At 41.4% G+C, this 57,671-nt stretch carries 57 protein-coding genes, 1 tRNA gene, 1 pseudogene and 1 riboswitch (1 of these 60 running past the window's edge); of the genes and pseudogenes, 38 read left to right on the plus strand and 21 right to left on the minus strand.

Translation table 11 applies throughout. The features are described 5' to 3' along the window. The first annotated feature begins 37 nt into the window (after positions 1-37). The 5 genes from QYG89_RS11055 (at position 38) to QYG89_RS11075 (ending at position 5,005) form a co-directional block, all read left to right on the plus strand. Positions 38-125 (plus strand) — tRNA-Ser (locus QYG89_RS11055). Between the two features lie 291 nt (positions 126-416). Then, the gene (locus tag QYG89_RS11060; RefSeq protein ID WP_404317219.1) at positions 417-902 is read left to right on the plus strand and encodes a MarR family winged helix-turn-helix transcriptional regulator; all 486 of its coding nucleotides are present in this window, start codon (positions 417-419) and stop codon (positions 900-902) included. Further along, the gene (locus QYG89_RS11065) at positions 895-2,619 is read left to right on the plus strand and encodes an ABC transporter ATP-binding protein (RefSeq protein WP_404317221.1); all 1,725 of its coding nucleotides are present in this window, start codon (positions 895-897) and stop codon (positions 2,617-2,619) included. Before QYG89_RS11060 ends, QYG89_RS11065 begins: the two co-directional genes overlap by 8 nt. 32 nt (positions 2,620-2,651) lie before the next feature. Then, positions 2,652-4,475: an ABC transporter ATP-binding protein gene (locus tag QYG89_RS11070; protein WP_404317223.1), complete on the plus strand. Its 1,824-nt coding sequence runs from the start codon at positions 2,652-2,654 to the stop codon at positions 4,473-4,475. Between the two features lie 311 nt (positions 4,476-4,786). After that, positions 4,787-5,005, plus strand: coding sequence for a hypothetical protein (locus tag QYG89_RS11075; RefSeq protein ID WP_404317225.1), 219 nt, complete (start codon positions 4,787-4,789; stop codon positions 5,003-5,005). A gap of 79 nt (positions 5,006-5,084) precedes the next feature. On the opposite strand, the gene QYG89_RS11080 is transcribed toward QYG89_RS11075, so the two are convergent. Continuing rightward, complete coding sequence (locus QYG89_RS11080) at positions 5,085-5,711, minus strand: LysE/ArgO family amino acid transporter (RefSeq protein WP_404317227.1); 627 nt, start codon at positions 5,709-5,711, stop codon at positions 5,085-5,087. 307 nt (positions 5,712-6,018) lie between these two features. Between QYG89_RS11080 and QYG89_RS11085 the strand changes: the two are divergent. The 6 genes and pseudogenes from QYG89_RS11085 to QYG89_RS11110 all read left to right on the plus strand — a co-directional run. Next, positions 6,019-6,777, plus strand: a pseudogene (locus tag QYG89_RS11085) (MCP four helix bundle domain-containing protein); the annotation flags it as partial. A gap of 105 nt (positions 6,778-6,882) precedes the next feature. Next, positions 6,883-7,722: a methyl-accepting chemotaxis protein gene (locus tag QYG89_RS11090; protein WP_404317480.1), complete on the plus strand. Its 840-nt coding sequence runs from the start codon at positions 6,883-6,885 to the stop codon at positions 7,720-7,722. A 102-nt stretch (positions 7,723-7,824) separates the two neighbouring features. Then, positions 7,825-8,799: a DMT family transporter gene (locus QYG89_RS11095; protein WP_404317229.1), complete on the plus strand. Its 975-nt coding sequence runs from the start codon at positions 7,825-7,827 to the stop codon at positions 8,797-8,799. A 222-nt stretch (positions 8,800-9,021) separates the two neighbouring features. After that, entirely contained in the window at positions 9,022-9,747 is a 726-nt protein-coding gene (locus QYG89_RS11100; protein WP_404317231.1) for an ABC transporter ATP-binding protein, read from the plus strand. A gap of 1 nt (position 9,748) precedes the next feature. Continuing rightward, positions 9,749-10,777, plus strand: a complete 1,029-nt coding sequence (locus QYG89_RS11105) for an ABC transporter permease (protein WP_404317233.1) — start codon at positions 9,749-9,751, stop codon at positions 10,775-10,777. A gap of 18 nt (positions 10,778-10,795) precedes the next feature. Beyond that, positions 10,796-11,467 (plus strand): TetR/AcrR family transcriptional regulator, encoded by a 672-nt coding sequence (locus QYG89_RS11110; RefSeq protein WP_404317235.1) that lies wholly within the window; start codon positions 10,796-10,798, stop codon positions 11,465-11,467. Between the two features lie 84 nt (positions 11,468-11,551). On the opposite strand, the gene QYG89_RS11115 is transcribed toward QYG89_RS11110, so the two are convergent. Then, entirely contained in the window at positions 11,552-13,372 is a 1,821-nt protein-coding gene (locus QYG89_RS11115; protein WP_404317237.1) for a helix-turn-helix domain-containing protein, read from the minus strand. 150 nt (positions 13,373-13,522) lie between these two features. Between QYG89_RS11115 and QYG89_RS11120 the strand changes: the two genes are divergently transcribed. Beyond that, a complete protein-coding gene (locus QYG89_RS11120) occupies positions 13,523-14,680 on the plus strand; it encodes a hypothetical protein (protein ID WP_404317238.1) in 1,158 nt (385 codons plus the stop codon). Positions 14,681-14,755: 75 nt separating this feature from the next. Continuing rightward, on the plus strand, positions 14,756-15,937 hold the full coding sequence (locus QYG89_RS11125; protein ID WP_404317240.1) for a M20 family metallopeptidase: 1,182 nt from the start codon (positions 14,756-14,758) through the stop codon (positions 15,935-15,937). Between the two features lie 63 nt (positions 15,938-16,000). Here QYG89_RS11125 and QYG89_RS11130 read toward each other — a convergent pair whose 3' ends face one another. Beyond that, on the minus strand, positions 16,001-16,441 hold the full coding sequence (locus QYG89_RS11130; protein ID WP_404317242.1) for a YtoQ family protein: 441 nt from the start codon (positions 16,439-16,441) through the stop codon (positions 16,001-16,003). A gap of 135 nt (positions 16,442-16,576) precedes the next feature. Between QYG89_RS11130 and QYG89_RS11135 the strand changes: the two genes are divergently transcribed. The 5 genes from QYG89_RS11135 (at position 16,577) to QYG89_RS11155 (ending at position 21,449) form a co-directional block, all read left to right on the plus strand. Next, on the plus strand, positions 16,577-16,927 hold the full coding sequence (locus tag QYG89_RS11135) for an ASCH domain-containing protein (RefSeq protein ID WP_404317244.1): 351 nt from the start codon (positions 16,577-16,579) through the stop codon (positions 16,925-16,927). Positions 16,928-16,939: 12 nt separating this feature from the next. Beyond that, a complete protein-coding gene (locus QYG89_RS11140) occupies positions 16,940-17,380 on the plus strand; it encodes a hypothetical protein (RefSeq protein WP_404317247.1) in 441 nt (146 codons plus the stop codon). Between the two features lie 242 nt (positions 17,381-17,622). Then, positions 17,623-18,060, plus strand: coding sequence for a hut operon transcriptional regulator HutP (gene hutP, locus QYG89_RS11145; RefSeq protein WP_404317250.1), 438 nt, complete (start codon positions 17,623-17,625; stop codon positions 18,058-18,060). A gap of 217 nt (positions 18,061-18,277) precedes the next feature. Further along, positions 18,278-19,798, plus strand: a complete 1,521-nt coding sequence (gene hutH / locus QYG89_RS11150) for a histidine ammonia-lyase (protein WP_404317252.1) — start codon at positions 18,278-18,280, stop codon at positions 19,796-19,798. A gap of 322 nt (positions 19,799-20,120) precedes the next feature. Then, on the plus strand, positions 20,121-21,449 hold the full coding sequence (locus QYG89_RS11155) for a Na+/H+ antiporter family protein (RefSeq protein WP_404317254.1): 1,329 nt from the start codon (positions 20,121-20,123) through the stop codon (positions 21,447-21,449). 95 nt (positions 21,450-21,544) lie between these two features. On the opposite strand, the gene QYG89_RS11160 is transcribed toward QYG89_RS11155, so the two are convergent. After that, on the minus strand, positions 21,545-21,847 hold the full coding sequence (locus QYG89_RS11160) for a hypothetical protein (protein ID WP_404317256.1): 303 nt from the start codon (positions 21,845-21,847) through the stop codon (positions 21,545-21,547). Between the two features lie 162 nt (positions 21,848-22,009). On the opposite strand from QYG89_RS11160, the gene QYG89_RS11165 reads away from it, so the two are divergent. From QYG89_RS11165 to QYG89_RS11205, 9 genes are all read left to right on the plus strand, one after another. Further along, complete coding sequence (locus QYG89_RS11165) at positions 22,010-22,483, plus strand: hypothetical protein (RefSeq protein ID WP_404317258.1); 474 nt, start codon at positions 22,010-22,012, stop codon at positions 22,481-22,483. Positions 22,484-22,722: 239 nt separating this feature from the next. Next, positions 22,723-23,400: a response regulator transcription factor gene (locus QYG89_RS11170; protein WP_404317260.1), complete on the plus strand. Its 678-nt coding sequence runs from the start codon at positions 22,723-22,725 to the stop codon at positions 23,398-23,400. Continuing rightward, the gene (locus QYG89_RS11175) at positions 23,397-24,770 is read left to right on the plus strand and encodes a sensor histidine kinase (protein ID WP_404317262.1); all 1,374 of its coding nucleotides are present in this window, start codon (positions 23,397-23,399) and stop codon (positions 24,768-24,770) included. Before QYG89_RS11170 ends, QYG89_RS11175 begins: the two co-directional genes overlap by 4 nt. A gap of 79 nt (positions 24,771-24,849) precedes the next feature. Beyond that, positions 24,850-25,248, plus strand: coding sequence for a hypothetical protein (locus tag QYG89_RS11180; protein ID WP_404317264.1), 399 nt, complete (start codon positions 24,850-24,852; stop codon positions 25,246-25,248). A gap of 5 nt (positions 25,249-25,253) precedes the next feature. After that, the gene (locus QYG89_RS11185; RefSeq protein ID WP_404317266.1) at positions 25,254-27,371 is read left to right on the plus strand and encodes an MMPL family transporter; all 2,118 of its coding nucleotides are present in this window, start codon (positions 25,254-25,256) and stop codon (positions 27,369-27,371) included. A gap of 49 nt (positions 27,372-27,420) precedes the next feature. After that, on the plus strand, positions 27,421-27,726 hold the full coding sequence (locus tag QYG89_RS11190; protein WP_404317483.1) for an MGMT family protein: 306 nt from the start codon (positions 27,421-27,423) through the stop codon (positions 27,724-27,726). Between the two features lie 338 nt (positions 27,727-28,064). Beyond that, entirely contained in the window at positions 28,065-28,976 is a 912-nt protein-coding gene (murB, locus tag QYG89_RS11195) for a UDP-N-acetylmuramate dehydrogenase (protein WP_404317268.1), read from the plus strand. A gap of 235 nt (positions 28,977-29,211) precedes the next feature. Further along, positions 29,212-29,493, plus strand: coding sequence for a hypothetical protein (locus tag QYG89_RS11200; RefSeq protein WP_404317270.1), 282 nt, complete (start codon positions 29,212-29,214; stop codon positions 29,491-29,493). Beyond that, positions 29,490-29,855: a DUF2085 domain-containing protein gene (locus QYG89_RS11205; protein WP_404317272.1), complete on the plus strand. Its 366-nt coding sequence runs from the start codon at positions 29,490-29,492 to the stop codon at positions 29,853-29,855. The genes QYG89_RS11200 and QYG89_RS11205 overlap by 4 nt, the downstream gene beginning before the upstream one ends. A 39-nt stretch (positions 29,856-29,894) precedes the next feature. Here QYG89_RS11205 and QYG89_RS11210 read toward each other — a convergent pair whose 3' ends face one another. Beyond that, entirely contained in the window at positions 29,895-31,046 is a 1,152-nt protein-coding gene (locus QYG89_RS11210; RefSeq protein ID WP_404317274.1) for an MFS transporter, read from the minus strand. 285 nt (positions 31,047-31,331) lie between these two features. On the opposite strand from QYG89_RS11210, the gene QYG89_RS11215 reads away from it, so the two are divergent. Beyond that, complete coding sequence (locus QYG89_RS11215; RefSeq protein ID WP_404317276.1) at positions 31,332-31,697, plus strand: hypothetical protein; 366 nt, start codon at positions 31,332-31,334, stop codon at positions 31,695-31,697. A 104-nt stretch (positions 31,698-31,801) separates the two neighbouring features. Here QYG89_RS11215 and trhO read toward each other — a convergent pair whose 3' ends face one another. Then, the gene (gene trhO / locus QYG89_RS11220) at positions 31,802-32,761 is read right to left on the minus strand and encodes an oxygen-dependent tRNA uridine(34) hydroxylase TrhO (protein ID WP_404317278.1); all 960 of its coding nucleotides are present in this window, start codon (positions 32,759-32,761) and stop codon (positions 31,802-31,804) included. Between the two features lie 422 nt (positions 32,762-33,183). Next, the gene (locus QYG89_RS11225) at positions 33,184-33,927 is read right to left on the minus strand and encodes a MerR family transcriptional regulator (protein WP_404317280.1); all 744 of its coding nucleotides are present in this window, start codon (positions 33,925-33,927) and stop codon (positions 33,184-33,186) included. A gap of 100 nt (positions 33,928-34,027) precedes the next feature. On the opposite strand from QYG89_RS11225, the gene QYG89_RS11230 reads away from it, so the two are divergent. Next, positions 34,028-34,636, plus strand: a complete 609-nt coding sequence (locus tag QYG89_RS11230; RefSeq protein WP_404317282.1) for a flavin reductase family protein — start codon at positions 34,028-34,030, stop codon at positions 34,634-34,636. 47 nt (positions 34,637-34,683) lie between these two features. Beyond that, positions 34,684-34,818 (plus strand): hypothetical protein, encoded by a 135-nt coding sequence (locus QYG89_RS11235; protein WP_404317284.1) that lies wholly within the window; start codon positions 34,684-34,686, stop codon positions 34,816-34,818. A gap of 560 nt (positions 34,819-35,378) precedes the next feature. Here the strand turns inward: QYG89_RS11235 and QYG89_RS11240 are convergent. Beyond that, positions 35,379-36,371, minus strand: a complete 993-nt coding sequence (locus QYG89_RS11240; RefSeq protein ID WP_404317286.1) for a LacI family DNA-binding transcriptional regulator — start codon at positions 36,369-36,371, stop codon at positions 35,379-35,381. A 249-nt stretch (positions 36,372-36,620) separates the two neighbouring features. On the opposite strand from QYG89_RS11240, the gene QYG89_RS11245 reads away from it, so the two are divergent. Both QYG89_RS11245 and wrbA read left to right on the plus strand, forming a co-directional pair. Further along, positions 36,621-37,802: a multidrug effflux MFS transporter gene (locus tag QYG89_RS11245; RefSeq protein ID WP_404317485.1), complete on the plus strand. Its 1,182-nt coding sequence runs from the start codon at positions 36,621-36,623 to the stop codon at positions 37,800-37,802. A gap of 322 nt (positions 37,803-38,124) precedes the next feature. Further along, positions 38,125-38,736 carry an NAD(P)H:quinone oxidoreductase gene (wrbA, locus tag QYG89_RS11250; RefSeq protein WP_404317288.1) on the plus strand — a complete coding sequence of 204 codons (612 nt, stop codon included), beginning with the start codon at positions 38,125-38,127 and terminating at the stop codon, positions 38,734-38,736. A gap of 62 nt (positions 38,737-38,798) precedes the next feature. Here the strand turns inward: wrbA and QYG89_RS11255 are convergent, their stop codons facing one another. Together QYG89_RS11255 and QYG89_RS11260 are read right to left on the minus strand one after the other, a co-directional pair. Beyond that, positions 38,799-39,587, minus strand: a complete 789-nt coding sequence (locus QYG89_RS11255) for a TIGR00266 family protein (RefSeq protein WP_404317290.1) — start codon at positions 39,585-39,587, stop codon at positions 38,799-38,801. Positions 39,588-39,649: 62 nt separating this feature from the next. After that, on the minus strand, positions 39,650-40,039 hold the full coding sequence (locus QYG89_RS11260; protein WP_404317292.1) for a hypothetical protein: 390 nt from the start codon (positions 40,037-40,039) through the stop codon (positions 39,650-39,652). Between the two features lie 7 nt (positions 40,040-40,046). After that, a riboswitch (guanidine-I (ykkC/yxkD leader) is annotated at positions 40,047-40,144 on the plus strand. Positions 40,145-40,208: 64 nt separating this feature from the next. On the opposite strand from QYG89_RS11260, the gene QYG89_RS11265 reads away from it, so the two are divergent. Further along, a complete protein-coding gene (locus QYG89_RS11265; RefSeq protein ID WP_404317294.1) occupies positions 40,209-40,547 on the plus strand; it encodes a DMT family transporter in 339 nt (112 codons plus the stop codon). Continuing rightward, entirely contained in the window at positions 40,544-40,858 is a 315-nt protein-coding gene (locus tag QYG89_RS11270; protein ID WP_404317297.1) for a DMT family transporter, read from the plus strand. Before QYG89_RS11265 ends, QYG89_RS11270 begins: the two co-directional genes overlap by 4 nt. Before the next feature lie 113 nt (positions 40,859-40,971). Here QYG89_RS11270 and QYG89_RS11275 read toward each other — a convergent pair whose 3' ends face one another. The 6 genes from QYG89_RS11275 to QYG89_RS11300 form a co-directional block, all read right to left on the minus strand. Continuing rightward, a complete protein-coding gene (locus QYG89_RS11275; RefSeq protein WP_404317299.1) occupies positions 40,972-41,646 on the minus strand; it encodes a hypothetical protein in 675 nt (224 codons plus the stop codon). A 20-nt stretch (positions 41,647-41,666) separates the two neighbouring features. Then, positions 41,667-43,016: an ArsB/NhaD family transporter gene (locus QYG89_RS11280; protein WP_404317301.1), complete on the minus strand. Its 1,350-nt coding sequence runs from the start codon at positions 43,014-43,016 to the stop codon at positions 41,667-41,669. Then, positions 43,009-43,182, minus strand: a complete 174-nt coding sequence (locus tag QYG89_RS11285) for a hypothetical protein (protein ID WP_404317303.1) — start codon at positions 43,180-43,182, stop codon at positions 43,009-43,011. Before QYG89_RS11285 ends, QYG89_RS11280 begins: the two co-directional genes overlap by 8 nt. Then, complete coding sequence (locus QYG89_RS11290) at positions 43,176-44,801, minus strand: DUF2642 domain-containing protein (RefSeq protein WP_404317305.1); 1,626 nt, start codon at positions 44,799-44,801, stop codon at positions 43,176-43,178. Before QYG89_RS11290 ends, QYG89_RS11285 begins: the two co-directional genes overlap by 7 nt. A 136-nt stretch (positions 44,802-44,937) precedes the next feature. Beyond that, the gene (locus QYG89_RS11295; RefSeq protein WP_404317306.1) at positions 44,938-45,666 is read right to left on the minus strand and encodes a hypothetical protein; all 729 of its coding nucleotides are present in this window, start codon (positions 45,664-45,666) and stop codon (positions 44,938-44,940) included. Further along, the gene (locus QYG89_RS11300) at positions 45,620-46,210 is read right to left on the minus strand and encodes a hypothetical protein (protein ID WP_404317308.1); all 591 of its coding nucleotides are present in this window, start codon (positions 46,208-46,210) and stop codon (positions 45,620-45,622) included. Before QYG89_RS11300 ends, QYG89_RS11295 begins: the two co-directional genes overlap by 47 nt. A 241-nt stretch (positions 46,211-46,451) precedes the next feature. Here QYG89_RS11300 and QYG89_RS11305 point away from each other — a divergent pair, with 241 nt between their 5' ends. Further along, positions 46,452-47,462 (plus strand): ABC transporter substrate-binding protein, encoded by a 1,011-nt coding sequence (locus QYG89_RS11305; RefSeq protein WP_404317310.1) that lies wholly within the window; start codon positions 46,452-46,454, stop codon positions 47,460-47,462. A 329-nt stretch (positions 47,463-47,791) separates the two neighbouring features. After that, positions 47,792-48,478 carry a serine/threonine protein kinase gene (locus QYG89_RS11310; RefSeq protein WP_404317311.1) on the plus strand — a complete coding sequence of 229 codons (687 nt, stop codon included), beginning with the start codon at positions 47,792-47,794 and terminating at the stop codon, positions 48,476-48,478. A gap of 55 nt (positions 48,479-48,533) precedes the next feature. On the opposite strand, the gene QYG89_RS11315 is transcribed toward QYG89_RS11310, so the two are convergent. Together QYG89_RS11315 and QYG89_RS11320 are read right to left on the minus strand one after the other, a co-directional pair. After that, a complete protein-coding gene (locus QYG89_RS11315) occupies positions 48,534-49,001 on the minus strand; it encodes a hypothetical protein (protein ID WP_404317313.1) in 468 nt (155 codons plus the stop codon). 144 nt (positions 49,002-49,145) lie between these two features. Continuing rightward, a complete protein-coding gene (locus tag QYG89_RS11320) occupies positions 49,146-50,021 on the minus strand; it encodes a TetR/AcrR family transcriptional regulator (RefSeq protein WP_404317488.1) in 876 nt (291 codons plus the stop codon). A 171-nt stretch (positions 50,022-50,192) separates the two neighbouring features. On the opposite strand from QYG89_RS11320, the gene QYG89_RS11325 reads away from it, so the two are divergent. Then, on the plus strand, positions 50,193-53,276 hold the full coding sequence (locus QYG89_RS11325) for an efflux RND transporter permease subunit (RefSeq protein ID WP_404317315.1): 3,084 nt from the start codon (positions 50,193-50,195) through the stop codon (positions 53,274-53,276). A 136-nt stretch (positions 53,277-53,412) separates the two neighbouring features. Here QYG89_RS11325 and QYG89_RS11330 read toward each other — a convergent pair whose 3' ends face one another. The 3 genes from QYG89_RS11330 to QYG89_RS11340 form a co-directional block, all read right to left on the minus strand. Then, complete coding sequence (locus tag QYG89_RS11330; RefSeq protein WP_404317317.1) at positions 53,413-54,612, minus strand: chromate transporter; 1,200 nt, start codon at positions 54,610-54,612, stop codon at positions 53,413-53,415. Positions 54,613-54,628: 16 nt separating this feature from the next. Then, positions 54,629-54,940 carry a PadR family transcriptional regulator gene (locus QYG89_RS11335; RefSeq protein WP_404317319.1) on the minus strand — a complete coding sequence of 104 codons (312 nt, stop codon included), beginning with the start codon at positions 54,938-54,940 and terminating at the stop codon, positions 54,629-54,631. A gap of 260 nt (positions 54,941-55,200) precedes the next feature. Continuing rightward, a complete protein-coding gene (locus tag QYG89_RS11340; RefSeq protein WP_404317321.1) occupies positions 55,201-56,556 on the minus strand; it encodes an arsenic transporter in 1,356 nt (451 codons plus the stop codon). 404 nt (positions 56,557-56,960) lie between these two features. Between QYG89_RS11340 and QYG89_RS11345 the strand changes: the two genes are divergently transcribed. After that, positions 56,961-57,671, plus strand: the 5' portion of a protein-coding gene (locus QYG89_RS11345) for a DUF5105 domain-containing protein (protein WP_404317323.1). It continues 354 nt past the right edge of the window; only the first 711 of its 1,065 coding nucleotides appear in the window; its start codon is at positions 56,961-56,963; its stop codon lies off the right edge, out of view.

The following is a 57,671-nucleotide window of genomic DNA, read 5'->3' on the forward strand; positions in this document are numbered from 1 at the left end:
AGTTCGAATCTTGCCTGCGGAGTTATTTTATTTTTATGGGGAAGTACTCAAGAGGCTGAAGAGGCGCCCCTGCTAAGGGTGTAGGTCGCGTAAGCGGCGCGAGGGTTCAAATCCCTCCTTCTCCGTTGTCCTATTATTGACGAGATGATAGCTGAAGAATGTGCAGTTGAAGTTGGTTCAGCTTACAAATAGTTATTAGGAAAAGTCTATATAATGTAGACTTATTTTTTTATGATTTCATTAAAATATCTAACTTTTAAAAAATGACAGACGGTCATCATTCCCGTCTGTCATTTTTTTGCTGTTTATGGTATACACAGCTTGACCATGCAGGGGAAAGAGTATAAAATTTATTAATCCAAAAATGAATTGTTCGTTTTGGAACAATATGAAGATGGAAGAATGAGGAGAGTTAAATGGATTACTATAGCCAAAAGTTTATGCGTTCAATTCAACTATTACGTTCGTTTTCCAATGTACAGAAAAACATGATGCGTTTCATTCAAAAAACGGCGGCTGATAATGATTTATCTGTTCCGCAATATACAATTTTGATGGCGATTGCATCTCATAAGAAAATGACGCAAAAAAGTGTGGGAGAAAAAACATTGCTGCCAAAGAGTACACTGAGTCAGGCAGTCGATGGACTTGTACAAGCTGGGTGGCTCAATCGTCAGCAAGTAGAAGGCAACCGACGGGAGATTGAGCTGACGATCAGTGAGCAGGGAGAAGCTTTTGTTAAAATGATGCATGCACAAGAAGGGGGTATTCACCAAGTATTTCAATCGGCAGTTGAATTGCTGACGGACAAGCAATATGAGGAACTGCTTGACGTACATGAGAAAATTTCTAATTGTTTGGAGAAGCAGGCATTGAACAAGGAGAGTGTAAAAAATGATTAAATTATTAAAAAACCTTTCTGTTTATAAATGGATCATTTTCAGTGTTTTTGGTCTTGTCTTTGTTCAATCGATGGCAGATCTCTTTTTACCGACATTAATGGCAAATATTATCGATAAAGGGGTAGTGGTGGGAGATACCTCGTATATTTGGAAAATTGGCGGATTCATGCTGTTAGTTGCGGCATTGGGGGCCGCTGCTTCTGTGGCAGCAAGTTACTATTCGTCCAAAGCAGCAATGGGTCTGGGACGCGATATTCGCCGGAAAGTCTTTCACCACGTAGAACAATTTACGCTGCAGGAATTTGATGAAGTAGGAACAGCGTCATTGATTACCCGGACGACGAATGACATTACGCAAGTTCAGCAAGTGGTGATTATGATGCTTCGTATGGTGATTAGTGCACCTATTATGCTGGTAGGCGGAGTCATTATGGCTGTATCGAAGGATGCTAAACTATCACTTATTATTGTCGCTATTATTCCTGTATTAATTGGTTTAATTCTTCTTATTCAATCTAAAGCGATGCCCCTTTTTCGCACAGTTCAAAAGCGGTTGGATCAGTTAAATCTTGTATTACGAGAAAATTTAACGGGCATTCGAGTGATTCGCGCCTTTAATCGTGAATCTGAAGAAAAAGTACGTCTGAAGCAGGCGAATAAAGAGTTGACGGATGTCTCGATTAAAGTAAATAAAGTGATGGCGTCCATCATGCCTATCATGATGCTTATTATGAATTTGACGGTTGTTGGTGTGATTTGGTTTGGAGGGATTCGGATTGATCATGGCAACATGCAAATTGGTGATTTAATGGCCTATATTCAGTATGTCATGCAGATTATGTTTGCACTTCTTATGGCATCTATGATGTTCATTATGGTTCCGCGTGCTGCTGTATCTGCTAAACGTATTAACGAAGTGCTTGACATGAAGCCGGCATTTCCAGATGAGGGAACGGGTAAAGCCGATCGTGAACGAGGCACACTTGAATTTGATCGCGTGACATTTAAATATCCGGGAGCGGAGGAGTCGGCATTGTCAGACATTAGTTTTACTGCTAAGCCCGGTGAAGTGACTGCAATTATTGGAGGAACAGGTTCAGGAAAATCAACGCTTGTCCAATTGATTCCTCGATTTTATGAAGTGACAAGCGGTGTCATTCGTGTCAATGGGGTGGCTATTCGTGAGGCATCACAAGAGGAAGTGCGCTCAAAAATTGGCTTCGTGCCGCAAAAGGCCGTACTCTTTACGGGGACGATTGCTGAAAATATCCGTTTTGGAAAGCAAGATGCTGCACAAGAAGAAATTGAGCATGCAGCCCGAATTGCGCAAGCTGAGGACTTTATTATTAAAATGAAGGAAGGTTACCAAGAAAGAATTGAACAAGGCGGTGCGAATTTATCAGGGGGACAAAAGCAACGGCTGTCCATTGCCCGGGCCCTTGTTCGAAAGCCAGACCTTTATATATTTGATGATAGTTTCTCTGCGCTTGATTTCAAGACAGATGCCAAGCTTCGCGCAGCGTTAAAAGAGGAAACGAAACATGCGACAGTGCTTCTCGTTGCTCAGCGTGTAAGTACGGTCATTGATGCTGATCGAATTATTGTATTAGAAAACGGGCGCATGGCGGGGATCGGTACACACGAAGAGCTTCTGAACACAAATGCGGTATACCGTGAAATTGTTGAGTCACAGCTTTCGGAGGAGGAAATCGCATGAGTCATCGAGGAAAACCTCAAGGAGGCCCACCTATGGGACATGGGCCAGGCGGCGGCAATATGATGATGATGGGCCAAAAAGCAAAAGATTTTAAGGGCACATTGAGACGGCTTTTATTGTATTTAAAACCACGACGAAGCCAGTTAGCAGCTGTGTTTATTGCTGCTATTTTAAGTACGGTGTTTATGATTGCAGGTCCTAAAATTATGGGGACGGCTATCACAGTATTATTTGAAGGTGTATATGAGAAGTTTCAAGGGACACCAGGCGCAGCCATTGATTTTGAAAAAATTGGCCGGATTCTGCTTACATTGGCCGGTTTATATGTCTTCAGCAGTTTGTTTAGCTATATACAGCAATACATGATGTCTGGCGTGGCGCAAAAGACAGTGTATGATCTCCGGGAAGATATTAATGAAAAGTTGAATAAGCTCCCGCTTAAATATTTTGATGGGCGCCCGAATGGAGAAACACTCAGCCGGGTGACAAATGACATTGATACTATCGGCAGTACGCTTCAACAGAGCTTGACGCAATTTATTACATCTATTGTAACGATTGTTGGGATCATTATTATGATGCTTTCGATTAGCCCGCTGCTGACGTTAATTTCTATTGTCAGCTTGCCCATTTCCATGTTTGCGATCCGGCCGATTTTGAAGCGATCACAGAAATACTTTGCCGATCAACAGCGTACGCTTGGCCAGTTAAATGGACACATCGAAGAAATGTATACTGGTCATCAAGTCGTGAAAGCATTCGGCCATGAGAAAAAGGCGGGAGCCCAATTTGATGCGGTCAATGAAGAACTGTATGAAGCAGGAAGAAAAGCCCAATTTATATCAGGGATTATTATGCCGATGATGTTTTTTATTGGGAATTTCAGCTATGTGCTGATCAGTGTGGTCGGCGGTATTTTAGTGACTCAGCGAGCGATTTCTATCGGTGATATTCAAGCATTTATTACGTACTCGCGGCAGTTCACACAGCCAGTGACACAAACAGCCAATATTGCGAACATCATTCAATCGACTATCGCAGCAGCAGAGCGTGTTTTTGAACTGCTTGATGAGGAAGAAGAAACAAAAGAAACAACAACAGCGAGTTTAACACGAGCACGAGGGGCTGTTACTTTCGAACATGTGGACTTTGGCTATGATGAAGATTTGCTCATTGAAGATATGAACATCAATGTGTCACCTGGGCAGACAGTCGCTATCGTTGGACCGACTGGTGCTGGAAAAACAACAATGATTAATCTTTTAATGCGTTTTTATGAATTAAATGGCGGGACGATCAAGGTTGATGGCCTGGACACACGAAAGATGTCCCGCAATGACCTTCGAAAAAACTTTGGCATGGTACTTCAGGATACTTGGCTATTTAATGGAACGATCAAAGATAACCTGGCGTATGGAAAAAGCGGAGCAACAAATGAAGAAATTTTTGCAGCGGCGCGTTTAGCTCATGCTGATCACTTCATACGAACGCTGCCGGACGGGTATGAAACGGTGTTAAACGAAGAGGCATCGAACATCTCACAAGGACAAAAACAGCTTCTTACAATCGCACGAGCGGTTCTTGCTGATCCGCCAATTATGATCTTGGATGAAGCAACATCAAGTGTAGATACGCGGACGGAAGTCTTTATTCAGCAAGCAATGAATGAGTTGATGAAGGGCCGGACTAGTTTTGTCATTGCCCATCGCCTTTCAACGATTAAGGATGCTGATTTGATTCTCGTAATGGATCAGGGAAAGGTGATTGAACAAGGGACACATATAGAACTTTTAGAGGAGAATGGTTTCTACGCAGATCTCTATAACAGTCAGTTTTCTGAAAAAGAAGCAGGGTAAATGGTTGAGGCTCGTTTCCAAAAGGATCGAGCCTCTTTTTATTGTGCACAATCTGATCCTTCACTATTCATCTGACGATTATTAAAAAACGATCGATGGGATTTACTGCGTAGAGGGATGGAGGACAATGAAGAATATTGGGTAAGGAAGACTTTTCTAATAATAAAAGTATCAAGCGGGGTCAAGATATAGAGGTACTTTTAAAATTAGGGCTATGTTAATGATTATTGTTGATTAGAGCGGAAGGCGAGTGCCCCGGTAGAGATCAATAAGTAAGTTTAACATAGCTAAAATCAAAAGGAGAGATTCAAATGAGCCCAAGCAACCAGCAAATGGACGTCAACCAACTAGATCAAGCAAAGGCAAGTGTGACCCTGACCCAGACGTTATTGACCCAGGCTATTGAAAAGTCTGCTTCAGACCCAACCTTAGCTGAAGCAGCGGTGAAACAGGCGGCGAATGAAATTGCAAAAGCTCAAACAGCAGTCAGTCAGGTTCAAAGTGCACTAATAGTTCAAAAATCAGAGTAAGGGTAATGTTATATTTTAGCGCCTGCCGCCCTAGTATGTTCAAGTACCAAGGGACAGGCGCTTTTTAGGGGAAAACAGATTAATGCGCTGCAATCATAACATAAAGCTGACTAGCGAGATAGAAGGCGACGCCAAAAATGATGATGGCAGACACTTTATTGATCAGTTTCAAAAACGCTCCTTTTGTATCCAAGCTCCCGATTACTCTCCCGGCTGTCGCTAGACCGAGAAACCAAAGCCAAGAGACAACGATACAGGAGGCAGTGAAGACGATTTTATCTGTGCCGGTGTAGCTCAATGAACTCGTGCCAATCACACCGACCGTATCAAGGATCGCGTGAGGGTTAAGTAAAGACACGGACATTGCAAAAATGATCTGCTTTTTGGGCGGCATGGCTGCTTCCTTATTATTTACGTTTGCGGGAGCGGTATGCCAAATGGACCATCCCATGTAAAGGAGGAAGATCAACCCAATGGAATAGAAGATTACTTGTAATACAGGAACAGTTAATACAACGATGGAAACACCTAAAACAGCTAATAAAATGAGAAGCGTGTCACAAAGCGAAGCGGTTATAACAACGGGAATGACTCCCCTAAACTTTGGCTGAGAGGCGCCTTGGTTAAAAACAAAAATATTTTGGGCACCAAGCGGCAAAATTAACCCAAAGGCTAATGCAACTCCGTGAAGTAAAGCGGCTAACATAAAATTCTCCTTTGCTATTCAGTATGATGATTCAAATAAAATTGTTTCATATTTTCATATAGTATAACGTATTCTTCCAGTGTTTCTATCCTCGATGGAAGCGCTTTTTTATTAAAAGGTGTTTCCTTGATTAATTCCTCTGCTAAAATTTTTTTCACTACTGAAATAGTATTAATAATAATGTTTATATTTCCGATAAATATTTTGAATAAGTGGTTAAAACAATAACCAGGGAGGATTAATTAGATAAGGATATTTTGTTTTTCAACACTGGAGAGTTCAACATGAATAATGAAGGAGAAATATTATGAGATGGACAGTTGGAAGAAAATTAAGTGTTATATTTTCAATTATGATGTTAATCGTTTTAACCATTAGTACGGTTGGAATTGTAAGCTCGTATTATTTGAACCAGAATTCAAAGACGATCAATACAAAAGTGATTCCTAAAATTGAAAAAATCAATGAAGTTGAATATTTAACCGAGCAAGTATTAACGCTTGCTCAAAGACATTTGTTGTCAAGGGACCAGCCGTTTAAAGATAAATATGCCGCACAAATTGATCAGACACTTTCAGAAATAGAGAAAACGATGACTAGTTATGTTCCTCTTTTGCAGGAGCCAAAAGAAATAGAAATGATCGGAATAATAAAGTCTGAGTGGGGAAATTTTGAGGAACATACGCACGAGATTATCCGATACAGCTCTGAAGGAAAGGTGGATGCAGCAACAAAGAAAGTCTATGAAGCTGTGATCATATTCGACTCCATGGAGGAGCATATAGATGAATTAAAAGCTCTACATAATGGGCAGGCCAAAGACATTGAACAGCATGGCATTCAACTGTATAAAAAAGTGCTGACTATATTGATTTTAAGCACAGCTGCAGCTTTAATCATATCTGTTTTTGTGACGTGGTTTTTACTTCGTATTATTAAACAGCCGATTGTATTGCTGTCGGAAAAATTTAAATTGATGGCTAATGGAGATTTAACCGTTGGAAGAATAAAGATCAACTCCAAAGATGAAATGGGAGATTTAGGGCATAATTTTAATCTGATGCTAGAACAAATGAGGCGGTTAGTTACTTCTTTACACGGCCACATTGAAACAGTAGCTTCCACTTCAGTAGAACTCTCATCAAGTGCAGAAGAAACAAGTCATGCCTCTATGCAAATTACGGAATCTATTCTCGAGGTATCAGAGGGGACTGCCCGACAATTAAACAGCGCACGATCCAGTCATGTAGTGGTTGAAGAAATGGCTGAAGCGATGGATCAAGCGGCCTCATCTATTCAGTCTGTATCCAATTTGGCGATTTCAACGGCAAATTACACAGAGTCCGGTACAACCCTGATGGAAAGCACAGTAAAGAAGATGGAAGAGATTCAGACATCAACTCAATCTACAGCTTCTGTGGTGCAGTCATTAAGCCGAAAGTCAACAGAAATAGAGAAAATCATTTCATTAATTACCAACGTTGCAGACCAGACAAACTTATTGGCCCTCAATGCTGCAATTGAAGCGGCAAGGGCGGGAGAACATGGCAAAGGATTTGCGGTAGTAGCGGATGAGGTTAGAAAGCTTGCTGTGGAGTCGGGTTCTGCCGCCGGTGATATCCGGCAGCTTATTAGAGCGATTCAACAGGAAATAGAAGAAGTGATCTCCGCTATGCAAATAGCAAAAGAATTTGTTTCAGAAGGACTTGCCATGGCACAGGAATCAGGATCGAGTTTTCATGAGATTTCTAAAATGATCAGTGAGGTTTCTACGCAAGCAGAGGAAATTTCCGCTATTACAGAAGAGGTCAATGCAAGCACGCAGAGTGTGAAGGAATTAGCTGATGATGTAGCTGTTATGTCGGAAAAAGCGGATGAACGCTCGCAAACAGTCACAGCGGCTGTCGAAGAACAAAATGCAATTATGGAAGAAATCTCAGCTTCCGCGAAAGTACTCAGTTCAATGTCAGAGGAACTGAAAGATATGATTTCTTCATTTAGAATAAATTGATAGATAAAGAATGATCAGCTATCACCCCTCATGGATTTTCTCATTCAGAAAAGCTATAATGGTTAACTAGAGTAATAGACCAAAATTTGGGGTTGATTCGACATGAAGCAGCAAAAGTACAGTACATACTTTTTGACAAATAAATACTGGGTCATTGCTATTGCGGTGTTTTGTTCTATCTTATGGGGAAGTGCTTTTCCTGTTCTTAAGTTTAGTTATGCAGAGCTCGGCATGTCAGGAGATGATTTGACCGCAAAAATTGTTTTTGCTGGAATGCGCTTTATGATGGCTGCTTTACTGCTGCTGTTTGTTATGTTTATGATTGATAGAAAGGCGCTAAAAATACATTGGCGTCAATTGCCTGCCATTGTTAGCTTAGGGTTATTGTCAACGAGTTTACAGTATTTCTTTTTTTACAATGGATTGGCACATACATCGGGAATGAAAGCCGCTATTTTAAATTCAAGCGGTACATTCTTTATCGTTTTTCTGGCGCATTTTGTTTACTCAGATGACCGTTTAGATTGGCGCAAGGTATTTGGTTTGACCACAGGTTTTGGAGGGATTATGCTTGCCAATTGGGGACAGGATGCTTCACTCAGCTTTTCTTTCTTTGGGGAAGGGTTTATGCTGCTTTCTGGGGTAGCCAGTGCACTCGGAACCTTTTTATCTAAGCGTTTGTCGGCTAATATGCACCCGTTTGCATTGACTGGCTGGCAAATGTTTGCAGGATCACTTTTCATGCTCATCATCGGGCTTCCAGGCCTTGAGCCGAATGCGATGACATTTACACCGAAAGCCTGGGGATTATTAGCTTATGCCGTGTTTTTATCGGCTGCGGCTTTTGCGCTGTGGACCTCTTTACTTAAGTATAATAAGGCGGGGGAAGTGGCTCTTTATCGGTTCATCATCCCAGTTTCTGGAACGATCTTATCGGCTATGTTCATTCCAGGTGAGCATTTAACGCTTCACACGTTAGGCGCTCTGCTCCTTGTGGCGGCAGGTATAACAGCTGTCAATCAAAAAGGGCGAGGAAGATGGCAGCTCTTTAAAAAACAGCGGCAAATTTATCGATAAATGTATGAATAGGAAAGGCTGTCCTTTCGTCAGTGGGAACTGATGAAAGGGCAGCTTTTTTTTACAATGCAGTCGGGATTCACTGATTTACGGTCGGAAAAATCAACAGTGCAGTCTGCCGGTATGAATTTACGGGTAGATCCCACTACTTTAAGTTGATAAATAAAAAATGACCGCATAGTATATAAGTGAGTAATCACTCACTAAAGAGAGGTGGAAATCATGGGAACAAAAAAGGCGTGTGTTTCCATTCGCGAAGTTTCGAAACAGTTTGGAAAACAGCAAGTGCTGAAACACATTAGTCTAGATGTGATGGAAGGTGAAATTTTTGGTTTACTGGGACCATCGGGTGCAGGCAAGACGACGCTTGTAAAGCAGTTAGCAGGGTTAGATGTCCCCACATCAGGAGAAAATTTTTTATTTGAAGAGAAGATGCCGTCCTTGAAGCTGATTGAAAAAATAGGGTATATGGCTCAATCTGATGCTCTATATGTGGAATTGTCCGCTAAAGAAAACTTGCAATTTTTTTCCGCCTTATACGGATTAAGAGGAAAGAAACAACAGCAAAGAATAGAAGAAGTGATGGAACTTGTTCAACTTTCAGAGCATCTTCATAAGCCGGTTTCTAGTTACTCTGGAGGAATGAAAAGAAGGCTTTCGTTAGCCATCGCACTGCTTCATGAGCCTGACATTTTAATTCTTGACGAACCGACTGTAGGCATTGACCCAGTACTGCGGAAAAGCATTTGGGAAGCCTTTTATACTTTAAAACAAAAAGGGATTACGCTCATTGTGACGACTCATGTAATGGATGAAGCAGAAAAGTGTGATCGGTTAGGATTGATTCGAGATGGCTGCCTAATTGCGGTTGGGACTCCAGATGACTTAAAAAGAAAAACAAATACACAAACCATTGAAGAAGCGTTTCTCGTATATGGAGGTGCCTAACATGAGGATTACAGCATTAGTCATTAGGATCTTACGGCAGATCATACGGGATAAGAGGACGATGGGGCTTCTGATTTTTGCGCCGATTCTTGTATTAACGATGTTGTACTTAGTCTTTAACGGCAGCGATTATACACCAAAAATGGGGTTCGTTCATGTTCCTGTTTCTATTGTTGATCACATTGATACGTCCGATGCAATAATTACGGAATATCAGACTGAAAAAGAAGCGAAAGAAGATTTATCGAACCAAAAGATCGATGGGTATGTCATATTTAACAATCAATCGCCTGCGCTCTTTTTGGAAGGCAGCGATCCGACTGTAAATGAATCGGTCATCAAATGGGTTCAAACAGCACTGGAGCCGCTGCAAGGAAAGGAGAATCATGTAAGGCTTAAAATGGATTTTCTTCATGGTTCAGCTGAGATGGGGCCATTTGATTATTTCGGTCCTGTATTACTTGGATTTTTTGTCTTTTTCTTTGTGTTTTTAATTGCGGGGGTGTCGTTTTTACGGGAACGAACAACGGGTACACTTGAACGGCTGCTTTCAACGCCGCTGCGCAAATGGGAAATCGTGATTGGATATGTACTTGGATTTGGCATTTTTACTATGATCCAAGCAACAATTATTGCTGCTTATGCGATCTATGTGTTAGATATGTTGATGAAAGGTGCTTTTGGATATGTGCTGCTCATCACCTTGCTGCTTTCGTTAACCGCTCTTACACTTGGCATCTTATTATCTTCTTTTGCGAATAATGAGCTGCAAATGATTCAGTTTATTCCTATTGTCGTCGTCCCGCAATTTTTCTTTTCCGGATTATTCAATGTAGAGACGATTTCCGAATGGCTGAAGTGGATAGGGCCCATTACTCCTTTGTATTACGCTGCTGATGCGTTAAGGGATATTATGATCAGGGGATACGGATGGGAGAACATTTATAAGAACGTTCTTGTCTTGTTGGGCTTCTCGCTTTTGTTTATGATAGTAAATATCTTGGCACTTAAAAAATATCGGAAAATATAAGGAGTAAAGGAGAGCGAGATGTCTCAGCAGGAGAAAATGATCGAAGAACTCTTTCATAATGCCGAAGAATTAACAGAAAAACAGAAAAAGATCGTAGCAGCTGCTATTGATTCGTTTGCAGAGAAAGGATTTGCAGCCACCTCCACGAGCGAGATTGCGAAAAAAGCGGGGGTGGCGGAAGGGACGATATTTAGGCATTACAAAACGAAAAAAGATCTGCTGCTAGCAATTGTTGCCCCGACGATGGCGAAAATGATCGCCCCCTTTGTCATAAAAGATTTAAACAAAGTGTTGAACAAGGAATTTGAAAATGTGGAAGAATTTTTGAAGGCGATGATCGAGAATCGGGCCCAATTCTTGAAAAACAATATGCCGCTGTTTCGAATTCTTATCCAAGAAATTCCGTTTCAATCCGAAATGAGGGAACAATTCAAGGAGCACATCGCACAAAAAGTGTTTGAACGGCTTAGAGAAATGGTGGAACATTATCAGGCGAAAGGACAAATCATCGAGATGCCGCCGGTCACTGTGATACGAGTAGCAGCATCGGTTATTTTGGGGTATATCCTTGCCCGCTACTTGCTCGTTCCAGAGGGGGAATGGGACGATGATAGGGAGATTGAAAGAACGATCCAGCTTTTAATGAATGGATTATCTCCTGGGAAATACAAGGAAGATCTCAATCTTTAGACGAAGAGAAAAGCTGTTCCTGTTCAGCCATTGACTGAACGATGGAACAGCTTTTTTCTAAACACATACGCTTTTGCCCTTTGATTAGCGTACAAAGCTTTTCCACAAATGGCAGGCTAAAAGAATTTGCAGAAAGTCATCAGGATTGTTGAATTCCAGCTGCAGCAGTTCTTCAATTTTTTTGATCCGATGGTATAACGTATTGGTATGAATGTGAAGGTGTTTGGCTGTATCGGTGTTGGATCTGTTTAATTCAATGTAGGTGAAAAGGGTGTTTTCTAAATCGTTATTCCGGGCTTTTTCTGTACGCAGAGGTGACAGGATATCGTTCGTAAAACGTTCGATTTCGTCAGGCGGCTGTGTAAGAAACAACCGATTAATGCCGATTTCTTCATAATTGATGATGCCTGTTTGATGGCGGCCAGTTAAATACGTTAACGCTTTGTCTGCTTCATTGTAGCATGCAGCAATGCGGCTGATACCTTTGTAAGCGGTGCTTCCTCCAGCATATAAAGGAGGGTCTTCCCTGCTTTCCCATTGGGATATAGCAGCATGCAGCGTGGAGATTAAGTCTTTCATCTCGTAAGGGTTCTTGGCGGAAAATAGGATCGTTACTTTATGGTGAAATCCGAAAATAACTGTATTTTTTTCTGGAACTCTCTTTTTAATTTTAGAAGTGAGCCGGTGAATGATCGCTTCTAATGTTTGTAAGTCGGGATAGGAAGCAATTTCTAACAAATAGACAGTAAAACAAGAATAGGGACTGAGGCCAAGTGATTGAACCGCTTCTTCCGTAAAAAGAGAGTTTTTATTTTGTAATAATTCGTTGAATAGATCGTGTGTTTTTTTATAGTACACTTCTGCCTGTGTTTTTCTTTTGGTCAGTTCTAAAGCTAGAATAGAGCTCGCCTGCTCGATGGTTGTTTGATCAAGCTTTGAGAGGGGGCTGAATAAAGGAATAATAAAGCAGCCCAGCGTCACACGATTCGATAATAACGGGTACACGTAGCAGCTTATTGTCTTTTTATCCGTAAGGTCAATGTAAAAAGGTTCGCTTTTGGCCGCTAACAATCTGGAAATTTCATCATGACTGAAAGACGGATATGACAATGTTCTCTTTGGAAAAAATTCTGTATTAAGATAATCAAAAAAGAAAATGTCTCTTTTCATCATGCGATTTAGTTCTCGGATAATGAATTCGACACTTTGGTTTTGCAAAGAAAGTTTAGTCAGTGTTTCATGTACTTCTGCCCGCTTTGAGAGAAAGTCATTTTTCTCTTTTAATTGCGTCGTTAAAAGTGTGACTTCCTCTAAACGATCATTTGCTTTCTTGTATAGCTGAGCATTATGAATAGCAACCGCTGCCTGGGCAGCAAAACCTTGCAGTAAATGCAGATCTCGTTCGCTTAATTTCCCTTTTGCATCATATTGATGAACGGTCATAACGCCAATCTTCTTTTCCTCCACGGAAACAGGGACAGAAATCAATGACTGTAATTTGGCGTTATCGTTTGCTTCTTGGATCGAGTGGAAATGTTCTGTTGAAATGCCAGCCATTCCTTCATATATTTCCGGACGAGAGTAATAAATGACAGGGATTCCGTCCCTGAACACTTTGCCTGTAATGGATTCACCTGTTTTTACTTTAATAGATTTCAGCTTTTCATTAAAGCCAACGGCGGCCCTTGGAATGAGACGTTCTGTTTCTATATCATACAGCTGCAAGTACCCGGCATCTGCTGCTGTAATCACTTGAAGAGCACTTGTAATGATTTTATTTAATACCTCTTCCAACTCAAGAGAGGAGGTGATGGCGCGGATGCTTTCGATCATGCTTATCAGCTCACGATCATTTGCTTTCACTTCTTCTTTCAGCTTCTCATTCTCAAAACTGTCACTTTCCATTATTTCACTTCCTTTTGTTGAATCATCTAATATTATATGAATTCTGTTGTGGAATCAAACATTGAAAATGTTATCAGATAATTTATTATATTCAATACAAAAAGAAAATAAAAATTCAGCATTTTTTAAAGATAAGGAGAAGAAAACATCATGAGTGAACCAATCGTAGCAGCTTTGTTATTATTTTTATTAATTGCTTTGGGGGAATTTCTTTCTATTATTTCTAGAGCGAGAATTCCAATGTTACTCGTTGTCTTCATCGGTTATTTTGCCTTGATATGGACAGGCATATTCCCGAAAGAGATTGTTGATCATTCAAAACTAGGAGCTTTTGGCTCTATTATCGTCGCTCCTGTCATTGTTCATATGGGAACGATGATTCCATTTCGGGTGTTAAAAGATCAAATAAAGGCGGTCGGTATTTCCTTAGCAGGAGTGATTTCTGCTACTGTTTTAATCTTGCTTGTAGCGGCACCGATCATTGGTTACGATGCAGCTGTTGCTGGAACAGGTCCATTAACAGGCGGATTGCTATCTTTCTTAGTTACTTCGCAAAAGCTTCAAGAATTAGGGCTTGTCAGTTTACTAGCTATTCCTGTATTAATCATTGGTTTACAAAGTGTTGTAGGAATGCCTATTGCCGGAAATATGCTGCGCAGATATGCTCAGAAATTTATAGCTGCGACGGATGTAGCCGCTTATGCAGCGAAGGAAACAAATGCAGGGGAAGAGCAGCAGAAAGGCTGGCTTTCAGAAAGATATCAAACACAAGTGATTTTATTACTACAATTGTTTATTGGCGGCGCGATTGCTATTGGACTAGATAAATTAACTGGGGTTAACTATAGTATTTGGGCGCTCGTGATCGGATTTATAGGTGCTTATATTGGTTTTTACCAAAACAAGATGATGGAGCGGGCCAATTCATTTGGAATTAGCATGGTGGGAATTATCTTCCTGATCATTGCTTCGATGAATAGCGTGACATTCGAGATGTTTATTGACAACTTGCCAAAAGTACTAGTTATTCTTGTTGTAGGCGCCATAGGCATTATGATCGGGGGGTATGCGGCCTCTAAGTTGTTTAAATGGGACCCATTGAAAGGAATACCTGTAGCCTTGACGGCTATGTTTGGTTTTCCGGGTGATTTTATTCTTTGTGAGGAGATCAGCCGAAGTGTAGGAAAGAATGAGCAGGAAAGACAGGCTATTCTTGATGAAATCTTAACACCAATGCTTGTCGGAGGTTTTACAACCGTTACCGCGGCTTCGGTTATTATTGCGAGTATTTTGATTCAGACGTTATAAAGTGATCAGGTGTATTTAAAGTAAACATTCTTTGCGATTTTGCGATATATTACATTTTTCAAGGAGCTGTATAAAATGGAGAAATTATATCAACTATTAGACGATGCTTACAATGAAATGGTGGACATCCGCCGTTATCTTCACCAACATCCAGAGCTTTCATTTGAAGAGGTGGAAACACCAAAATATATTGCTGAATACCATGAGAAATTAGGACATGAAGTTCGAACCGAAGTAGGGGGGCGCGGCGTTGTCGCAACGCTGCGCGGTGGAAAACCCGGACAAACGGTTGCTTTACGTGCTGATTTTGATGCTTTGCCGATCCAGGAAGAAACCGATGTGCCATACAAATCGCAGGTAGCCGGAGTGATGCATGCATGCGGACATGACAGCCATACAGCAACACTTCTTGTCTTAGCGAAAGTGTTAAATAAGATGAAAGATGAAATAGAAGGCAATGTTGTCTTTATTCATCAGCATGCTGAAGAGGTGCTTCCAGGCGGAGCAATTGCTATGATTGAGGATGGCTGCTTGGATGGTGTAGATGTCATTTTTGGTCAGCATATTTGGTCTACAGAGCCGGTAGGAACGATTGAATACCGGACAGGCCCGATCATGGCTGCTGCTGACTTTTTCAAGATAAAAATTCAAGGAAAAGGCGGGCATGGATCACAGCCGCACCACACAAGAGACAGTGTAGTCATCGGTGCCCAGCTCGTCGGCAGCTTGCAGCAAATTGTTTCCCGCAGAATTGATCCGCTTGATACGGCTGTGCTCTCTGTCGGTTCGTTTGAAGCGAAAAATGCGCCAAATGTGATCGCTGACACAGCTTTATTATCAGGAACAGTGAGAACATTTAAAGAAAGCACACGTGAATATATCGAGCAGGAAATCGAGCGTATTACAAAAGGCACTTGTGCTGCCAGCGATGTAGAATATACGTATGAATACCAAAAAGGTTACCCGGCAACGACTAATCCAAAAGAAGAAACTGAGTTTGTAATGGAACTTGCGAAAAACGTTCCTGGTGTAACAGCAGTGAAGGAATGCGCACCGCAAATGGGCGGAGAAGACTTTGCCTACTACCTTCAGCATGTGAAAGGGGCTTTTTTCTTTACGGGTGCTCACAATCCAGAAGTAGGAGCCGTTTATCCTCATCATCATCCAAAGTTCAACATTGATGAACGGGGCATGCTGTTAGCAGCAAAAACATTAGGAGCGGCCACTTTGACTTACTTAGAAAAAGGCAGCTGCTAATATCGAAACATAAAAAGAAGCTGTTCCTTTTCAGTTAGTTGTTGACTGAAGGAACAGCTTTTTTTAATCGAATATATAAGCAAGTGTCTTCATCGCCTGGTCGACAGTTTCGACTGTGACGTTAGCTTTTCTGGATAATTCTTTTAACGGGTGATGCAGCGACTCGGGACGAATCAAAATGAGCGGCTTGTCTAAAGTGATGGCAGCACTCGCATCCATCGCTGTGTTCCACTGCTTGTACTTTTCACCGAACAACGCAATGACAAGATCCGCTTTTTGCATAAGCACTTCCGTACGCAAGTTATTAAAGCTGGATGCTGCCGCATCGCGAAAAATGGCGCTCGGCTGCTTACCTAAAATTTCTTCGCCAATATAATCCGAGCGATCGTGGTTTTCCATCGGTCCGACAAAATCGATTGGGAGCTGAAGTGCAGCTGCTTTTTGTTTAATTTCTTCCCGCCAAGAACTATGGATTTCTCCAGCTAAATAAACAGTCAACTTCATTGTTGATCCCCCTAACAAATATTTCCTATAGTATAGCATTCTTTTCAATTTTAGTTAAGCTCCTGACACTTTTGCAGTTTTATGGATATGGGATATAATGAAGAGGAATTCTATTATAAAAGGTGGTTTTTAACGATGACAAATCAAAATGAAAATACGACTTTACCTCCAAAAACGTGTACGATTGAACGTTTAGTGACGGTTCCAGCAGACGTTCAAAAAGTGCTTAATGGACAAAAAACAGCAACACGCCGTAATGGAAGATATGCGGATATCGGCGAAATTATGACGCTTGAAGGCCAAGAATTTGTCGTTGAGAGCGTGTATTCACAGTCGCTTGGAGAATTGACGGATGAACATGCGCGGCAAGAAGGATATGGAAGCTTGGAAGAGTATAAGGAGTCCATTTTGTCTATGCATCCTGGTATGCCATGGGTACCGAGCATGAGAGTGTGGGTTCATGAGTTCAGTCCAGTACAAAAGTGATTTTCTTGAGCAATGAACAGCATCTATCAACTTCTTTTGTATATACACATTTCTAGCACGATCGCATCTATTGGTCCCTTTTTCATTTTAATCCCATTGACGAAAAAAATGCGCGGGGCTGAAGCTGGTGTGCAGCAAGCTTATTTGCATGTATTTATCCTTGCAGTCAGGCTTGTGAAGCATGGGGGACACGTGTTAGTTGCATCTGGTGCATTACTGATTATGAATGGACCGTGGCCATGGGGAACATCCTGGGTCATTATGACGATTGTTATTATGTTTAGTTCAGCATTTTTCCTTGCCCGGGCCTTCTCGCCAACCATTAAAAAGTTTTCCCAGCCTGAAGCCAATAAACAGGCTTTAGTGGACAAGCTTTATCGGTCTGCGTGGATTTATGTTTTTTTATTAATGTTAATGTTATGGTTCATGACAGCAAAGCCTGTTCTATGGTGAAACAAAAGAAATATATCTTTATCTGAATATAATGATTAAAGAGAAATTGCCGCTTTCTAAAAACAGAAAGCGGCAATTTCTCTTTGTTAAATAAGCTTATTGATGGAAGTCACTTTACTACGATAATGTGCTGATATAATAAAATTTTCTAAAAACAATTGACTAATGTTTTTTCTTGAGCTTATAATAATAAACAAGTAAATAGTGAATAGTCTTTATTTTCTGTTTTAGGTGGTGTTTGAATGTCACAAATAGTTCCACTCGGAAAGATCGCCACCTTGCTTGCTATGCTGGGTGACAAGGAACGCAGCCCTTTTGAGTCAATGTTCGGTGAAGTAACATTTTGTCAGGGAAAAGTTGGTTCAATGAACATGCAGAAAGTGATTTCGGCTGTTGAAACAGCGGTAAAAAGAAATCAATTGATTAAAGAGGATGTGTATAGAGAAACACATGCTTTATATCATGCTATTCTTGAAGCGCTTGAAGGAGTAACAAGAGGTCAGCTTGCTATTGGCGAGATGATGAGAACAGTAGGACTTCGTTTTGCTGTCGTACGGGGAAAACCGTACGATCAGGAGAAAGAAGGCGAGTGGATTGCAGTCGCTTTTTATGGAACGATTGGCGCGCCTGTAAAAGGGCTGGAACACGAGGCGCTTGGACTTGGTGTCAATCATATTTAATAAAAGTCTATTATCGTACAGCCAGCAAATGAAGAAAGCTGATGCAAGCAATTAGATGCATCGATCTTCCGCACATAGTTGTACCGTTGACAACCTTAATTGAATATAATAATCATGACCTATAGTGACGAGATGTTAGGAGGTGATGATGGCTTATTTTGATATGCCATTATCACCTCTTTTTTATATTTTTAGGACATTAAAGGAGGAATTATAAATGGTTGAACTAACAGGACAGTCTTTAACAATTGAACAGCTGAAAAGAATTTGCTTTGAGCAGGAAAAGGTAGTTATTTCAGAAGAAAGCATGAAAAAAGTACATGAAAGCAGACAGGCCGTTGAGCGAATCGTGTCAGAAAAGAAGACAGTTTATGGGATTACAACAGGCTTTGGTAAATTTAGCGATGTGATGATTGACGGAGCAGATGTACAGGAGCTGCAAATTAATTTAATCCGTTCCCACGCTTGTGGAATTGGCCATCCTTTTCCAGAAGTTGTTTCCCGGGCAATGATGGTGCTGCGCTTGAATGCATTATTGAAAGGATTTTCGGGTGTCCGGCCTGTATTAGTAGAAACGTTGGCAGAACTAATTAATAAGCAGGTTCATCCAGTCATTCCTCAGCAGGGATCTTTAGGGGCATCCGGAGATTTGGCACCGCTTTCTCACCTGGCGCTTGTGTTAGTAGGTGAAGGAAAAGTACATGGTGAAAACGGTGAAGCTGTTGATTCTGCTGCTGTTTTAGCTCAAAAAGGAATCCAGCCGATCGTGCTCCAGGCAAAAGAAGGATTGGCATTAATTAATGGCACACAGGCGATGACGGCTATGGGGGTTGTTAATTATATTGAAGCGGAGCAGCTTGCTTACGACAGCGAATGGATTGCGGCACTGACGATGGAAGGGCTAGAAGGAATCATCGATGCGTTCCATCCCGCCAGTCATGAAGCCAGAGGCTATCCGCAGCAGATTGCTGTTGCTAAGCGCATGAGTGAGTGGGTAGAAGGAAGCAAGCTGATCACCCGCCAAGGAGAAAAACGAGTTCAGGATGCGTATTCTATTCGCTGTATCCCTCAGGTGCATGGTGCATCTTGGCAGGCACTGGATTACGTGAAAGAAAAATTGGAGATTGAAATAAATGCGGCCACTGACAATCCCCTCATCTTTGAAGGCGGAGAACTTGTCATCTCCGGCGGTAATTTCCATGGCCAGCCGATTGCATTAGCAATGGATTTTATGAAAATCGCGGTTGCTGAACTAGCCAATATTTCGGAGCGCCGCATCGAACGGTTAGTCAATCCGCAACTAAATGATCTTCCGCCATTTTTAAGTCCGGAGCCGGGCCTGCAATCTGGTGCGATGATTATGCAATACGCAGCAGCCTCACTTGTGTCAGAAAACAAGACATTGGCGCATCCTGCGAGCGTTGACTCTATTCCATCCTCTGCTAACCAGGAAGACCATGTCAGCATGGGAACGATTGCTTCGCGTCACGCCAGTATGATTACGCAAAATGCCCGCCGCGTCTTAGCGATTGAGTGCATTTGTGCTATGCAGGCAGTGGAATATAAAGGAATAGACAAAGTGTCACCGAAGCTTCGTGCTAAATGGGAGCACCTGCGCAATGTTGTGCCAAGTATGACGAAGGATCGGATGTTCTCAGAAGACATCGAAAGAATGAATAAAGCTTTGCATCCCATCACAAATGAGCGGCTGCAAAAAAGAGTATCTGACCTTGCTTGATAGTTGTTTAGCAACAATTATTAAACTTTCCTTATAGAACTGGAAGCGGGGGAAAGGAAGCCTATTCAATCGGGAAGACGGCGGCTATGCTGAAAGCATACACAGCCGTCTCCCGTTCATTTGATTTTCGTTATTAAAAGAATGAAATGACAGCGTTTTCAATAGATGGAAGAGATACACAGGCGGGAAAAGCTGAAAGTCTAGATGTATACTAGAACACATTCACATCAGTAAGAATGATTGAAACAAATGAATGGAAGAAAGGTACAGTTTCCTAGTGAGATAAATTAGTATATAGTGTACACGAGAAGGGAGTAATTGAATGATTACAAATGCAGTTTTAGTTAGTGTGGTTGTAATGGTCATTGTGTGTTTATTAAGGATCAATGTTTTGTTTGCCATTATTATTGCTACGTTGACAGCCGGAATGGCCGCGGGAATGGGGATCACGGAAACAGCCTCGACTATGATTTCCGGAATGGGAGGGCAGTCAAATACTGCTTTGAGTTATGTACTTCTCGGGATTTTTGCTGTAATGATCGGTATGTCTGGTATTACAACCATACTTGTAAATAAAATGCTGACTGTTTTTAAAGGGAAAAAACTGTTTTTAGTTTTAACGATTGCTGGAATTGCTTGTTTATCTCAGAATGTTATTCCAGTACACATTGCTTTTATACCTATTTTAATTCCACCGTTATTAAGTTTATTTGATCAGCTTAAGTTAGATAGAAGAGCGGTCGCATCAGCGTTGACCTTTGGATTAAAAGCACCTTATCTGATGATTCCAGCGGGGTTTGGCTTGATTTTTCAAGGAATCATTCGTGATGAAATGATAGCGAATAAAATGCCTGTTACATTAAATCAAGTAACAACAGCTATGTTGATTCCAGGTGCCGGCATGATCGTTGGATTATTTATCGCTATTTTTATCAGTTATCGAAAAGATCGCGTTTCAACACCTGCAAAAAAAATTGAGATGCCTGAAATTGAAGTAGCTGCCAGCTTATCGGAAAAGATAGAAGACGTAAAATGGGGAGTTCAGCATTGGCTGACGATTGTTGCTATTTTAGCAGCATTGGTGACTCAGATTCTTACAGAATCACTTGTTCTTGGAGCCCTAGCTGGAATTGCAGTGTTGTTTTTAACAAAGGTTGTAAAAATGTCTGAAGGCGATCGGGTCATTCAGGAAGGGATAACCATGATGGGGATGATTGCCTTTGTTATGCTGATTGCTTCAGGATATGCAACAGTATTGAAAGAAACAGGAGCTGTTAACGAGTTGGTTGAACAGACAACGGAAATTATTGGTACATCTCCACTTGTTGTTTCCTTTGTTATGCTGCTCGTTGGACTCATTATCACAATGGGAATCGGATCGTCGTTTGGTACCATTCCGATTTTAGCAGCTTTATATGTGCCGATTTGCGCAGCGGCCGGTTTGTCGCCGCTGGCCACGGCTGCTCTTATTGGAACAGCGGGAGCGCTGGGAGATGCGGGGTCGCCCGCCTCTGACAGTACATTAGGGCCAACAGCTGGATTAAATGCAGATGGCAAACACCATCACATCTGGGAAACGTGTGTGCCGACATTTATTCACTATAACATTCCGCTCTTTATCTTTGGCATGATCGCTGCTGTGGTTTTATAAGAAGTGTACTAATGAAGAAGTAAATAGTATGTAAATAATTAAAAAGTGTCAGTTCTCATTAAAGAGCTGACACTTTTTGTATGATGGACGATGAATTATGAGCCTGCATGCTTCCAGGCAGTAGGCTCGCCAGATGTTGGGCAGTTCGGGAAGGTCTCGCCGCTTTTTAATTCCACATGTTCGCCGTCTTTATCAACATAACGGCCTGTTTCTGTTACTTTTTCTCCTGATTTGTGTTCGTGTTCTGCGTGCCGCCATGTAGTCGGCTCTCCCGTTTGCGGGCAGGAAGGAAACTTCTCGCCTTGCTGTAGTTCTTTTACGGTGCCTTTTGGGCAAATGTATTGGCCGCTTTCTTCTACTGGGTCATTTGTATGGTGTAAATGAGAATGTGATTCCATGATGATCCACCTTTCTTCTGTTAATACGCTGTTCATAAGTAGTATAGCCTTGAAGAAGGTTCACTAAACGTTTTGTGGTATGCTGAAGGGGAGAGATTTCCAATTAAAGGGTTGTTGGCGGTTTGCGGCGATATTTCAAATGACATGAAAGGGTGAGGATCAATGAACCAGTTTACGGTGCTTCTTGGTTATCTTTTTGGACTGCCTTTGGCTGGATTTTTGGGTTATGCAGCCCTTGAACGCTGGATGAGAAGTCTGGATGCTAAAGAAAAGATAAAAGCCGAGCTTAATGAATTGAACGATCTTCAAACGTGCGGCGGCTGCGGCCGGTTAAGTCGAAACTATCAAAGAGAGCTGAACCGCTGCGACTTGCTTTTTAAAGGGGAACGGCTGAAAGGCACAACTGCTGATTCGCCGCTGCTTCCATGTCCTCATTGTGGAGAAGAGACAGATTTTCTTCCTATTACCCGCAGTTATAACTTTCACTCTGCTCATCCCGATTGTCCCCCTTTAGAGAAACAAGAACTTTCGCAGTACAAACGGCAGCTGGAACAGTGTGAGGAACTCTTATACTACGCTAAGGTAAACAAAGCTTATAGAAGTCGGCTTCTGGAAGAAAATGAAAAATCTGAATGATAAGCACTGTTCCGTTTGCGGGCAGTGTTTTTGTAGTTTTTTAATAGTCTATATCAATGACTATTGTTAACTTTTCTCCTTTGTTGATTGGAGCGGAAGGCGAGTGCCCCAGCAGAAATCTGCAGGCGCATTTAACAAAGCCAAACATAAATAGATAGGAAGAAAAGCAGCTGTTGCATGTGATCTGCCGGTACCTTCGTTATAATAGGGGGAAATGCTGCTGAAATGGGGTGTCCAACATGGAGAAAATTTTAGTCGTAGATGATGATCAACATATTCTACAGCTCGTAAGCATTCATTTGACACATGCAGGTTATGGAGTGTTAAAGGCGGAAAATGGAATACAAGCGCTGGGCATTTTGCAAAATGAATGTCCGGATTTGGCGATAGTAGATGTTATGATGCCGGGAATGAATGGCTTTGAACTAACGAAAAAAATAAGAGATGACTGGGATATCCCTGTGTTATTGCTGACCGCAAAAGGTGAATTAGAAGATAAGGAACAAGGCTTCCTTGCTGGTTCAGACGATTACATGGTGAAGCCGTTTGAGCCTAAAGAGCTGCTTTTTCGCATCGCAGCCATTTTAAGACGATATGATAAGCCGGCAGATTCCATTTTCCAAGTCGGCTCGGTGACGATTAATCGAAAAAGCTTTGAAGTAACGGCGGGATCAAGTACGTTGATCATGCCGCTCAAGGAATTTGAAGTGCTTGCTTTACTTGCCTCTAAGCCGAATCAAGTATTTCAGCGCGCGGCCATTATGGAAAGGGTTTGGGGGTATGACTATGAAGGTGACGAGCAAACACTCAACACACATATTAAGCGGATTCGTGAGCGGCTTGCGAAAGTGGCGGGAGATGTTGAAATTGTGACGGTGCGGGGGATTGGCTACAAACTTGAGGTACATCGCTCATGAAGTCTTTGTATGGAAAGTTCGTACTAATGACTACGATCATTATGCTATTTAGTACAGTTTGCGGATTTTTATTGACGAATACGTATTACCACCGCGTCATGAAAGAACGCAATGATGAGAAAAATGTAGAGATTGCTAAGCGTATTATTACTTATATTGAGGAAACGCCACAGCTAGATTTACATCATTATCTAACGACGATTGGAGATGTTGGCTACCAACTTTATATCGTGGATGAACAAGGGAAGGAACATGCCTATGGGGGTCAATATCGTGTGAAAAATTTGGATGATTCCGCTGTGAAGGTGGTACTCGAAGGCAGCATCTATCATGGTATGCGTAACTTTCCACGTGAAACATTCGTAACGGGTTTCTTTGCTAATGAGATGTCAAACACGATCGGTGTTCCGTTTAAGTACAATAACAGGCAATATGCACTCTTTATTCGGCCGGATATTAAGCTGCTATTTAGTGAAGTGCATACCATCTTAGGAGGGCTTGTCGTTGCTGCGGCGTTATTAAGTTTGCTGGCGATGCTGATCATGGCCAAGATGCTCATCGTCCCAATTACTCAGTTAACCGCTGCTACAAAACGTATTGCCAATGAGAAGTATGATACACAGCTGACTATTGACCGGCATGATGAGATTGGTCAATTGGCAGCCAGCTTTAATACCATGATGGAACAGCTTAAGGAGAATGATAAAATACGCAAGGAATTCATCAGTAATGTTTCGCATGACTTTCAATCACCGCTGCTTAATATTCAAGGGTATGGAGGGTTACTTAAATCAGCCGGTCTATCAGATGAAGAACGCCAGAACTATGCGGACATTATTCAATCAGAAACGAATCGTTTGTCGAAGCTGACATGCCAGCTTTTGCTGTTAACTTCTCTTGATCAATCGTCGCGCATGGTGAAATATAGGGATTATCGGTTAGATGAACAGCTGAAAGCATGTATCAGTAAATACCGCTGGCTGTTGGAGGAAAAGCAGATTAACGTGTCTATGACGATGGAGCCGACGATTTACCGGGGGGATGCCGCTTTATTTGAAAATGTATGGGATAACTTGTTAACGAATGCGATTAAATACAATCGTCCAGAAGGTGACATTCATATTACGTTAGAAGCGAAGGATCACTATATTGAGGTGATTGTAAAAGATACAGGCATAGGGATGTCGGAAGCTGAACAAGCGCAGCTATTCCATCGGTTTTACCGGGCGGATACATCACGTACGAAAGAGGGAACAGGTCTTGGGTTATCCATTGTGAAACAAGTCATCGAGCTGCACAAGGGTAACATTCATGTAGTGAGTGTACCGAACGAAGGAACGGTTTTTACTATTACATTACCCCATCTGTAATACAGAGTTCATATAGAGTTTATATTGATAGAGTAACATCATAACCATAGTAATAATAAAATCTATGGAGGTTCATGTGATGGAAACAAAATGGAGTTTACGATTCATTCGTCTAGCGGCAGTCTTCGGTTTGATAGGAGCGATCTTAGGTTCACATATGGCAGGTTCCGGAAGCTATCAATTCCGTCCAATCCATGCGCACATTTTAGTCGTAGGGTGGCTGTCTATCTTTGCGTGGGGGATTTTCTACCGCGTATATAAAATTAAATCTGCCAAACTAGTAGCAGCTCATGGGTGGACTGCCGTTATCGGTTCCATCGGTTTAACAGCTGGTATGTGGTTCAATGGACTAAAACCGTTTAATGTCGATGAAACGTTTGCATTAATATTCTACATCGCTGGCGGGACGATCTTATTAATAAGTTTCGGAATATTCGTCATCACTACATTCATGATTGATACTAAAGAAGGCAAGTGAAGACGATGAATAGTTTAAAAGAGAAAAAGAGATGGCTGATTATTTTGTTATGCTGGCTGATCGTTGGAGGGGCACTCTCTAGTGTTGCTCCAGCTGCAAAAGAGCAGACCTCTCCTGGCAAAAATGCCGGATTACCTGAAACAGCTGCTTCTATCCAAGCAGAAAAAGCATTAAAAAAATATTTCCCTTCATCCGAAGGTGTTCCACTGTTTGTCGTTGTGCATGATAAGGATGGTTTAAAAGATAAAGACGCTGTAACAGCAATGGTGAACATCGAACAAGTCATGAATGAAGCAGATGAAGATTTCACCATCGTTCCTTTATCTAAAATGCCGGAACAGGGGCGCGCATCTTTCTTTTCAGAAGATAAAACAACTTTCTTTCTGCCAGTATTGTTTCCCAAAGGGATGGAGGACAAAGCAATTAAAGCAATGATGGATGAGCTGAAAAAAGAAACAGCAAAAAGCATCCCATCCCATTTGGATGCCTATTTCACAGGTCCTGCCGGAATTGCGGCGGATACGTATGAGATGTTTTCTAGGGCGGATGTTGTGTTAATCCTGGCAACAGTTGGATTAATCTTTGTGATCCTGATCTCTATTTACCGCTCACCGCTGCTGGCACTTATCCCGCTGATCGGCGCAGGCATTGCGTATTTAGTTGTAGATCGTTTACTCGGGTTGATGGGTAAATATGATTGGTTTGCCTTTGATAGTCAGTCATTATCTATCATGATGATTTTGCTATTTGCCGTCATTACCGACTATTCACTATTATTATTTTCTCGTTTCCGCGAAGAGCTGGAAAAGGGCCTGTCTGTTAATGAGGCGATGATAAACGCTGTGAACTTTGTTAAAGAACCGATCGTTTTCAGCGGCGGTACGGTGTTTCTAAGTATGCTGGCATTGTTCTTTGCGGTATACGAGCCTTATCGCGGATTTGCGCCTGTATTTGCTATTGCTATAGCCGTCATGTTTATTGCAGGCTTAACGTTAATGCCCGCCCTGTTTGCGATTGCAGGGGAGAAATCATTCTGGCCATCTAATCCGCGTAAACGCGCGGTCAAACGTGCAGGAAAAGTGAGTTTCTGGAATAAGCTTGGCCGCTTCGTCACAGAGAAACCATGGATTTCCTTGATTCCAATCGTGATTGTACTAGTATTCTTCACCTCTATGACAAGACATATGAATTACTCTTTCAACTTGTTAGACTCATTTCCTAAAGAGATGTCGTCCATTCAAGGCTATGATACATTAAATGATGCCTTCTCCGCCGGGGAAATTGCCCCGAGTACTGTTATTGTGAAAGCGGAAAAGGAGTTATCAAGGGAACAGATTCAACGTGTAGCAGATGAATTAAATCGTCTAGATAGCGTATCTAAAGCGGAAATCCAAGGTCATCCATATGCGGAAAACGATCAAAGTGTCGCGAAGATCAACCTTGTGCTGAAGAATAATCCATATACAGAAAAGGCATTTGATGATATTGAAAGAATACGGGCCGACTCAGACAAGCTATTAGAAGTGAGTGAAATTGAAGATGCCAAATTGCTCGTCGCTGGTGAAACGGCACAGCAAGCAGATGTACGTAACGTCAGCCATGGTGATGAAATCCGTATAATTGTTCTCGTGACGATATTGATCATTGTCATGCTTGCGATCCAAACACGTTCATTATTAGCACCGGTCTATATGATGGCAGCGATTCTATTATCGTTCGGTGCAGCACTTGGATTTAGTGTCTTCTTTTTTCAAGATTTGCTTGGTTACCAGGGCATTAGTTATCGCATCCCGTTGTATACATTTGTGTTCTTAGTCGCACTTGGGGTTGATTATTCAATCATGTTAATCTCGCGTATTCGGGAAGAGAAAGAACGTTTACCGATTAAAGAGGCTGTTCGGGAAGGTGTTAGTAAAACGGGCGGTGTCATTTCATCTGCCGGCCTCATCTTGGCGGCCACATTCGCTGTTTTAATTACTCAGCCAGTCATGGAGCTTCGTATATTCGGTTTTGCGGTTGCGATTGGCATACTCGTTGATACGTTTATCGTACGTCCTCTTGCTATTCCAGCGTTAATTGTCATACTAGGCAAATATAGCTTCTGGCCTAAAAAAGTGAAATAGAATAGTGGGAGGTGATTGGGTGAATAATGATCAGCCCTCTTTAGGAGAACTGAAGCCATTCACCGCTGAAGTTATACGGATCTTAAAAGAAATTCCTGAAGGATATGTAGTAACATATGGGCAAGTTGCGCGAATGGCCGGCAGTCCGCGTGCGGCTCGGCAAGTGGTACGGATTTTACATTCTATGAGCCGAAAATACGATCTCCCTTGGCATCGGGTAGTCAATGCCAAGGGAGAAATTGCCGTTCCAGATAACGATTCTCGTAAGCTTCAGCGGAAGTTGTTAGAAGATGAAGGTGTTTTATTCACAGAGGATGGGAGTATAGATTTAAAACCATTTAAAAGTTTTCAATAAAGGGTACGAAGAGGACGAAAACAGCATATGCTAAAAAAGTATGAAAAAGTGAGCAGCTAAAATATCCAGTCTAAGCAGAGGTTTAATAATAAATATTCGCGAGAAGAAAAGCGTTCTTTGTCTTGTTGTATAGGAAGGAAGAGACTTTGCTGCTTTGTTGATTGAAGCGGAAATCAACAGGGGGAGTTTAACAAAGTCATTTAAAAAGGAAGTTTATTGAAAATGACTAAGGAGTCTTTCTTTCCAAAATAGTTTTTTTTGATTAGAATGGAGGGAGGAAGAGCATTTGCTCCCTGGACTTTTCAAATACTACGATAAATATAACGAGGTATGAACATATGCTGAATGAAGAAATTTATAACGAATTGGTTCGTATTTGCGGTGAGAACAATGTGCTTCGTGATGAGCCGCTGAAAGATCATACATTGGTGAAAATTGGCGGCAAGGCAGATTTTTTAGTGATACCGGAAACATACGATGCAGTGGCTGAAGTGATTCGATTAAAGGAGAAGCATCATCTGCCATTTATCCTTCTTGGAAATGGCTCGAATGTAATTGTGCGTGATGGCGGCATTCGCGGAATCGTGCTGCAGTTTAAACGTTTGGCGGATTTACGTATTGAAGGGAACCAATTAATTGCTCAAGGCGGAGCGAATATTAAAGATGCTTCGCGATTGGCATACGAACATTGTTTGGCTGGTCTGGAATTTGCCTGCGGCATCCCGGGGTCCATCGGCGGAGCTATGGTGATGAATGCCGGTGCATACGGCGGCGAAGTGAAGGACGTCATCGATCATGTGAAGGTTGTGACTCAACAGGGTGAACTTCGGACATTAACGAAAGATGAACTAGAACTCGGCTACCGCACAAGTATTATTGGCAAAAATAAAGATATTGTACTTGAAGCTGTGTTTGCACTTCAAACGGGCGATCAAGCGTCCATTAGAGAGAAGATGGATGACTTTACGTTTCAACGGGAATCTAAACAGCCGCTCGAGTACCCATCGGTCGGCAGTGTATTTAAACGGCCGCCAGGCTATTTTGCAGGGAAATTAATTCAAGACAGCGGCTTGCAGGGAAAAGGCGTCGGCGGAGCAGAAGTATCAACGAAGCATGCTGGATTTATCATTAACAAAAACAATGCGACGGCCGCTGATTACATTGCTACGATTGATATGGTACGCAAGAAAGTGAAAGAAACGTTCGGAGTAGATCTTGAATTAGAAGTAAAAATTATTGGCGAACAATGAAATGAACAGTGAACAGTCCTAGATTTGGGGCTGTTTTTTTAGTTGAAGGCTATGTTAAAGACTTTACTATTTTGTTGATTGGAGCGGAAAGCGAGCACCTGCAGCTGAAATAAACAGGGGAGTTTTATAAAGCCTAGTTGAAAAGAACAGTTTTGTATGAAATGGATTGTGATTTTTTTAGGGAAAAGATAGAGTTTATTGAGAGAGTAAGATAGAAAGACAACGGGGGAAAGAGATGGTTTTTTTAAGCTTTTTAGTAACGATTATTTGTTTAGTCGGCAGCATTATGGGGCTCATGGCTCACCCAACAGGCAGTGAAAGAATGCTTTTGATTGGGTGGCTTTTATTTGGTATCGCACTGTTCATTTTTACTGTTTTCTGGTATCGGAGAAGGAAAAAGAAAGGCAAGGACGATGCTTTGTCAGACTGCTGCGATTGCCCGCCGAGTGCGTGGGATTTTAAATTATTCGATTGCGATAAGGATGGGGACTGCGACTGCGGTCCGGACTGCTCATGATGAAAAGTTTTTTAATTGACCTTATTACTTTACAATTTATGCCGTGTCATCGCAGACCAGAGCGGTCACTGATCATAAAAGGAAAGCAGTTTCCCCTTTGCTTCCGCTGTATGTTTTTACTGTTGGGTTTGCTGCTCTCTATACCGATGGCTATTTATGGGGCGTTATGGCCGCTCCCGATCTCATTTGCCATCGCTATAGCAGCCTGCATTCCGCTTCTTGTAGACGGATTTACACAAAAATGGAAGGTGCGTATGAGCAATAATGTGCTCCGTATTGTTACAGGGCTGTTGGCAGGAGCAGGGCTGGCCCAATTTGCCATAGCCGCAGCGAACGCAGGTGTTCGGCTCATTCTTTCTTAAAAAGGAAATGGGACCGCTTCGAGCAGTCCCATTTCCTTTTTAAGATTGTTTTTGCCTCATGACCGGTGGCTCTTTTAATAGACTTCCGGAAGCCGCAGCAATTAATAAAATTCCTGTAAAAAGAAAGCCTTCGGCGGCAGTAAATGCAAGCAGGCCGGTGATTCCGGACCCGACAACCACACCTAGAGAGAAGAAGGAGTAAAAATAGCCATAGGCTTTTCCTCGGTGAGCAGGAGCTACGGCCCCCACTAGCAATGAATTAAGAGATGGAAACAAAAAAGCGAAGCCGACACCGTACAGTGCCATACATACATAGAGAAGATGGACGGCTTCAACCTGGCTGATGATTAGGAGGCTGATGCCCATCACACTCATGCCGAATGCTAATGTCCACATTGGTTTGATTCGGTCAAATACCGTGTTGGTCGGCAAAAGAAAAATGAGAATAGCCATCACTCCAAATACGCTCAAAAGAAGCCCGCTCGTCTGTGCGTCATAGCCGAGGTGGGTCACTTTCAGAGGCAGCATATAAGCGAGGACCCCTTGTGAAAACATAAGGAGAAAGGCACCAATAAATGCTTTTACTACGTTTGCATTTTGGAAAAAGTCCCGCACGGTCATTTCGTCTTTTAGTTCTTCCTTCGGATTAGCTTTCACATTTTTACGCAGTACAAATAGTGTAAATACACCTAGTAGGAGCAGTGCTATAGCAGTTACTGTTAAAACCGTTGTTTCGCTCGTCCTGCTCGCTACAATGCCGCTGAATGCGGGGCCAATAATGGCGGCTAGGCCGACGAAAGCGCCTGAAACGGCTGCACCTTTTCCTTTTTCCCCTTCCGCTGCAGCGTTGGCTAAATAAGTAAAAGCCGCTGGTACAATTAATCCAGCCAGCAAACCGTGTAAAAAGCGAATAGCAAGCAGTGACCAGGCATCCACCGCTAAATGATAAAGCAAGAGTGAACTGCCTGTTAACAGCAGTCCGGCTAAGAGAATCGGGAAGGCTCCCTTTTTATCGGTAAGAAATCCTGAGATAATGTTTCCGATTGTGTTGGAGAAAGAATACATGCCGACAGCAAGACCTGTTAAAAATGGCGTGGCGCCGAGAGACTCTGCGAAAGGACTCATAATCGGCATTTGGGTAAATAAATCAAAAAATGAGAAAAAAACAATGAGATAAACGAACACACGCATATGTTTTAGCCGCTCCTATCTGGATGGTTTCTCTTCCATTCTTCTTTCCTAAAGAGATTTTGTCAAGGAAGGTACGTTGATAGAGGGGCTTTTAATTGTAAAATTTAAATCCGACCGTAAAGCGCCCACTCCCGACTGTAAATGTGATCACTGCGGCTGAAACGTACGGCAGTCTGACGGCATCTGTTGATTTTCTTGCATAAAGCTGTTGAGTCTTATCTGTAAATGTATCAAAATAAATAAGGAGAGTTTATTTTGATAGATTGGAAAGAGGAGTTTTTTATCATGAATAAAGCTTGGTTTTGGTTCATTTGGGCGCTGACATTTCTCGTTGTGAATCTAGCAGCTGTTCCAATTGCGACATTCGCGTTATATGGCATACAAAAAGGGATGAGCATTTTTTCTGTTGATTATATGACGGCAGTCGGCACTTTTCTTTTCAGTAATTTGATTACTCTTCACATTCTCATTGCCGGCCGTAAAAGAAATAAAAAAGGTGTAGTGATTGGTACAAACATAGCGGTACTGCAAGTCGCGTGTCTCATTGTATTTATTTCTACGATTTCGACCACAGCTATTATTTTTACGATGATGGTGATCATTGCGGCAGCTATTTTACTCGTAAAGGAACTGCGGGGAAGAAGATATTAAGCGAAACAGCAGCACGCTTTGTCCGTTATAGGAGAAGTAAAAAAACCGCCTTTTCGAAAAAAAGCGGTTTTTTTACTTTATAAGAAATGATCCATTTGATGGCTTTATTGTTGTTCGTTCAGCTGCTTTACTCTTTCTTGCCATTCTTCTTCCGTCAAGCCATGTTCAGCGACGTATCTGTTGCGAGGGTGAACGCGGCATTCGTGTGAACAGCTGCGTAAATATTTATGTTCGTTTTCTTCTGATGCTAAGATTTTGTCGTTACATTCTGGATTCGCACAGTTGACATAGCGTTCGCAAGGCTCGCCCGAGAAATAATCGCGGCCGACAATGACCTGCTCTTTCTGGTTGATCGGAACGCTGATGCGCGCATCGAATACGTAGCATTGGCCATCCCATAATGCACCTTGGACTTCCGGGTCTTTTCCGTATGTTACGATTCCGCCGTGAAGCTGAGCAACGTCTTCAAAGCCTTCTTTTCGGAGCCAGCCGGAGAACTTTTCACAGCGCACGCCGCCTGTACAGTACGTTAAAATTTTCTTGCCTTCCAGTTGATCTTTGTTTTGGCGGACCCAGTCCGGCAGTTCTCTAAAGTTTCTAATATCAGGTTTGATGGCTCCTCTGAAATGACCAAGATCATATTCATAATCATTGCGGGCATCGAGGATCACAGTATCTTCTTGCTGCATTTGTTCAAAGAACTCTTTCGGTTCTAAGTATTTTCCAGTAAGTTCTAGAGGATTCACATCGTCTTCTAATCTTAATGTGACGAGTTCTTTCTTTGGACGCACGTGCATCTTTTTAAAGGCATGTCCATCCGATTCATCAATTTTATACACCATTTCAGCAAATCGGGGATCTTTTTTCATTTCCTCTATATATTTCTCGGTTTGTTCCACCGTTCCTGATACGGTGCCGTTAATTCCTTCGTAAGAAATTAAAATGCGTCCTTTTACTCCGATTTCTTTACAGAATGCCAAATGCTGTGCTGCATATTCCTCTGGCTGATCGATAGAAACGTAGTGATAATATAATAAAACTCTATATGGTTTTGTGGTAATCAATGTTCTTACCGCCTTTATTAAAATGATTTTATTGCAAAGTTGTGTAGAGCCAGCCTGTTGATTTTCGCTTCAATCAACAGAGTAGCCAAGTCAACAATAATCAGTAACATAATCTTATTGCACAAGACAAGAGTCTTCAGGCTATCAAAAAGCGCCCGCCTGTCTGAAGGTAGTTAAAATAGGCTTTGTCTAACAATTGAAGCCTTGATTTTAAACACACATTACTATTTAATCAATTTTTAAGCGTGATAGCAAATGTTAGTTTTGGAAATTGAAGAAATGAATTTTCGTTTGAAAAAATACTGAAAATTCTGTATAATTTTCAGAAAGTGGACTGTATGAACTGCAAATGGAACAACCCTTGATCACAAATGAAGAACGGAAAAGCAGGGAGGTCTCGGCCGCCCTGCTTTTCGCATTCTTTATTTATTGTTATCCGCATACACCGCCATGGCATCTCGCATAAATGTGGCCAGGCCTTCACCAAATTGGTCGATATTTTTTGTGAAGCGTTCATCATCAACATACATCTGCCCCAATCCTTTAAAGGCATCGAGTGAATAATTACCCATCTTATTTAAAAAGATGAACCATTCTTTAATCGCTGATTGTGCTTCTTCTGAGGCGGGTGAGTGATGACGGAGGGCAGCAAGACTTACGTAAATCGCATTCATATCTGCAGACCATTCGTTTTGTTCCTGTTTAGACATTTTAGCCAGTTTCCTGGTAGATTGATCAACGGCTTGATCGCCCCAGCGTTCCCGCGCTTCTTGTTCATAAGGGTTTTGACTAAAGTCGAAGCCTTCAAATTTTTCTTTGTTTGACATGTGAACCTCTCCTTCTTTGTGTTGAATGGTTTTCTCAACGGTAACAATCATTTGATCAAGCCGTCGGCGCTTTTCTAGAAGCGCTTTCCGGTGCAGCTGCAAGGCTTCTATATGATCAAATAAAGGATCGTTGAGTATTTCTTTTATTTTCTTTAAAGGGAAGCCGAGCTCTTTAAAAAATAAGATTTGCTGCAGCATTTCAAGATCTTCGTTGGTATAAAGGCGGTAACCGGATTCCGTTGTTCGGCTCGGGCACAATAGCCCAATTTCATCGTAATGATGCAGCGTACGCACGCTGACACCTGCTAGGTCGGCTGCTTCTTTTATTTTCATTGTCATATCTAAGCCCCCTTATAGGTGTAATATAAAGTATGACGCAGCGAGAGAGTCAACAGTAAATAGAGCAACAGGAGATTAAAATTTTATAGGGGTGATCGTGTTGATTTCAATTGATCCAACAACAAATAGGGTGAAAGATAATTATAAACTGATGATTGGCAGTGTTGTTCCGAGGCCGATCGCTTTTGTGACGACGAAATCAGAGAGCGGTATACTCAATGGGGCTCCGTTCAGCTATTTTAATGTCGTGTCCGCCAACCCGCCGATGATTTCTCTAGCGATTCAAAGAAACGGGGACAAACAAAAAGATACAGCGCGTAATGCGCTTGGATTAAAAGAGTTTGTTGTTCATATTGTGGACGAATCAAATGTGGAAAAAATCAATGAAACCGCCGCAGCACTGCCGGCTGATAAAAGTGAAATTGACTTAGCGGGTTTAACGACAGTAGATAGTGAGAAAATTTCTGTGCCTGGCATCAAAGAAGCAAACATTCGGATGGAGTGTGTACTCGAACATGCGTTGGAACTGGGGGGAGAAGAGACTCCAGCTACTGATCTTTTAATTGGGAAAGTTGTGTTATTTCATTTTGCAGAAAACGTTTATGAAAATGGAAGAATTAATCATAACGAACTGCAAGCTGTTAGCAGATTAGCAGGAGATGATTATGCCAAGGTCGGCGAAATGTTTACTTTAGAAAGACCGAAGTGATAAAACAGTGAAATGGCTGAAACGCATCATTCAGTAACAGATGAATCATGATACGAGTAATTATTAGAAAGCCCTTGTCCGCGACTGGTGTACAGTCAGCTTGTGGACAAGGGCTTTTTTGGTTTATACAGGCCATTGATCTGTACGGAAATGAAGTGAAAAAAGAGTCGAATATTGAATAAATGCAAACAGTTTTTGCGTTTATTTAGAGAGTGAAATGGAGAGAATTTTAACGGAGATTGGGGGAAATGGTGCGTGTGTTCCAAGATTATCAACAGGAGGAAGGCGAAAAAGTAATAGGAATCCCGATGACAGAGGCATTGATACTATTGAGAATATACATAAAGGGTGAATATAAATGCATAAAGGGATAGGGTGTATTGATATCAGGATATAGCATTGATATTTCGGAATAATAATCTAAAACCCGCTTTGTCGAATTTTGTGAACGAAGTAATCTTCATTCCCCTGGCTTCTTTGATCTGCTAACCTTTATGAAAGGGGAGAAAGGTTTGAAGCAGTGTTGTTTAACAGCAAAGGAACCTTATTACAACGCCATTCGGAACCGGTTCCCGAAAATGTTGTAAAAATCCCCTTTTTGTTTAAAAAATAAGGAACCGGTTCCAGAAAATAAGAAAAAGCAAACCCCTGACTCGTTTGAAAGGAGTATCCATTCTTTTCTGCTAGAATGTATACTATTTCTTTTGCCGCATGTTTGTAACGTAGATACTTAGGGCGGCAATCAGCCAGGAGCAAATCGTTTGTCCACGCTTTCTCTTGCGATGATCTCAAATCCTGAATAAGTGAGTTTAGGTATTTCCTGCCCATTTGCTAGTTTTATTATATGTTGAGCCGCTGTTTTTCCCGCTTCAATAAAGTGGAGTTTGACGGTTGTTAGCGCTGGATTCATCATAGCTGTAATATCATACCCGCCAAATCCAGTGACAGATATGTTAGCAGGGACGTGCATGCCTTTTTTATAAGCAGCTTTTACCGCGCCGATGGCAATATCGTCTGTGGCACAAATGAGCGCGGAAGGGAAGAAACCATCAAAAACAGCTAAAGCGCCTTCTGCTGCTTCGTGCATCGTAGGACCAGTTTCAAAAAAGTGGACTTCGCAGCCGTTCGCTTCTCTCGCTGCCCGTTTAAAGCCTTCTTTCCGTTTCGCACCGACTGCCGCGTTATGTTCACTAACGCCTAAAAAAGCGAGCCGCCGATGCCCTTGTTCAATAATGTATTTTCCGATCGCATAGCCGGCCTCTTCATCGCTATGGACTAAACTATACACATCTTCATGCTGCTGTCCTAGTAATAGAACGGGAACATTAATTTCATTGAACGCTTGCAGGTGTCTATCAGTAATTTGTGTCGCTAACAAAATAATGCCGGAGACTTTTTGTTTGGCCAGCGTATAAATGGTTTCGATTTCACGTTCCATATTCTGATTTGTATTAGAAACGAGCATGTGGCAATTCCACTCACGCAGCTCGTGATCAATGCCGATCAAGGTTTGGGCTGTTTCGTATGAATCAAGGCGCGGGACGATGGTGCCGATCATATTTGTTTTCTTTGCTTTCAAGCTTTGGGCAAAAGTATTCGGTGTATAGCCGGTTTCTTCAATGATGCTTTCGATTCGGTGTTTCATTTTTTCACTGACCGAACCGCCGTTTAAGTACCTTGACACTGTACTTTTAGCTACGCCTGCAAGCTTTGCGATATCCGCAATCGTTTTCATCTTGTTATCCCTACTTCCTTATTTCTTCGCTATCATTATACAATATTCTGAAGCTTGTAATCAGCCTGAGAGAATTTAGAAAATAGCGGTTCAATCCTCGCGCTGGTTCATGAATCCGATATGATGTATGATGGAAAAAAATACATGGTGTCATTGCTGCTATAGAAAACAGGGGGGAAGGGATTGAAACAATCTGCATTGCAACAACTGCCAAAGGAGCAGGCGGTGAAGCGGCCTAATCGGCTGTGGATGATCCTTCTGCTTGGCTCACTATCGGCGTTCGGTCCATTGTCGGTTGATATGTATCTGCCTGCTTTACCTGCTTTAGCCAATGATTTACAGGCTTCAGCGTCCGTTGCTCAGCTTAGTTTGACAGCTTTTTTAATTGGTCTTGCTTCTGGTCAAGTGATAGCAGGTCCCTTAAGTGATGCGAATGGAAGAAGAAAACCCCTTATGATCGGACTGTCCATCTTTGCAGCCGCTTCTATTCTTTGTATGGTGATGCCGTCTATTTGGGGACTGATCGCTATGCGGTTTATCCAAGGAGCAGCAGCAGCGGCCGGAATTGTCATTTCGCGGGCTGTCATTCGAGATTTATACACGGGCACAGAGCTGACGAAGTTTTTTGCCTTGACGATGCTGGTGAGCGGGTCGGCTCCGATCATCGCACCGGTTATTGGTGGACAGCTTCTTTCTTTTATGCCGTGGCACGGTATTTTCGGTGTGTTGGCTTTCATTGGGATAGCCGCCTTTATTGCTGTTTTTGCTGGTATGCCCGAAACTCTTTTAGCCGAACGAAAGTCGACAGGTGGAGTGAAAAGTACGCTGCTTACGTTTAAAACATTGATGACTGATAAAGTGTTCTTAGGTTATTGTCTAATGCAAGGGTTTGTCATGGCGGCGATGTTTGCGTATATAGCAGGATCACCGTTTGTACTGCAGGACTTGTTCGGATTGTCTCCACAAGCGTTTAGTTTATGTTTTGCTGTAAATGGAGTAGGAATTGTCACCGCGACTCAGCTTACTGGCCGGTTAGCCGGAAAAATAAAGGAATCTACTTTATTGAAGATCGGGCTTTCTATCGCTCTGTCAGGAAGCAGCTTCATGCTTGTTATGCTTGCGGTTGGCGCCCCGCTTATCGCTGTTCTTGTCCCGTTAGTTTTTGCGGTATCCAGTGTAGGGGTTGTGTCGACTACATGCTTTTCACTCGCTATGAATGATAAAGGAAAAACAGCAGGAAGTGCATCAGCTTTGCTTGGATTAATGCCGTTTATTTTTGGTGCAGCGGCGTCTCCGCTTGCCGGTATTGGCGCCGGCAGTACGGCATTGCCGATGGGGATCATTATGGTAAGTTGTCATTTAGCTGCGTTTGCCGCTTATTTCTTCTTATGCCGAAAAGGCGGAGCTTCGGAACAAGTACACAGCAAGTAGACAAGGCCCATCGGTCTTCGTGAAAACAGAGGATGCTGACTCAAAATAAACGTGTCAGCATCCTCTGTTTTTTGGCAGGGAAAGAAAGGTTGAAAAGTAAAGCGGTTGACAAAGAATAAGCAGCTGTTTTATGATTATCTCGAATTAAGTATAATTAATTTAGAGATATTTAAAAAAAAGATAAGTTCGAAGTGTTTTTAGTGAATGTTTAATGTGATCATTCACGCATAGTTGGGTAATGAGAAGGAAAGACTGTAGGTGCATGAATATGGGATTTTTTAATAAGCTTTTTGGAAATTCAAATAAAAAGGAGACAAAAGAGATGACAAATGTAAAAACAGCTATTATTTATTACAGTTCAACTGGAACAAATTATCAAATGGCGAAGTGGGCAGAAGAAGGGGCCAAAGAAGCAGGTGCTGAAGTAAAGGTGTTGAAGGTTCCAGAAACAGCTCCACAAGCGGCCATTGAGTCTAACCCTGCCTGGAAAGCTCATTATGAAGAAACAAAAAATGTACCGGAAGTCACTCACGCGGACTTGGAGTGGGCGGATTCCATTATTTTTAGTGTGCCTACACGATTTGGGAATGTCCCGGGTCAGGTAAAGCAGTTTTTAGATACAACAGGCGGTTTATGGTTTCAAGGTAAGTTGGCTAATAAAGTAGTGAGCGCGATGACATCTGCTCAAAATGCGCATGGCGGTCAGGAACAGACCATTTTGCAGCTATACACAACAATGTACCATTGGGGAGCGATTGTGGCAGCGCCAGGATATACAGCTGATGCGATTTTTGCGGCTGGCGGCAATCCTTATGGCACCTCTGTTTCAGTGAATCAGGAAGGCAAGATGGTAGAGGATGTTCAAGAAGCGGTGAAACATCAAGCTAGGCGAACAGTTACTGTCGCTCAAGCGGTAAAAAACGGTATGCAATAATATAAGCGGATGAAAAAAGCAGCGTCATGGGTGTGATGCTGCTTATTTTCATTCGTTTATGATTAATCGTCACTAAACATATTAAATAGTCTGCCGATTCCTCCTTCTTCTCTAGTACCGCCATTTTGAGGCATCGCCGCAAAGACACGACTAGCGAGACGGCTGAATGGAAGAGATTGAATCCAGACGGTTCCCGGCCCGCGCAGTGTCGCGAAGAATAAGCCTTCACCGCCGAACAGAGCTGTTTTAATGCCACTTACCGCTTCGATACTATAATCAACATCACTCGTCATTGCGACGAGACAGCCTGTATCGATCCGCAGCACTTCGCCGGGGGATAATGTTTTTTGATGGATCGTGCCGCCGGCGTGAACGAAAGCCATCCCATCGCCTTCAAGCTTTTGCATAATAAAGCCTTCACCGCCGAAAAAGCCGACGCCGAGCTTTCGCTGTAATTCAATTCCGACAGATACACCTTTGGCAGCTGCTAGAAAAGCGTCTTTTTGACAAATAATCTTTCCGTTCAGTGTACTTAAATCCATCGGGATAATTTTGCCTGGGTAAGGAGATGCGAAAGAAACGTGCTTTTTCCCGTGGCCTTCATTCGTGAACATCGTCATAAACAAGCTTTCTCCCGTCAGAACGCGTTTGCCTGCCCCCAACAGCTTGCCCATTAATCCGCCGCCTTGGCTGGATGAACCGTCGCCAAAGACTGTTTCCATGTGAATGCCATCTTCCATCATCATTAAGCTTCCTGCTTCGGCGATCACCGTTTCCTGTGGATCAAGCTCAACTTCCACAAACTGCATGTCATCGCCATAAATTTTGTAATCAATTTCGTGGTTATTCATCATACAACCTCCTTTTTTCAACAAATCATACGCTTGTCCCGTGAAAAAAGTTTCGTTTTTATTTAATGTTTTGTTTTTTCTGTCCATTCAACCTTGTACAATATAGTGATCTCGTTATCCTCTAGACCTTCAGGAAGCTCACCATTTTCACTGTTTAAGGACCGTAGGCTATTCTTTGTTGTAGCGGACCAGGCCGCTAAATAGACAGGCTGGTTTTTCGTCAGTGTAATTTTTTGGTGAGTGATCGTGCTGAATGAACGCATGGACATGTTGTGTTGATATTCTGTCGTAATCAACCCATTCGGAATACCTGCTAGTAATTTGACAGTATGGCCATCAGCTTCTGATTCACTTGTTCCAAAAGAGATGAGTGTATCTTTAAAGGTTGTCTCTATTGCATCAGAATTGACCATAAGGCTAATTACTGTTAAAGTTAGCGTATATTCACTCAATTAAATAACCTATGCTTTCTAGGGTTCCGCGGAGCAATCCGGCCTGGTCCGAGAGAAGGCACACAGAGGATTTCTGTGACACGGAGGGATAAAAGCCCGGGAGATTACGACAATATGATTGTGTAATCTTCCGGGCTTTCTTGTTTTTTAATAGTGGAGGGAGATAGAAATGAACAGAGAATGGATGAAAGTATTTATTGCTGCATTGTTTGAAGTATGTTGGGTCATTGGCTTAAAACACGCAGATGATCTATGGGAATGGGCAGGCACAGCGGCTGCTATTTTTATAAGTTTTTATTTATTGATTGCGGCGGGCAAGAGGCTGCCCGTTGGAACCGTCTACGCCGTTTTTGTTGGAATGGGTACAGCAGGCACCGTTTTGTCGGAGATCCTCTTTTTTGGTGAGCCGGTGAAAGGGATTAAGCTCGTACTGATTGTCGTGCTGCTGGCTGGGGTGATTGGCCTAAAGCTCGTAACAGATGAAAAGGAAGGAGAGAAGGTATCATGAGCTGGCTGTATCTTACCTTGGCCGGGGTATTTGAAATGATGGGCGTCATCATGATTAACAGTCTTCATAAAAATAAAAACTGGCAGTCGTTCGTCTTCATGCTGGCTGGGTTTGGCGCAAGCTTTGCTTTTCTTGCTCTTGCTATGGAAACATTACCGATGGGAACGGCTTATGCCATTTGGACAGGAATTGGCACAGTGGGAGGAGCGATCGCAGGAATGCTCTTGTTCGGTGAATCAAGAGACTGGAAAAGGATTGTATTCATTACTATGGTACTTGGGGCAGCGATCGGGCTGAAGGTTGTGTCTTGATTTTAAGAGCTTTCTTATGAGGGCGGTCAGTATTTTCTTATTTTGGACCGAAAAAGCCGGCAAAAACGGAGTCACCAGTTTATTGCCGGCTTTTCATTAATTATAAGAAAAGATTATGTGAAAACGATCGTTTTAATATGGTCGATATTGATACGAATAGCTTGCTCTTTCACCGTCAGCAAATCGATAAAAGGTGATTCTTTTTGAAGTAATTTGCCGCTTATGCTTTCTTTTTCACCAACGTTACAAGTGATAAATGTGCCTATCTTGTTTTTTAGTTGTTCATCAAGGGTAAGGGCATAATTTTTAGTAGTTAATAAAGAACTCGGATACATGGAATTTTTAAATCCATATGGCTGAGCGGATGATGGGTACGGAATAAGCCATTTAACGTGGCGAAACGGAATAAGAATTGTCTGATAAATAGGAGAGAATAGGATGAGATAATCGTCAAAGATATTTGTAATGTACCCGTGAAAAGGCTGGCCAGCGGTAGCGTTCAATTCAACAAACATTCCTTTAGATGTAAAAAGTACTTCTAATAATGATAACTTTTTAATAATAGGAGGGTCTGTTAGTGAATCAGGGAAGATGATGTCCTCTGCTTCTTCTTTCGTTAAAACTTTCACTTTCCATACATGAGCGAGAGGAACGTAATAAAACTCCTGTTCATTAAAAACAACGACAACATCACTGCCAGCTTCAATCAATACTCCAATCACGTCTTTTTTCCCAACCAGTTCTAAGTGGACAGGTTCCCCGATGTAATCTTTCATTTGTTTGAGCAATGTAAATCCTCCTTCAATGTCTAAAAAAGAAAGGTATTCCAAATGTAAAGAAAAAACAGACTAGTAAACAGACCGATAGGGATGATAACGAATGTTACTTTCATGTATTGTCCCCAAGTAATGTTTACGGAGTGTTTCTTTAATAAGAACATCCATAGCAAAGTGGACAATGCGCCGATAGGAGTTAGCAGTGCACCAATATTCATACCAATCATACTCGTCAAGTAGGTGAATTGTATCGTTTGCTGGTCCATGCCCATTTCAGTAATGGATAATGATCCAATCATGACAGCTGGCAGGCTATTCACTGTGTTAGAAAGTAAGGTAAAGAACAGTCCTATGACCATACTAATATGAAAGGAATGGTCTGTAACAAATGCTTCTAAATGCCACGCGATGAGATGAGTCAATCCAACGTTCTTTAATCCATAGACAAGCACGTACACATTAAAAGCAAAAAGCAATATATGCCAAGGTATTTTCTTGAACACATCGAGCATTCCCATTTTTGTTCGGTGCCACCTAATAAGAAGAAGCAAAAGGGCTCCGCTTAATCCGATCCATTCAAGAGGAACACCGAAAGGAGATAAAGTAAAGAAGCCGATCCTTGTCAAAATCACAATCCATATACAGGATTTAAACAGCGGCCAGTCAATTTTTTCATCCGCTGACTCTCGTTTTAAAGGATGATCCAATATAATAGCATGGGATGTATAATGCCACTTTAAATGAAGAAAAGGTGTCCTATTGGGTATATCTTTTTTGAAATAGATATAAAGTAGAAAAGCAATAAGTACAATTCCTAATAAAGAAGGAACAAACATCATTTCTATATAGCTATTTAAGCTGAACCCGATTATTTTTAGAGAGATAAGATTAGAAATGCTGCTGACGGCGATCGGTGAGCTTGCTGTAATAGCTATTAAAGCGCCGGAAATAAAGTAAGGAAAAGCTTGCCGCTGTTTCATCTTTAAAAGCTTCATAATATAAATAATGATTGGGGTAGTAATAAGGATGCTGCTCTCATCATTAAAAAACATCGTCATCAAAAAACAAAGAAGAAGAATATATATAAACAGAAGCTTTCCGGAACGCTTTGACCGAATAATGATATTAAAAGCAATCCATTTAAAAAATCCGATGCTATCTAACACAAGCGCCATGATGGTTGTTGATAAAATAGTTAGCGTGGCTCCTCTTACTACATCAAATACATGGATAAGATCGGATAGCGGAACGATGCCTAATAGTAAAACAATAGCAGCCCCCATCGAAGAAGAAATAATTTCGATGATTCCTAAGGGCCGCCGTAACATAATCATAACTACAAAAAAAGTGATACACATGAATAAGAAATGAGAATCAAGCATTCGATTTCGCCGGCTTTTTCTTTAACTTGCCGATCTTTTTTAGTAAGCCAGTTTCTTTATAGATAAGTGTTTCTTCTTTCTCCACATGCGCCTTCTGGAAAGGAGGTTTAATAAATAAAAAGTAAAACAAGCCTCCTGTGACCAAGTAAAAAAGCGTCATCACCATATATGCTCCTCCTTCCCTTGTTTTGTTCGATTGATTCTTTTTCTTTTCAAACGCAGGTAATTTCTTTCAGCGTGTTTCATTAGTGCGTAATATTGAGATTCAAGCATCTTGTCTTGTTCCTCATGAGTTAACCTTGGCTTTTCATTCTCTATATGATGGACAGGTGGCTGAAAAGAATGCTGACAGCTGGCCGGTTGTTCTTCTATATGCGTCTTTTTGATTTCGTTCTTGTGGATTTTTATTTTTCTGCTGATTCTCTTTTTTTCAGGATAAGAATGATTGGGGAGAGAATATTGATTCGTTTGTTTGTTAAAATCAGCTTGGCTTTTTTTACGGGAAGATAAATGTAACTGCATTTTTTGGACAAAAGAGATGTAGTCTATTGGTTCGGACTCGGATGTTTTTTCACCCGTTAACTGTTTTTCTTCAAAGTTGTTCAAAGGAGAGTATTCAACAAACTCCACTTCGTTTTGTTTAACAATCGGTTCGGTCGTGTCATCTTCTTTTGGCCCATCTTCAAAAGGAAGCGGTGCAGCAACCGTCTCACTTTGAATAGAAGGGAGAGGAACGTCAGCCTCGGCCTCCGGCTGGTCTTCATCGTTTAAAACCGGCGAGTATGCATCACGCTCTTCTTCTAACGTTTCGTTGTCGTATAAAGGCTGATCATCGTCTGTTTCGTTTAATGAAGAGTATTCAACAAACTCCACTTCGTTTTGTTTAACAATCGGTTCGGTCGTGTCATCTTCTTTTAGCCCATCTTCAAAAGGAAGCGGTGCAGCAACCGTCTCACTTTGAATAGAAGGGAGAGGAACGTCAGCACCGTTCTCCGGCTGGTTTTCATTGTTTAAAACCGGTTGAGGTGATTCACTGTTTTCTTCTAACTTTAATGACTGGTCATCATCTGTTTCGTTTAATGAAGAGTATTCAACAAACTCCACTTCGTTTTGTTTAACAATCGGTTCGGTCGTGTCATCTTCTTTTAGCCCATCTTCAAAAGGAAGCGGTGCAGCAGTCATCTCACTTTGAATAGAAGGGAGGGAAACATCAGACTCGGCCTCCGGCTGGTTTTCATTGTTTAAAGCCGGTTGAGGTGATTCACTGTTTTCTTCTAACTTTAATGGCTGATCATCATCTGTTTCGTTATTTAAAGATTGTTCATGTTCACTTGCATCATAATTTGGATTTAATTCAATTGGTTCATAAAATCCAGGGAAAATATTATTAATGTAAGAGTTTTGCATAATGACCTTGTCTTCACCGCTAATTAAAATAATATGATCGTCAAATACCTTACTTAAAAAGCCAGTTACAATCTGATCATTATGACAGTTAATAGTGACCCAGCCGCGCTCACATTGCAGGAGAATATCATGCATTTTTTCTGCTTGTAAATAGTCATCATTTACCGTTTGATTGTTCAAATCTTTTGTATTTTTAGCAATTGATTTAATTTGATCAAGGTGATAATAAAAGAATTTATTATTCTCTTTTTGTAAAATAAGAAAATCCTTTTTAACAGCAATTAAACGGCCCTTGATTAACGTACCGTCATTTGAAAAAATGCCTATTGAATATCCAATAAGCGATGTAAGTGCGTTAGAAAAGTAAGAGCTCGACATGTCTAATCCTCCCTTCATAGGACTAGTTTTTTAGAATAAGGACCGCCTCCAATGAATGGAAAAGAGTATGGAATAAGCATGAATCTTATTATATTTATTCAGAAGCGGTCCCGCTATAAGGGAAATAAGACTGTTATTATCTGTTGTTTACCGTGTCATCCTGCTTCTGGCTAGTTGACTCGGCACTGCTTGCCTTAGCGCTGCTTGAACTGGAGCTGCTTGCCTTAGCACTGCTTGAGCTAGAACTACTAGAACTACTAGATGTATCACTAGTCGAAGTGCTGTTTTGTTCCACCGCTTCAACCATTAGTCCGTAGCTAAGATTACGAATATGAAACGAGGCGATCCGGATAATCTCTTCGTTAATAACCATTGTGACATAATCATCGTTAACCGCTTCCAGTACACCTTCGTATTTTTCATGGCCCCCACGGTTAATCGTTACCCAGCTATATTTCAAGTCTTTCATCATCTCACTGAAGGTTTTACCTTTGGCATAAGTAAATCCTTCAGGTATGCCAAGGTTGAATGGGAGTCCGCCTTTTGTGTTATCCGTTAAACTTTTTACATGATGGTTTTTATAGTAAAGCACGCCGTCTTCTTCCGTGAGCAAAACAAAGTAGTCCTCTTCCACTGCCAATAGTATGCCAACTCTTGAATCGTGGCCTCCACGGTTAATCTTTATGACTTTACCTATCAAAGAACTCATTGTTTCTTTATTCACTTTTCTTTTCCCTCCCATATCTTTATTTAAAGGTGACTTTGTTGTAGGAAAAATGAATACGACTATGTTGTTAGCCCTTGCTTGCTGTTCTTTCTCATTTATTGCTGCTTGACTTAGAGCTATTTGCGTTATTGCTGTCACTGCTCGACTTATTATTGGAGTAGTAGTAAATCGCTCTATAAGTACTCGAACTAGAGCTGTTCGACGTATTATCATTCGAGTTACTTTCTTCCTCAACTTCTTCAACCATTAGCCCGTAACTAAGATTACGGATATGAAACGCAGCGATCCGAATAATCTCTTCATTAATAATCATTGTGATATAATTATCGTTAACCTCGTCTAGTACGCCTTCGTATTTCTCGTGGCCTCCGCGGTTAATCGAGATCCAATGATATTTCAAGTTCTTCATCATCTCACTGAATGACGTACCTTTGGCATAAGTAAAACCTTCAGGTATACCAAGGTTGAATTGGAGTCCACCCTTTGTGTTATCCGTTAAGCTTTTTACATGTTGACTGTTATAGTAAAGGACGCCATCCTCTTCTGTGAGTAAAACAAAGTAATCATCCTCTACCGCTAATAGTATTCCGACCCTTGAATCATGACCCCCACGGTTAACTTTTACTACCTTGCCTAATAAAGAGCCTATTACTTCTTTATTCACTTGCTTTACTCCTCCCAAATAGAACTTTTACTTTCTCTGTATTTATATGTCTTCTAGGAAGGAAAGGTGTTGATTCACCCAATCATTCTTAATAAAAAGGCGAAAAATGGGCAGTATGTTACCTTTGTGATCCGTTGTTGCTCGAATAGGCAGTAAATTATTTATTGTTTCCACCTATAAAGGCATGTTACTATCAGAATGGATAGAATATTTACAAAATAGAGAAAACAAAGCGACAAGGCACCTAGGAGGGAAAGAAGTGAAAAAATGGATGGCAGCCGTGATGATCGGCTTGCTGCTTATGCTCACTGCCTGCGGTTCTAGTAATAAGGATAGCGGTGGAGAGTCTGAAGGCGGCAATAAAGAAGACAAGGAAACGGTAAAAGTAGGGATTACCCAGCTGGTTGAGCATCCGTCTTTAGATAAAATAAGAGAAGGGTTTATTGCTGCATTGAAAGATGCTGGTTATGAAGACGGAAAGAATTTAACATTGGATTATCAGAACGCACAGGCAGATGTTAATAATAATATGACGATTGCGCAAAAACTCGTAAATGATGAAAATGATTTAATTTTAGCTATTGCTACACCAAGCGCTCAAGCTGTCGTTCAGGCAACGAAAGAAATTCCAATTGTATTTACAGGTATTACAGATCCTGTTAGTGCTAAGCTTGTGTCAAATATGGATCATCCGGGCGGCAACGTGACAGGCATGTCTGACACGCACCCAGATGCAATAAAAAATACTATTGCCTCAATAAAAGAGTTTTTCCCAGATGCGAAAAAAGTAGGAGTTATTTATAATGCGGGAGAACCAAACTCAGTCGTTAACGTCGATAAAGTGAAAGAAGCAATGAAGGAAAATGGATTAGAAGCTGTAGAGTCAACGGTTTCTACTAGTTCAGAAGTAAAGCAAGCGACAGAAACACTTATTGGAAGAGTCGACGCGCTTTATGTTCCGAAAGATAACACAGTCGTTTCGGCTCTTGAATCAGTCCTTGCCGTAGCGAATACGAACAAGCTGCCTCTGTTTACCGGAGATGGCGATTCTGTGAAGCGGGGAGCATTTGCCACTTACGGGTTTGAGTATTATGACTTTGGTTATTCAACAGGGAAAATGGCTGTTGAAATTCTGGAAGGTAAAAAGCCAGGCGACATACCAGTCGGTCTTCCTGATAAGCTAGATTTAATGATTAACAAGAAAACAGCTGATTTGCTCGGAGTCAAATTAACAGAAGAACAGCAGAAAAAAGCTAAGTTCGTAGAATAAAGGTTTTTAGATTAGCAGAATGAGCCCCCTTTGGCCCCCACTTATCGGCCGCAGGGGGTTTTTATGAGGTTTTTTTCTATTTTACGAAACTTTTTATCTTTCCTGTTCGTATGATTAGGGCACTGTGAAAGTATAATTAAAATCAAACGATTACGTGATAGTAAAAAACGATTGCCGCATATACTTAAAGAAACCGGCTGTTAGAGAACGATGGTGAACAGTTCATCCTATGATAAAAAGAACATACACAAGAATAAAAGCAGATTCTAGCGAAAAAGGACACGTGTTTAAGATGGTTCTTTTTTGTGAAGAGTGGAGGATGCAATCACGTGAAGGAATTTCATTGGAAAGATGCTATACCATTATTAGATGCACTCGAGGTAAAAGCAGGAAAAGGAAACGTACCAGTAAAGATTGGGCCCGTGCCTAGCGGACTGCAATGTATAGGGATCGGAACCGATGCCGCCGTGTTTGTTCACTTTGCCAGTATACGCTATGCGTTTAAAGTGTATGCGGAGGGAAGGGAGCAAAAACGAGATAAAGAAATACAAGCGTATGAGAAGCTTAATGGCTCTCCCTATTATCCTGTTTTTTATGGATCCGGCGGACGGTTTATTGTGATTAGTTTTGAAGAGGGAATGAATTTGTATGATTGTCTGATCACAGGAACGTATATCCCTCCAGAAGCGATAGAACAAGTAGATAAAGCAGTAGACGAGGCACGCCGTGCAGGGTTAAATCCGCGGGACATCCATTTAAAGAATATTATTTTACAAGATGGCTCCATTAAATTAATTGACGTTTCAGAGTATGTAAAACCTGGAAACGATGAACGGTGGACTTATTTAAAAGAGGGCTATAAGCTTTACTATCCACTAATAGCTTCGAAGAAAATTCCCCCTAAGTTTTTAGACTTCGTTAAGGAACAATATGAAAAACAAAAACATACAGGGTTTTCCCCTAAAAAGTTTGGATGGATGTTAATGAACTTTTTAAAAAAAGAGGAAAGCGGATAATCAGCAAATAGAGGAGGCTGACCTAGCCTCCTCTATTTGCATGGTAGTGAATGATTTAAGAACCGGATGACACTTTTTCTTTAAAGTCATTAATTTTTTTAGTCGTGTCGGTAATGAGCGTTTTCATTTTTTCTGCATCGGGCTGCGCTTTTTCTGTTTCGTCAATAAGAGGATAAAGGCTGTCTTCGATGTTTTTGTAATCATCTGGATAATTCGCTTCGATTTGATCTTCAATCGCATCCCACTTATCGTCGACATCTTCACCAGCTATTTTTAATTGATCTACTTTATCTGGAGCTGTTTCCACGTTCGTTTGTAATTGCTTTAAAGAAGCAGACACATCATCAAGACCAGTCGGTAAATCTACTGTCGGTTCTTCTGTATCCGTTTCTTCTTTAGTAACAACTTGTTCCTTCGTCTGCTCTGTATTAGTCGAAGTCTGATCCGCATTTTTAGAGCCACAGCCAGCTGCCACAACTAACATAAATGCCATAACTACAAGAAAAAAACTAAGTTTTCTCATTTCATTCCTCCTTCGGCAATATCGTACCCAATTTCCACTTTCTTTAAACAATGAGAAATGAGTGCACTTGTTACAGAGGAATATTTAAAAGAGATTTGTGAATAAGGCGTCACTGCTGGAAAAACTTACAATAATATATCTTGCTTATATTTCAAAACGATAGAACTTAGCAATATCGCTGCGAAACTGATCGAATGCTTTATATCCTTTAAAGTTTGAAAGCATGCCCTGAATGACAGGAATGCGGGGATTTTCTTTTCCTGCTTCTGCAATCAGCACTTCCAATGACACATCCAGATCGTTCTTGTCTTTCATATGCTCCAGTTCTTTTTTCATTTCATTCAAAGTTGTATGGATATTCTTGCGGCCTTGCATAAACATGGCTTTCGTCTTGTTTAACAAATCTGCCGCTTTTTGTGCAGAAAGAAAGGGAGCATCGTTTGAAAAGCCCGTTGTTAAGCTGTCCATCCTTCTCATGATATATTCGGCAAGCTCCCTAGAATTCAAACACCCTTCATCAGAAAGAACAATTTTCATGTAGGAGTGAAAGATACCATCCAGCATCATTGCCAGATCCCAAATAAACGGTTCTGCCTTTTCACCATAAATGGAAAGCAAGCCATTTCGGTAAAAACTTTGTGATTCCATATGCATGCGAAAGATCAGCTCTTTTACGGAATCATTTAAAGGAATTGCCTGTTCCCGTGCCTGCATAATAATAAATTCTTTATGTTCACTTAATGTTTCAATTAATCCTTTTAATTGGCGTGTGAATTTTTCTCTCGGGGCTATATTCTGTTCTTCATACATGGATAGCCTGTTTTGAATAATGTCGAAGTAATATTGAAGGATGGCATATAGCAGTGCGTCCTTTGATTTAAAGTATAAATAAAAAGCTCCTTTAGAGATGCCAGCTTCATCCGCTATTTCTTGAATGGAAGTCGAAGCAAATCCCTTTAGAGCAAAGAGCTTAATAGCCGTCTCAATAATTAATATTTCTTTCTCCTTCAATGCCCTCACTCTTTCATTATTGTTTACAGTCATTATGCCTGTTTTTCCGATTTTGTGAAACTTTTTTCAAAAAGCTATAAAAAAATTGACTTATGACTGACCGGTCAGTTAAATTTGAGTAGTCAAAGTATATAGCAGGGGGAAGTACACAGTCAATTAAATAATAAAAGGAGAAACACCATGCAGAAACTCATTCAATTTTCGTTAAAGAACAAGTTTGCGGTTTGGCTGATGACGATTATCGTTGCTGTATCTGGGCTGTATGCCGGAATGAATATGAAGATGGAAACAATTCCGGATATTAATACGCCGCTCGTTTCCGTGACGACTATCTATCCCGGTGCTACGCCGGAACAAGTAGCCGAAAAAATTTCGGAGCCGATTGAGAAAAGGGTAAAGAATTTAGAAGGAGTAACGAATGTAAGTTCATCTTCTTTCCAAAATGCTTCTTCTGTGCAGATCGAATATAATTTCGATAAAGATATGGAAAAAGCACAAAATGAAGTATCTGAAGAATTGAGTAAGATGGAATTTCCGGAGGGAGTAAAAGATCCAGATATCTCCCGCCTTAGTTTAAACGCCTTTCCGGTCATGTCATTAAGCATTTCCAATAAGAAACAATCGTTGGCGGAGCTGACTAAGACAGTAGAAGACGAGATTCTGCCAGAAATTGAGGGAATTGAAGGGGTTTCTTCTGCTCAAATTTCAGGCCGTCAAGTGGAAGAGGCTGATATTAAATTTGACGCTGAGAAAATGAAAAAGTATGGACTTGATGAAGAGACAGTAAAAAGTATCATTAAAGGTTCAAGCGTCACAATGCCGCTCGGCCTCTATACATTTAAAGACACTGAGAAGTCGGTTGTTATTGATGGCAATATTTCTAGTCTTAAAGACTTGAAATCAATGAAAATTCCAATTATGTCAACTGGGGGCGGGCAGCCGCAGCTTCAGGGCGGACCAGCTGACGCGGCTATCCCTGTAGTAGAGCTGCAGGACATTGCTAAGGTAGAACGAATCGGTAAGGCTGATTCGATCTCTAGAACGAACGGAGAAACATCTATCGGTATGCAAATTGTCAAAGCGGCGGATGCGAACACGGTCGATGTTGTCAATGCAGTCAAGGAAAAAATGGGTGACTTGGAAAAAGAGATAGACGGATTAAAGGTAACACCGATTTTTGACCAAGGTAAGCCGATTGAAGAATCAGTGGAAACGATGTTAAGCAAGGCAATTTTCGGAGCTGTCTTTGCTGTAATTATTATCTTTCTATTTCTGCGTAATTTCCGTACGACTGTTATTTCGGTCATTTCTATTCCGCTTTCACTGTTAATTGCGCTTTTATTATTAAAACAGATGGATATTACACTGAATATGATGACGCTCGGGGCGATGACGGTAGCTATTGGCCGGGTTATTGATGATTCCATCGTTGTGATCGAAAATATTTTCCGCCGCATGTCTTTAAAAGATGAAAAGCTAAGCGGCAAAGAATTGATCACAGCTGCAACAAAGCAGATGTTTGTACCTATCGCTTCTTCAACGATTGTCACGATTGCGGTCTTTTTGCCACTCGGACTCGTGAAAGGGCCGGTTGGTGAAATGTTTTTGCCATTTGCTTTAACGATCGTCTTCGCCTTGCTTGCATCATTATTGATTGCGATTACGATTGTACCGATGATGGCTCACTCATTATTTAACAAAGAGCTGTTGAATCGTTCTCATCATAAAGAAAAGGAGTCTGGGAGATTAGCCGGGGCCTACAAAAAAATACTGAATTGGTCACTGGACCATAAAGTGATGACTTCAATGCTTGCGATTTTGCTTTTAGTAGGCAGTCTTGCGCTTGTGCCAGTGATCGGTGTGAGCTTCCTGCCATCTGACGAGGAAAAAATGGTTGTGGCAACGTATAAGCCGGAGCCAGGGCAGACCTTGGATGAGGTAGAAGAAATTGCAGGAAGAGCCGAGAAGTTATTAAAAGAACGTGACGATGTAAAGACGTATCAATTTTCAGCGGGTGGAGAAAATCCCATGAACCCGGGTGACTCCAGATCAGCCATGTTTTTCATTGAGTACGATGCAGATACGAAAGAGTTTGATAAAGAGAAAGAAAAAGTAATTCATGATTTGCAGAAGTTAACATCTAAAGGAGAATGGGCGAGCCAGGACTTCTCAGGTATGGGAGGAAGCAATTCTCTTTCACTGCTCGTGTATGGTGAAAAGGCAGAGGACATCCAGCCTGTCGTTGAACAACTAGAAGATATTTTGCAAGAAAACAAGAACATGTCGAATGTAAAAACAAGCTTGTCTGATACGTATGATGAATATACGCTGGCTGTTAATCAGGAAAAGTTGAGCAAGCTTGGTTTAACTGCCGCCCAGCTCGGTATGAATCTGGCAGGGGCAGGGCAAAATCAAGTGTTAACGACTGTTAAAGAAGGCGGCAAAGAAATCAACGTTTATGTCGAGTCAGAGAAAAAGGATTATCAAACGATTACTGATTTAACGAAACAAACCATTCAATCACCGCTTGGAATGGAAGTGCCGATAGAAGAAGTAACAGAAGTAAAAGAGGGCAGCACATCCGATACAATTACCCGCCGAAACGGCCGCATTTATGCAGAAGTGAGCGGTGAAATTACGTCTAAAGATGTGGCGAAAGTAGCTGCTGATGTTCAAGGTAAAGTCGATCATATGAAACTGCCGGCAAATGTGGATATATCCATGGGAGGTGTAACGGAAGATATTAAAGAATCGTTTACACAACTTGGTCTTGCTATGCTTGCAGCGATCGCCATTGTTTATTTAATTCTTGTGATTACATTTGGGGGAGGCCTTGCTCCATTTGCGATCCTGTTCTCTCTGCCATTTACAATTATCGGCGGACTTGTCGGTTTGTTAATTGCAGGTGAGACGTTGAGTGTATCAGCGATGATTGGTGCTTTAATGCTAATCGGAATTGTCGTTACAAATGCTATTGTACTCGTTGACCGTGTTATCCACAAAGAAAAAGAGGGGTTATCAACGAGAGAAGCGCTGTTAGAGGCGGGAGGGACACGCCTGCGGCCGATTCTCATGACAGCTATTGCAACGATTGGAGCACTTGCTCCGCTTGCCATGGGACTAGAAGGCAGCGGACTCATTTCAAAAGGACTTGGCGTCACTGTCATAGGGGGATTAACAAGTTCTACATTACTGACACTGTTGATAGTGCCGATTGTTTATGAGAGCTTAATGAAAATGAAGAATCGAAAAAAGAGAGCATAAGTAAAAAGGAGAATCCCACATGCGGGGCTTCTCCTTTTTTTGTGCGTGCGATTTGTGAATAAAGTCTTCAAAATGCTGAACAAGAAAATTCTTTTTAATTTTTTATCCGGTCTGCTAAAGAGAGAGCATGAATCCTTTACAGGTGAAAAGATGATAGTATAATTCCTCCAACGACCCCTGTCAGCACGACTATCCACGGCGGCAGTTTCCAGTACATGAGCATGCTGAACAGGATGGCTGCAAAGGCAAAATCAATCGGCTCTAAAACAGAGCTTGTCCAAATAGGATGATACAGAGCAGCAAGCAAAATTCCGACGACTGCTGCGTTTACCCCCATTAATGCCCCTTGAAGATGCGGATTGCAGCGGATCGTGTTCCAAAAAGGCAGTGTACCTAAAATAAGCAGGAAAGCTGGTAAAAAGATGGCGAAAGTAGCCAGCAGTCCGCCTTTCCAGCCGCTGATCACGGCGCCGATATAGGCCGCAAATGTGAAAAGTGGTCCAGGAACGGCCTGAGCGGCTCCATATCCAGCTAAAAATTGTTCTTCACTTAACCAGCCGCTTGGAACAAATTCTCGTTCAAGTAAAGGCAGTACGACATGTCCTCCGCCAAATACTAATGCACCAGCACGATAAAAGCTGTCCACCATTGCCAGCCAATTCAGCGAAAATGTTTCTCTTAACAGCGGCAGACCGATCAGCAATGAGAAAAATAGTGCCAGACAGACGGTGCCGAATGCGCGTGATAGTGGAAAAGACAGTGGCGAGACTTGCGGGCTGTTTTGCTGCTTATATAGAAGATAGCCTGCAATTCCTGCTATTAAAATAACAATGACTTGTGTGAAAGCTTCCTGAAAAAGCAATGTGATCGCTAAAGCGGATAAAACGATTGTTTTTCTTGGCAAATCAGGCGCCAGTTTCTCGGCCATTCCAGCCACGGCATGGGCGACAACAGCCACGGCAACTAGCTTTAAACCGTGAATCCATCCGGCTTCTTCTATTTGCAGACCTTGCAAAATAAGAGCAAAAATGATTAATGCCAGTACAGAGGGAAGAGTAAAGCCGATGAAAGCAAGAATTCCCCCGAGTATACCCGCACGCATGACTCCAATGCCAATTCCGACCTGACTGCTTGCTGGACCAGGAAGGAATTGGCACAGGGCTACTAAATCTGCATAATCTTTTTCATTGAGCCATTTTCTTTGGCGCACATACTCTTCATGAAAATAGCCTAAGTGGGCGACAGGGCCGCCGAAAGAAGTGAATCCAAGACGGGTAGAAACAAGCAAGACTTCCCACAATCTGTTCAAGCTTCTGTTTGTATTACTTTTAACCACTGTATGATGCTCCTCTCTACTCTTCTGTAATTTCTTTGAATAGCTCATATGCTTTTTTGCGTGCTTCGATGAGTATCGCCACTCCTTTATCCGTTGTCGTGTAATATTTGCGGATTTTCCCCTCAACGAGCCGATCTTCCCGAATTAAGAGCCCGTCACGTTCCATCGTGTGTAAGATGGGATAAAGTGTGCCTGGACTGATTGTGTAGCCGTGTTCCCGGAGCTCTTCCACCATCCAAGACCCAAAAATCGGATGTTCCTTGGCATGGTGTAAAATATGAATATGTATAAAGCCAAGAAACAGTTTGCGTAAAACTTTTTCCTCCAAGTGATTTCCCTCCCAACTATTTACTTATAACGAAAACCGATATCGGAATCTATAACCAATTATAATTTGTTTGTTATGGTATTTCCATTTGTTATTTGAAAATTTACATAGATTTTACAAACGTGCAAAGTATTTTTCGTTTGTCAACAATCATCATGAAATAGAAAAAAAGCCGGCCTAAATAGTCAGCTTTTAGTGACTTTTTAAGCCAGCTTTGTCTAATTAGGGTATTTATTCTCTTATTAATAGACGAAATCATTTTAAGAGAAGATCCATTGTATCCAGTAGTACAATAAAAACAAGGTGACAATGGTTGTCAGCGGAATTACGATGAGTGATACGTTCAAGTAATCTTTCCATTGAACTTTAATCTTATGTTTTCTTAAAATGTGCATCCAAATAAGAGAAGCGAGTGTCCCAATCGGCAATAATAATGAGCCCATATCGCTCCCTATAATATTAGCGAGATAAATGGTTTTTAATGTAACGGGGTCGAGGTGCATTTCAGTTAAAGTAATCGTTCCAACCATTAATGCAGGGTGGTTATTAAAGAAGTTAGATAGAAGGGAAACCAGTCCCCCCATAATAAATGTAGCCGATAACAATCCCTTATCGACGATCGGCTGACATACTTCTACTAGCATGGCCGTTAGACCGGCGTTATGGAGTCCGTATATAATGACATACATAGAGAAGGCGAAGATCAGAATATGCCAGGGAGTTTTTTTCAATATGTCTATCGGATTAGTGCGCAAATGGTACCATCTCCACGCGAGGAGAATGAGGGAACCGAAGACTGCCACCAGTTCAATCGGAATAGACAAATAAGAAGCAACAAACAGAAGACAGCGGATGACAAACACAAACAGTAATACTTTTAGCATAAACCTTGTGCGGTTAGACTTTGACTCAGCGGGCGTCGCTCCTTTTAAAGGATGAAAGTTTTTTTGGAAAAATTTATCTTCTATATCATACAAAGGAGCTGGCAGTGTTTTCGGTAACTTCTTTTTTACCACGATGAACATGAGGCAGGACATAAATAATAATCCTGATGTGGCTGGTACGAACATCATCGCCGTGTGCATGTAGAGGGACATGTCAACGATGTTTAACGCGATTAAATTGACAATATTACTTACGCCGATTGGAGCACTAGAAGCTGTTGCGATCAGTGCACCGCTTAAAAGATAGGGGATCTGCTGAGAAGTCTTTAGACGAAGATTTTTTAAGAGTAAGATTAAGATCGGTGTTGTAATTAAGATACTGCCATCATTATTAAATAAAAGGGTCATCAAGAAACAGAGCAGCTGAATATACCAGTACAGCCGGTACCCTGAGTTTTTAGCTAAATAAGCAAGCCGTGCAGCTGACCAGTGAAAGAAACCAAAGCTTTCTAAGATAACAGCCATAACAATGGTGGCTAGGATCGTTATGGAAGCACCGCCTATTTTACTAATGATATCTGCAATATCCGCTTGGGAAACAGCCCCTGTCAGTAAAATAATCGCTGCACCGATGGAGGTAGGCCAAGCTTCATTTAACCCACCTGGTCTCCAGAAGATAATGGTCATTGTCATGATAAAAACAAACATCGTGATCCATATTTCAATATTCATATCATATTCTTCCTTTTTTTAGAAAATTAACTCTCCGCGGCTTCCCCCCTTATTCTCCTGTTATTATGTATATTCTATTTAATGGAATGAGAGCTAGGCAGCTAACTAGTTTATGAAATTATGTGTTTGTCCTTAACAAGGATCTAACCTGTATTTTAAAAGCAGCAATTGAATTGGCGGGAAATTATTGATCAGAAAAAAGTTCAAGTGCATCATTTTAAAGAAAGATGATGCTTGGTAGTTTTTAGTTAAATAGGCCCTAAATAATGATAAAACCGTTTGTAAAACAGTAAAAGTTACCCACATATTCCATCTTGTTCAATTTAATAGGATTATCTATCATGGAAAGGGAAGGAAGTAAAATGGAAGAAGAAGAGAGTTTTTCTTCAAAATAGGGGGAAATAATGATGAATAAGAAGGCAGGTATCCTGGCGCTTATCCTGGCCGCCATGCTTGTGTTAGCTGCTTGCGGCGGATCTGGTGCGAAAAAAGCCAGCGGAGAATCCGGTAAAAGCAAAATAGCTGAAGTAACCATTGATAAAGCTCAATACATACTAGCGGGTGATGATGGGGAAGCACAGGATAAAGAAGCGGGCTTGCTCGCTGTTAAGGTGAAAGTCAAAAACGCATCTAAGTCTTCCATCAATGTATCTGCATATAACGGCGTGTATCTATACGATGGTGACGAACAATTAAACCCAGAACAGAGCGTCTACATCAGAGGGCTTGATCTGCAGAATGAAGGAAATGGAGATATTGGAGCCGGTAAAGTGAAGGCAATGACCTTCTATTTCAATGTTGAAAAAGACAAAAAGTATGAAATCGGTGTAACACCGCGTTTGTCTGATCCAGGGGAAAAAGCAGATGAAATTTTGCTTGAACTGGATACAGCAAAATATGCGAAGAGCTTTGATCAGCTTCAAGATCCAGCGAAAGCATTGATGGCATACATTGATACGATTTATTTTGGCAAAGAAAACAGCAATTATGAAAAATACGTAACAGCTGATAAAGAGGCAATTGGAGCAGAAGCAAAAAGTGCATTTAAAAAACAACTAGGCTCTTCCTTACCAGAAAATATTTCAGACACTGAAATTGAAAAGTATTATAGCAGC

The organism is Bacillus lumedeiriae (genome assembly GCF_044891285.1).
Classification (GTDB): domain Bacteria; phylum Bacillota; class Bacilli; order Bacillales; family Domibacillaceae; genus Pseudobacillus; species Pseudobacillus lumedeiriae.

What these genes read in the sequence shown, in the direction of transcription:
- QYG89_RS11060 (WP_404317219.1), top strand. Translation starts at nt 417, where the DNA reads ATGGATTACTATAGCCAAAAGTTTATGCGTTCAATTCAACTATTACGT.
- QYG89_RS11065 (WP_404317221.1), top strand. Translation starts at nt 895, where the DNA reads ATGATTAAATTATTAAAAAACCTTTCTGTTTATAAATGGATCATTTTC.
- QYG89_RS11070 (WP_404317223.1), top strand. Translation starts at nt 2,652, where the DNA reads ATGGGACATGGGCCAGGCGGCGGCAATATGATGATGATGGGCCAAAAA.
- QYG89_RS11075 (WP_404317225.1), top strand. Translation starts at nt 4,787, where the DNA reads ATGAGCCCAAGCAACCAGCAAATGGACGTCAACCAACTAGATCAAGCA.
- QYG89_RS11080 (WP_404317227.1), bottom strand. Translation starts at nt 5,711, where the DNA reads ATGTTAGCCGCTTTACTTCACGGAGTTGCATTAGCCTTTGGGTTAATT.
- QYG89_RS11090 (WP_404317480.1), top strand. Translation starts at nt 6,883, where the DNA reads ATGCAAATTACGGAATCTATTCTCGAGGTATCAGAGGGGACTGCCCGA.
- QYG89_RS11095 (WP_404317229.1), top strand. Translation starts at nt 7,825, where the DNA reads ATGAAGCAGCAAAAGTACAGTACATACTTTTTGACAAATAAATACTGG.
- QYG89_RS11100 (WP_404317231.1), top strand. Translation starts at nt 9,022, where the DNA reads ATGGGAACAAAAAAGGCGTGTGTTTCCATTCGCGAAGTTTCGAAACAG.
- QYG89_RS11105 (WP_404317233.1), top strand. Translation starts at nt 9,749, where the DNA reads ATGAGGATTACAGCATTAGTCATTAGGATCTTACGGCAGATCATACGG.
- QYG89_RS11110 (WP_404317235.1), top strand. Translation starts at nt 10,796, where the DNA reads ATGTCTCAGCAGGAGAAAATGATCGAAGAACTCTTTCATAATGCCGAA.
- QYG89_RS11115 (WP_404317237.1), bottom strand. Translation starts at nt 13,372, where the DNA reads ATGGAAAGTGACAGTTTTGAGAATGAGAAGCTGAAAGAAGAAGTGAAA.
- QYG89_RS11120 (WP_404317238.1), top strand. Translation starts at nt 13,523, where the DNA reads ATGAGTGAACCAATCGTAGCAGCTTTGTTATTATTTTTATTAATTGCT.
- QYG89_RS11125 (WP_404317240.1), top strand. Translation starts at nt 14,756, where the DNA reads ATGGAGAAATTATATCAACTATTAGACGATGCTTACAATGAAATGGTG.
- QYG89_RS11130 (WP_404317242.1), bottom strand. Translation starts at nt 16,441, where the DNA reads ATGAAGTTGACTGTTTATTTAGCTGGAGAAATCCATAGTTCTTGGCGG.
- QYG89_RS11135 (WP_404317244.1), top strand. Translation starts at nt 16,577, where the DNA reads ATGACAAATCAAAATGAAAATACGACTTTACCTCCAAAAACGTGTACG.
- QYG89_RS11140 (WP_404317247.1), top strand. Translation starts at nt 16,940, where the DNA reads ATGAACAGCATCTATCAACTTCTTTTGTATATACACATTTCTAGCACG.
- hutP (WP_404317250.1), top strand. Translation starts at nt 17,623, where the DNA reads ATGTCACAAATAGTTCCACTCGGAAAGATCGCCACCTTGCTTGCTATG.
- hutH (WP_404317252.1), top strand. Translation starts at nt 18,278, where the DNA reads ATGGTTGAACTAACAGGACAGTCTTTAACAATTGAACAGCTGAAAAGA.
- QYG89_RS11155 (WP_404317254.1), top strand. Translation starts at nt 20,121, where the DNA reads ATGATTACAAATGCAGTTTTAGTTAGTGTGGTTGTAATGGTCATTGTG.
- QYG89_RS11160 (WP_404317256.1), bottom strand. Translation starts at nt 21,847, where the DNA reads ATGGAATCACATTCTCATTTACACCATACAAATGACCCAGTAGAAGAA.
- QYG89_RS11165 (WP_404317258.1), top strand. Translation starts at nt 22,010, where the DNA reads ATGAACCAGTTTACGGTGCTTCTTGGTTATCTTTTTGGACTGCCTTTG.
- QYG89_RS11170 (WP_404317260.1), top strand. Translation starts at nt 22,723, where the DNA reads ATGGAGAAAATTTTAGTCGTAGATGATGATCAACATATTCTACAGCTC.
- QYG89_RS11175 (WP_404317262.1), top strand. Translation starts at nt 23,397, where the DNA reads ATGAAGTCTTTGTATGGAAAGTTCGTACTAATGACTACGATCATTATG.
- QYG89_RS11180 (WP_404317264.1), top strand. Translation starts at nt 24,850, where the DNA reads ATGGAAACAAAATGGAGTTTACGATTCATTCGTCTAGCGGCAGTCTTC.
- QYG89_RS11185 (WP_404317266.1), top strand. Translation starts at nt 25,254, where the DNA reads ATGAATAGTTTAAAAGAGAAAAAGAGATGGCTGATTATTTTGTTATGC.
- murB (WP_404317268.1), top strand. Translation starts at nt 28,065, where the DNA reads ATGCTGAATGAAGAAATTTATAACGAATTGGTTCGTATTTGCGGTGAG.
- QYG89_RS11200 (WP_404317270.1), top strand. Translation starts at nt 29,212, where the DNA reads ATGGTTTTTTTAAGCTTTTTAGTAACGATTATTTGTTTAGTCGGCAGC.
- QYG89_RS11205 (WP_404317272.1), top strand. Translation starts at nt 29,490, where the DNA reads ATGATGAAAAGTTTTTTAATTGACCTTATTACTTTACAATTTATGCCG.
- QYG89_RS11210 (WP_404317274.1), bottom strand. Translation starts at nt 31,046, where the DNA reads ATGCGTGTGTTCGTTTATCTCATTGTTTTTTTCTCATTTTTTGATTTA.
- QYG89_RS11215 (WP_404317276.1), top strand. Translation starts at nt 31,332, where the DNA reads ATGAATAAAGCTTGGTTTTGGTTCATTTGGGCGCTGACATTTCTCGTT.
- QYG89_RS11225 (WP_404317280.1), bottom strand. Translation starts at nt 33,927, where the DNA reads ATGACAATGAAAATAAAAGAAGCAGCCGACCTAGCAGGTGTCAGCGTG.
- QYG89_RS11235 (WP_404317284.1), top strand. Translation starts at nt 34,684, where the DNA reads ATGATACGAGTAATTATTAGAAAGCCCTTGTCCGCGACTGGTGTACAG.
- QYG89_RS11240 (WP_404317286.1), bottom strand. Translation starts at nt 36,371, where the DNA reads ATGAAAACGATTGCGGATATCGCAAAGCTTGCAGGCGTAGCTAAAAGT.
- QYG89_RS11245 (WP_404317485.1), top strand. Translation starts at nt 36,621, where the DNA reads ATGATCCTTCTGCTTGGCTCACTATCGGCGTTCGGTCCATTGTCGGTT.
- wrbA (WP_404317288.1), top strand. Translation starts at nt 38,125, where the DNA reads ATGACAAATGTAAAAACAGCTATTATTTATTACAGTTCAACTGGAACA.
- QYG89_RS11255 (WP_404317290.1), bottom strand. Translation starts at nt 39,587, where the DNA reads ATGAATAACCACGAAATTGATTACAAAATTTATGGCGATGACATGCAG.
- QYG89_RS11265 (WP_404317294.1), top strand. Translation starts at nt 40,209, where the DNA reads ATGAACAGAGAATGGATGAAAGTATTTATTGCTGCATTGTTTGAAGTA.
- QYG89_RS11270 (WP_404317297.1), top strand. Translation starts at nt 40,544, where the DNA reads ATGAGCTGGCTGTATCTTACCTTGGCCGGGGTATTTGAAATGATGGGC.
- QYG89_RS11280 (WP_404317301.1), bottom strand. Translation starts at nt 43,016, where the DNA reads ATGCTTGATTCTCATTTCTTATTCATGTGTATCACTTTTTTTGTAGTT.
- QYG89_RS11285 (WP_404317303.1), bottom strand. Translation starts at nt 43,182, where the DNA reads ATGGTGATGACGCTTTTTTACTTGGTCACAGGAGGCTTGTTTTACTTT.
- QYG89_RS11290 (WP_404317305.1), bottom strand. Translation starts at nt 44,801, where the DNA reads ATGTCGAGCTCTTACTTTTCTAACGCACTTACATCGCTTATTGGATAT.
- QYG89_RS11315 (WP_404317313.1), bottom strand. Translation starts at nt 49,001, where the DNA reads ATGAGAAAACTTAGTTTTTTTCTTGTAGTTATGGCATTTATGTTAGTT.
- QYG89_RS11325 (WP_404317315.1), top strand. Translation starts at nt 50,193, where the DNA reads ATGCAGAAACTCATTCAATTTTCGTTAAAGAACAAGTTTGCGGTTTGG.
- QYG89_RS11340 (WP_404317321.1), bottom strand. Translation starts at nt 56,556, where the DNA reads ATGAATATTGAAATATGGATCACGATGTTTGTTTTTATCATGACAATG.